Genomic DNA, 57,671 nt, shown 5'->3' with positions numbered 1-57,671 from the left:
AGCGCCCGCAATACGCTCCTGTTCCAGCTCCTCCGGCGTAATAGCAGGTATTTCCTTTTCGTCGGCCACATGGGGGTGCTTGCTGAAAAGAGAATGCACCTTTTCGTACCCCTCGAAGCACAGATAAGCACCACCCAGCATCAAAATAGGCGTAATAGCCCATGGAGCGAAGTACCCCAACCCTAAGGCTGCCGGACTTAAAATCAGCAGTTTGTTGAGCAGTGACTTTTTCGCAATCTGAAAGATAATTGACAGCTCCCGGGAGGGGTCTAGGCCTACTACATACTTCGGCGTCACCGCCGTATCGTCAATCACTATCCCAGAAACCTTGCCGGTCGTCTTGGCTATCTGGGTGGGCACATCGTCTAAACTGGCAGCACTGGCCTTCACCAAAGCTGAAACATCGTCTAAGAGGGCAAAAAATCCTGAAGGCATAGATTGGGGTGAGATCTGTACTGCTACTAAAAAAGATGACTTATTATATGGCTTAACCGGGCTGCAAGCTAAGTTGAAATCAGGGAGGCAGTGGCACTGGTGCTATTTCCCCCAGTAAGGCGCCCAAAGGCCGTTAGCCTTGCTGACTCTGGATGGCTGTAATAACCACGGTGTTGAACACGTCATCAACCGTACAGCCGCGGCTGAGGTCGTTTACGGGTTTATTGAGGCCCTGTAGCACCGGCCCAATAGCCAGAGCTCCAGTTTCGCGCTGCACGGCTTTGTAGGTATTGTTACCCGTGTTGAGGTCAGGGAAAATCAGCACGCTAGCCTGCCCCGCTACTTCCGAATCCGGCAGCTTCTGCCGGCCTACAATGGGGTCTACGGCGGCATCATACTGAATGGGGCCCTCCACTTTCAGGTCGGGCCGCTTCTGCCGCACAAACTCCGTGGCCGCTCGTACCTTTTCCACATCAGCTCCTACCCCCGAGGTACCCGAGGAATACGAGAGCATGGCAATGCGCGACTCAATCCCGAAGGCCTGGCTGCTTTCCGCCGATGAAATAGCAATTTCTGCCAGTTGCTCGGCCGTAGGATTGGGGTTCACCGCGCAGTCGCCAAACACGGCCACCCGATCAGGCAGGCACATGAAGAACACCGATGATACTACCGACACGCCGGGCTTGGTTTTAATGAACTGCAGGGCGGGCCGAATTGTGTGTTGAGTAGTATGCACCGCTCCCGACACCATACCATTGGCGTGGCCCTGGTGCACCATCATGCTCCCGAAATACGACACGTCGCGCATCAGGTCGCGGGCCATGTCCTCATTCACGCCCTTGGTTTTGCGCAGCTCATAAAACGTTTGCACGTACTCGGAGTAGTACTTCGACTGCACGGGGTCAATGACGCGCAAATGGTTTGGTGGTAGCTGAATACCTAACCTTTTTGCTGAGGCCGCCACTTCCTGGGGGTTGCCCAGAATGGTCAGGTCTACTACATTTTGCTGCAGTAGCAGCGCCGCTGCCCGCAGAATACGGTCGTCGTTGCCTTCGGGCAGTACAATGTGTTGGCGCTTACGCTTAGCCCACTGCAGCAGCCGGTACTGAAACATGTGCGGCGTGATTCCCTCCGGCTGGTAGCTCACCATTTTCTCCTCCAGAGCCCGCACGTCCACGTAGCGCTCAAAGGTGCTGATGGCTAGCTGAATCTTCTTGGGGTTATCGGGCCCAATGCGCGACTTGATGGCAGCCACCCGCGTGGTGGTTTCAAAGGAGCCTGTGGGTACGGCCAGAATGGGTACTACGGCGGGCAAGCCCTCAATCAGACGTACAATAGGCGCCTCAGGCTCTGAGCCGGCCGTGAGTACAATACCCGCCACCCGCGGGTAGCTGGCAGAAGAGTTAGCCTGCAGGGCACAGATAATAATATCGCCCCGGTCACCGGGCGTTACAATTAACACGTTCTCCTTCAGGTAGTTCAGGAAGTTGGGCACCTGCATGGCCCCAATCACGTAGTTATCTACCTGATTAGCCAGCTGCTGCTCCCCGAACAAGAGCTTTCCTCCCAGCGCCGCATGAATTTCGCGCATGGTGGGGTGCAGCAGGTTTACATCTTCGGGAATTACCGCCAAAATCATATCGTGCGGCAACTGGCCTAGCAGCAGCTCACGCACATCTTCCACCTGCTCCGGCTTAATTTTATTAGCCACTACCAGCAGTACGGGCACCTCACGCGCCTCAAAGCTGCGGAGCGTAGTAAGTGCCGCACTAATTACCTGAGCCGTTGTTTTCCCCTCCCCAGAAACCACCATAATAACGGGCACCCCCAGGTTTTTGGCAATGGAAACATTGGCGTCAAATTCAAACGCGGTTCCTGGCCCCACATAATCACTGCCTTCTACTACTGTAAAGTCATAATTCTCTTCTAGCTGCTTGTATTTGTGGATGATAGTATCAATCATCTCACCCTGAGCATCAGCTTCCATCAGGCGTAGCGCTTCGGGCCGGGTATAAGCGTAGGTGTCTTCGTAGGCCACTGCCAGCTTGAAATAGCTGAGAATGGTCTCAATATGAGCATCCTTCTTTTCGCGGGGGTCGGCGTCGATGATGGGCTTGAAGTATCCAATCTTGCGGGCTTGGCCCAGCAGCATGTTCACGAGCCCCAGTGCAACTATTGATTTGCCGGTATAAGGTTCAGCGGAAGCGATGAAAACAGTTTTGGTCATGGTGGAAGCAGCCAGTTAGAGAGGCCTAGCGCCTAACGCACCGCTGCATACGCAGCTGCAGCGCCTCATTATACAGGCTATGCTTACGCACCTTCAGTGTAACAGGATGAGTATTTACTATCCTGATCTGGAATCATCCCATTACCTACTCTCTTCTTCGCCTTCTACTGTTTTACTGACCCTGCCTATTGCAGCACTACGCCTTAGCCATTGTATAAAGTTCTTATAGCCCGCTCCTGGGCTATTTAACCCGTATTCTCCGAATACTTACGGCTGCATAGAGGATTCACGCAGTTTGCACACATCCTGCCAGCTCAACTCTCCGGCCACATAACGGCGATACAGCTGAGCCACATAGGCCGTCACCTTTTTGTATAATCCCGGATGTGCTTTCTGCATCTGAGCCAGCACATACGCCCGTTGTTCAGGCGTTTGTGCCGCCGGGCCATATTTCGGATTGTTCTCCATGTGCAAAACCGTTTAGGTCAGAAAGTTGCACATAGTCTTACTGATTGTCGAGGAAAATAACACCTCATTTGTGACAAGCTTATCAGCCTATTATCATTCGTTATAAACCTGCCCCTGCCTCTACCAACAAATTGAATATCATCATTTTATACCATGCCCACGCAAGCTATTTTGTGACAATACATAGTAGTATTACCCAATGCAAAAGTTGCTATTACGCTCTACTAAATCAAACAGGGCCCGCTGAGTGATTAGCGCGCTAATCAGCAATAGTTTGCCTATCTACTATTTGCCGCTTGGGAAAATTCAGTATCTCCTGTTAGCCTTGGATATGACGTGCCCGAAATTTCACAATTCAATCTAAAACCATAGTTTATAACTCTCTAACATACACAATCATAATAAAAAAAGGCGGTCCACAAGACCGCCCCTTTTCCACAACCAAAACACCTAAAAAACTATTCTTTCGTTTTGTCTTCTTCAACTATCAGGCCAAAAATGACAGCTGATCTTCGGATGACTAACTACACAAACAGTTTCAAGTGTCTACAAGAATAAGAGACGCTTCTGGCCGCGAAGGTTGCATACAAAACAAAAAATTTTGCGGGCGCTTCGCTTCCACTTACATCTTTTATTCAGTTAATGATACATATAAACACAGCTATGGTTTTTAGAAAAGCTGTTTATTTCTGCTAGAGTATTTGCGTAGCCTGTTCATATCCCAATGTGTGTTTGCATCAGGCAATTGTTGAACGTTGTATTTTGCGCAGTTTTTTGCCTGTAGGCAACAGTAATCATATCATTTCCTCCCCCTATGGAAACTCCCAACCCTGAGTTTATGCGCGAAGCAATTCGCCTTTCAATTGATAAAATGCAGGCTGGCTTTGGCGGCCCCTTTGGTGCCGTAATCGTGAGAAACGGTGAAATCATTGCCCGAGGCTTCAACCAGGTTACCAGCACCAACGACCCTACCTGCCACGCCGAGGTTGACGCAATTCGGAAAGCGTGCGCCACGCTTGGCACTTTTCAGCTCGAAGACTGCGACCTGTATACTTCCTGCGAGCCGTGCCCAATGTGCTTGGGTGCTATTTACTGGGCCCGCCCCCGTCGGGTGTTCTATGGCAATACCAAGCAAGATGCCGCTGCCATTGGCTTCGATGATCAGTTCATTTACGAAGAGCTGGAAAAGCCGCTTCCAGACCGTCGTATTCCCATGACGGAGCTGTTGCGTGATGAGGCTGCCGCAGGTTTTCGGACCTGGGAGCAGAAAGAGGGCCGTACAGATTATTAGACTTTACTCATTTCACTGAATAAGCTAATTTTATAACAGAACAACCGCATTCCCTTGGCAAGCAGGATGCGGTTGTTCGCTTTCTGGTTTATTTTCAAGTATTGAAGTAGTTTTTTTTGCTAGTGAACTCTAACTACATTTATAATATTAAAGTGATTCCTAAGCTTTAAAGGATCACAATTAATAGAACTATTTTAACTCTGTTTTGCGTCAAAAAACCTCACCCTTAATTGCTTTATTGGTTTTCCTGAGCCATTTAGTATTTGCGCAGACGGGCAGCTGGAGTCCGGCAAACGCTCATCAGGATTACCCTCGGACCTTATTGAGTGCTTCCGCAGTGCCAAGCTTGCGGGAATCTTTAAAGGATCCGGCACGCTTTTCTATATACAACACCCTCTATTCAAGCACTTCAGGAACATACCCTCTTAATAATTCATCTTCGGACGACCGACGTGCCCGCGCCAATTTTGCCAAAAACGCCGCATTTGTAGCATTGCTTAACCGTAAAAGTGAGGCAGGTCAGCTAATAGAATTGTCAGTAGCTGAGCGGGCTTCCCTGATTGCTCAAACTAAAACGCTTCTAGAGGAGCTTAACCCAGCAGTTGAGCCCTTTGCCAACTTTAGTGGTACTCCATACACGGAGTGGCAATGGCGCTCTAAAGAGCTTATTGATTACCTGGTTGCGTATGATTTGTTACGGGGTGCTGGTGAATCGGCCGATTTGCTTCAGGCTAGCTCTGCCAAGCTGCAACAGTTTGCCGGCAACTTGTACCTGGAGTCGAATAAGCCTTTTCTGGGTGTAACATTTTATCGACAGGTAAAAAATAACCACGCCCTCATGACGGCTGCGGCACTCGGTATGGCAGCTGTAGTATTAAATGACGCCAGCAGTTCCGACATAAACCAGCAGCCTACCAGCTGGATTAATGTGGCTATGTATACAATTGATAACGTACTGTGGCAAGATGCCGGTCGTCAATCAGATGCGCAGTCAATAGCAGGGTATGCAGAAGGGCCTTATTACTTCAAGTATGCTTTTTTAAACTGCTTGCCCTTCTTCCGAGCTATGGGTCACTTTTTGCCCGATGATAGCCGTATTTATACGTACGGGAACATTTCTCGCACTATTCAGAACCCCTATTTTGACTCACGCTACGACAAGCTATATCATTGGATAACGAGCATATTGATGCCTGATGGTCGATTCCCGGCCCTGGAGGACTCTTACATTGATATGGGAATGCCAGAATTGGCGTTAACGGGCAAAGCGCAATACGTACGCCCGCTGGCACTCACCAAACTGGATGGCCGGCAAATGAACTCGCTTACAGCCCAACTGCGTGACTTGCCCGTTGATATGCGGGCAGCCTACCTCGCCGCTCAACTAACCCCTACCCAACCGGCGCAGCCCAGACTCACCGCTCTACCGCAGAGTGGTAATCTTGTCTTTCGCTCAGGGGCGGACTCTCTGGCTAATTACTTGCACGTATATGGTAAGAACGGGCTGGCACAGACCAATTCCGGGGGGCATAGCCAAGCCGATGCTGGTAGCTTTATCCTGCATGCTTATGGGCAATTGTTGGCGCTGGACCCCGGTTACCTAAGTTACAACCGTCGTGCTGAAGTAGGAAATGCCAGCAACCACAATATGCTACTGGTAGACGGCACCGGTCCCGACATTGGTACTTCTGGAGCCGCCAACGACGCCCCAGCCACTATTCAGCGCACCTTTTCAACGCCACAATTATCCTATGGCGAAGTTCAAACGGCTTATAAGGAAGCTACCATCACCCGCAAAAGCCTTTTCATTCGCGATGCCTACTATTTGCTGGCAGATGTAGTAACTGCTCCTACTGACCATACCTTTACTTGGCAACTGCATGGCTACGGGTTAGAGGGCGGTACACCAGCTACCGGCGAGTTTCAGAACAAGTTCACGGGTCATGAGGGCATTTGGACTAAGAACGGTGTTAGCCTGCTTGCCCACGTGACAGCGGCAGGCCTGACGGCATATAGCACCGCCACAAATACCCACGAAGTGGTATATAACGTGACTGAAAACCACACAACCATGCTTGTGGAAAGTACAGGGGCGCAAGCACAGTTTTTAGCCGCACTATACCCCCACGTATCCGTTGCCCCTACTATCTCCACTATCAGCACTACGGCAATGGCTGGCCTCACGAATGCTGACGGACACTTTAACGACATCGCTTTCAGTCAGGCGGATACCATTTTGGTAACTGGGGGCACCCTGGGTACTACCCCCGTTAGCTCTGATGCTTTACTTACGTTTTACTCCTGTAATGCCGCCGGAGAGTTTGCACAAGCATTCTTAGAACAGGGCAAACTGCTGCGCGATGGCGATAACCAAGTGCTGTCGTCTTCGCGGCGGGCCTCGATCAGTTGGCAAAAAGTAAGTGCCCGCCAGTACGCCGGTTACGTAAGCCGCAGTACTGTCTTACTGCTCAACTTGGCGGAAGCTCCCCTTTCACTTACCGGACCCGGAGTTGATCAGTATACTTATGATGCAGCAAATCAGCAGTTGAGTATAGTATTTACCGAAGCCAGCAACTTTCAGGTTCAACTTTCTGCAAGTCGCCCGCTGCCGGTAGAATTGGTACACTTTACGGCAACACGGCAGGCAAACGGAGTGCAGCTGGTGTGGCAAACAGCAACTGAGCTACAAAACCATGGCTTTACTGTGGAGAGGCGTGCCATCACCGAGGCAGCTTTTCACCCAGTGAGTTTTGTGCCAGGCCAGGGTACCACATCTGTTCCATTCACCTACCGCTACCAAGATTCAGCTGCTCCAACCAGCGAAGTATATTATCGGTTACGGCAACAAGATCAGAACGGAAGCTTCACCTATTCGTCGGTAGCAGTGGTGAAGGGGCAACCAAAGCCGCTCCCGACGCTAACGGTTGTGCCAGTTCCGGCTCGTTCTCATTTCACCGTTCAGTACTCGGGTGTGCAGCAGAACGTGCGCCTGCACCTGCTGGATCAGAGTGGCCGCATTGTCCTGCAACAGCACTTTCAAGATCAAACTCAAATATCGGTAGGCCACTTGCCAGCCGGCGTTTATTTTCTGCAGCCGCTGGATGCCAACACGGGCCAGCTCTTGGCTAAACCGCAGCGAGTGCTAATCGCTCCATAGTCATTAGACTCCACAGCCCGCTAAACCAAACCGGCCCGGATGTTAGCATCCGGGCCGGTTTGGTTTAGCGGGCTGTGGAGCGTCCCAAGCCGAAGTTCAGTTTAGAGGCTATTATCGCATGGGACCTTTCATGCCCATCATGCGGGCCATCTGTTGCATGCCGCCTTTGGTCTGGCTCATTTTGTTCATGGTGCGCATCACTTTACGCATATCCTCAAACTGCTTCATCAGGTTGTTTACCTGCTGAATATCCGTGCCGGAGCCTTTAGCCAGGCGGCGGCGGCGTGAGCCGTTCAGCAGCTCAGGCTGGGCGCGCTCTTTGGGCGTCATGCTCTTGATAATGGCCTCGATTGGCTTGAAAGCATCATCGTCAATTTCTACGTCCTTCATGGCTTTGCCCATGCCGGGGATCATGCCCACCAGATCCTTCAGGTTACCCATCTTCTTGATCTGCTCCAGCTGGGAAAGGAAGTCATCGAAGTTGAACTGGTTTTTGCGGATCTTCTGGTTGATGCGCTTGGCTTCTTCCTCGTCAAACTGCTGCTGCGCCCGTTCTACCAGCGAAATCACGTCGCCCATACCCAGGATTCGCTGGGCCATCCGGTCTGGATAGAACATATCCAGCGCCTCCATTTTCTCACCCGTTGAGATGAACTTGATGGGCTTTTCTACCACGGCCCGAATGGAAAGGGCCGCACCACCGCGCGAGTCACCGTCGAGCTTAGTGAGAACCACGCCGTCGAAGTTGAGGCGGTCGTTGAAGGTTTTGGCCGTGTTTACAGCATCCTGGCCCGTCATGGAGTCTACCACGAACAGGGTTTCCGAGGGGTTGATGGCGCGTTTTACGGCCTCAATCTCGTTCATCATCTGCTCATCGACGGCCAGACGACCGGCGGTGTCAATAATGACTACCCGCTTGCTGTTTTTACGGGCGTACTCAATGGCATTCTGCGAAATCTGAACCGGATTCTTGTTCTCCGGCTCTGAGTACACTTCCACGCCCACCTGCTCGCCCAGCACCTTTAGCTGGTCGATAGCCGCAGGGCGGTACACGTCGCAGGCCACCAGTAGCACTGAGCGGTTTTGCTTTTTAAGGTAGCTGGCCAGCTTACCGGCGAAGGTAGTTTTACCCGAGCCCTGCAGACCCGACAGCAGCACCACAGCCGGCTCGCCTTTGATGACAATGTCCTGCTTTTCACCGCCCATGAGCTCGGTGAGCTCATCGTACACGATTTTGGTCATCAGCTGGCCCGGCGACACGCTAATGAGCACGTCGCGGCCCATGGCCTCTTCTTTAATCTTATCGGTTACTTCCTTAGCTACCTTGTAGTTAACGTCGGCATCTACAAGGGCACGACGAATTTCCTTTACGGTTGTCGCAACGTTGATTTCGGTGATGCTGCCTTGGCCTTTAAGGGTTTTAAAGGCCCGGTCAAGTTTGGTACTGAGACTATCGAACATTGGAGTCGCTGATTTGCGCTGATTTTTCTCTGACTATCTTCTGTATCCCGCTGCGGTAAGTTGACTTAGCAAAAAGCTACAGTGTGCCTCCTTATTGCGAAATGCTAGGGTAGCTGCTGAAGCAGCCACTCGGTTTAGCCTCCAAAAGTAACCAGAAAACCCCGGAATGGCTATAGCTGTGTACCTTCGCCGCCCTTACCACTTGTAGTAGTATCTGTGCCCATCCGTCCGCTTCGTTTACTTGTCATTACGTATTACTGGCCGCCCTCTGGTGGGGCAGGTGTGCAACGCAGCCTAAAGTTTGTGAAGCACCTGCCACAGTGTGGCGTGGAGCCCACTGTAATAACCGTAGATCCGGCTCAGGGCGCTTACCCCGTGCTAGACTATTCACTGGAAGCCGACATTCCGGCGGGGGTACGCGTCATCCGGACCAGCACGTTTGAGCCTTTTGACAGCTATAAGAAACTGACGGGTAAGCAGGTTCCCTTCGGCGGCTTCGTGGGCGAGAGCAAAACCAGCCTGGTACAGCGCCTATTCAAATTCGTGCGCGGCAACGTGTTTATACCGGATGCGCGGCGGGGCTGGAACGCCTATGCCCTGCGGGCCGTGGCCGATTTACTGGCCCAGGGTGAGCAGTTTGATGCCGTGCTGACCAGCTCCCCGCCCCACTCCTCGCAGCTGATAGGCCTAGAGCTAAAACGCCGCTACGGCCTGCGCTGGCTGGCCGATATGCGCGACCCCTGGACGGATATTTATTATTATAAGGAACTCAACCATACCCCGCCGGCCCGCTGGCTCGATGCCCGCTACGAGCGCCAGGTGTTGGAGCAGGCAGATGCCGTGCTGGTCACCAGCCCCAATACCAAGCGGCTGTTCCTGGGGAAGTCGCCCAGGCTTACGGCCGATAAAATTCAGGTAGTGCCCAATGGCTACGACGAAGCCGATTTTCGGGCACCTAGCCAGCCGCCCACCGATGCACTGCTCATCACGCACACCGGCACCATCTCCGAAACCTACCATATTGAGCAGCTGTTGGCCGCCTGCGCCGAGTGTGGCCGCCGTCACCCCGATGTGCCCATCCGCCTACGGTTTGTAGGAAAAGTATCGGGTGGCTTACAAGCGCAAATTGAACAGGCCGGCTTGCTGGGCCAAACGGAGTTTATACCCTTTGTCCCTCACGATGAGTCAGTAAGCTACCTGTTGCGCTCTACGGTGCTGCTGATGGCCATTCCTGATGTAGCCAACAACTTCGGCATCCTGCCCGGCAAAGTGTTCGAGTACCTGGCGGCTAATAAGCCTATCCTGTGCGTAGGGCCCATTGGCTCCGATGCCGATACCTTGCTGGAGGAATGCGGCGCCGGCCATGCCCTCCCCTACGACGGCTACCCTGTGATGCTAGCCCAGCTGGAAACCTTGGTAGGCCAGTGGCGCCTCAACCCCAACCTAGACTTGCCTGCCCTCAACCACGCACGCTACTCTCGCCGCGCCCTTACTGCCCGGCTCGCAGAGTTAGTGAAGCAGTAAGTCAAGGGTGGGCTGGCTGGGCTGTTATTGCAAGGAGCTACAATGAAGCAATCCGTCCTTAACTGTGCCCGAAACGCTGTCCCACTCAAGAGTGCTTACCTCCAGCCCAGGCGTAAGAGATTTCCGCTTAAGATGGCTTGGCGCTGTGAGATAGAGGGATTGTTCCGTCGGGCCTCCTCGCAATGACACGTTTAGATAGGTCTTATTTGAAAAGACCGCGCAGCTTGCCAGGCACCAGGCTGGCGGCGCGGGCTTTTAAATCAACCCAGCCGGAGCGCTCCAGTTGGCGGCCGTGCCACTGGCCTATGGCCTCGGCGAGGCGCTGAGCCAGAGTGCGGTAATGCTGGCGGTGGTAATGGCGCAGGTTATTGGTGACGTCAGCGGACGTTTTGATGAAGCTGCGCACATCCACGATGTAGCAGTTTTCTGCCGCCGTCACAAATTTCTCCAGCGCCTGGTTCATTTGGGCCTGACGGGCGGCGGCCCCGGTTTCGCCGGAGCCGGGTACTTCTATTTCCGCTCCGTTTAGGAAGAAAATGGGCACTTGAGTGGGCACCTGAGCCCGTAGCCACCGTAGGTTTTCCTGAAAACGAGAGGGCGAAATCTGGCCCAGAAATTCAAATTCTTGCTGAAAGCGACGTAAAAAAGCTTCGTCCATCCCACGAAAACGGCGTTGTGCGTACTTCGCAGCTTGAGCGGCCGGATCTAGGGCCGTTATATCCTGATAGGCGCCGAAAGGTACTTCTAGGCCAGTGGCTTTTTCGCGGTACAGCTCCTGCGTGTAGTCCATGAGCGGGCTATACACCAGTACTTCGTACTGCGCGTCCCAGAGCTTCGTGTCGAAAGCCTCTTGCCCGAGAAACGGCAGGGCCGCGGCCAGGCGCTGCTGCTCGGCCCTAGGCCACTCGCGGCCCGCGCGGAGCAAGGCCGTATGCTCCACATGGACGGGAATCTGGTTTTCGTTGTTGTAGTTAAACTCCTCCTCTACCTCCAACTGAAACGCCTGCAGAAACGGCGTCAATTGGCCAAGGTCGCAGCCGCCTTTTAGCAGCACCCGCAGCTTTGAGCCAGAGTTGGTAGCAGCAGGAGGTGTAGGCCTGTTTGTAGTTGCCGGCGCGGTATCAATAGCAATCCAGTCGGGCTTGTCGGTGGTATTGAGAATAGTCGCGACTTCGCCTTGAACTTCTAACGCAGGAAATCCCAGGTGTGCGTAGGTGAACTGTTCTACGCCCAGATGCAGTATGCGGCACGAGAAAACGAGCTGCTCTAGGCGGTTTTCGGACAGGTTTAGGCAGTAGATACCTACCAGGCCATAATCACCGAACCGGTCACGGGCACGCACGGTACCCCAGCGCCGAGTAGGGTCTTCGAAGCTGGCAGCCAGTTCTTCCTTCATGACGCGCCGCTTGGTGAAGTTAAGCTGGTTGGAGCGGTTAATCAGCTCCTCCATGCGACTTGAGTCGGGTGCTACGCTGGGGCCTTCCCGGAACTCAATGCGCACCTGAGCGTCACGCAGGAACGCCAGATTATCGTCGTAGGCGGCGCGGGCTTCCTGCTGGCGCTCCAGCAGCTTGTACTGCTCCAGGCGCGAGAACCCGGGGTCGGGCTTGCCGCTGGCGCGGAGCAGTGGGGCCAGCTGAGCCAGGTCGGCGGGGTCGGCTACCTGCAGCTCGGGGCTGTAGTACAGAGCTTCGGCGCGGTTCATGGAGTTGTCATCCAGAAACAGCGCGTTGGGTGCCCGCAGCTGCATTTGCTCCAGCAGCTGCTTGATGATAGGCCCCTTGGGCTGCCAGCTGATTTGAGGAAATACAAACAAGTCGCGGATGCCCAGCTCCTGCAGCTTAGCCTCGGCGGGAGCAAAGTCGTTTTTGCTGACAATGGTATGCACAATGCCACGGGCTGCCGTGTCACGTACCAGCTGCAGATTCTCCTCTAGCGCTTCTACTGCGCCTTCTGAGAGCGTACCGCGCCAGAACGTATCATCCAAATCCCAGATAATGACTTTAACGGGTTGGGCAAGAGTTACGGGCTGGTTAGAAAAGGACGTCATGCTGAGCTTATCGGGGCATCTCTACCGCTGGCTAATTCCCTGGCCTGGCAACGAAGTAGTAGAGATGCTTCCACTGCGCGGGCGCCAGATCAGGCCCGACAGGCGAATGCGCCTGCCGGTTTGGCAAAAGTACGCAAGCTCCCGCCGGATTGACTATTTTTGCCTGCCTTACCCCGGGAGGTGCGATCTGGGTGACGTTTCACCCTTCTTCCTCCTCCCCTCATCACTCCCAATGGCCCTCGACCTCAATCATAAGTCTATTCTGGTAACCGGTGGCACCGGTTCGTTCGGCAAGCAGTTTGTGCAAACTGTTTTCGAGCAATTCCCGCAGGTGAAGCGCCTGGTGGTGTACTCGCGCGATGAGCTGAAGCAATACGAGATGTCGCAGGTGTTTCCGCACGAGAAATACCCTGCCATCCGCTACTTCATTGGTGATGTGCGCGACGCGGAGCGCATGAAGCGTGCCTGCGAAGGCATCGACATCATTGTGCACGCCGCCGCCCTTAAGCAGGTACCGGCCGCCGAGTACAACCCCATGGAGTGCATCAAGACCAACATCTTCGGGGCCGAAAACGTGATTAATGCGGCCCTGGACTGCGGCGTAACCGACGTGGTGGCCCTGAGCACCGACAAAGCCGCCGCTCCCATTAACCTCTATGGTGCCACCAAGCTGTGCTCTGATAAGCTGTTTGTGGCCGCCAACAATATGAAAGGCGCCCGCGACCTGCGCTTCTCAGTAGTGCGCTACGGCAACGTAATTGGCTCACGCGGCTCAGTGGTGCCGTTCTTCCTTAACCGCCGCTCCTCGGGCGTGCTGCCCATCACCCACCCCGACATGACGCGCTTCAACATCTCCCTGGAGGAAGGCGTTGACCTGGTGCTGTACGCATTGGAGCACAGCTGGGGCGGGGAGATTTTCGTGCCTAAGATTCCGAGCTACAAAATCACGGAAGTGGCCAAAGCCATCGGCCCCGACTGCCGCCAGGAAATCGTGGGTATTCGGCCCGGCGAGAAGCTGCATGAGGCCATGATTACCGAAACCGACGCGCTCAGCACGGTAGAGCTAGATAAGTACTACGTGATTCTGCCCTTTACGCCCCGCTGGGATGTAGACGCGTTTATAAAGCATTTCAATGGCCGCCGTGTGGAGTTGGGCTTCCAGTATGACTCCTCCAACAACACCGAGTGGCTGGATGCCGAGCAGATCCGTGAAGAAATTCGCCTGCACGTGGACCCATCGTTTACGGTGTAGCGTTTGGCCTTTATTGGTTTTATAATCAGAAGCCGCTTTCTGCCGGGAAGCGGCTTCTGCGTTACCTTTGATCTGTTATGATTCAGTCCGCCTTCCAGCCTATGCACCCCATTGCTTACGGCCGCCAGCACATCACCCCCGAGGATGTGCAGGCCGTGACCGATACGCTATACTCTGATTACCTCACGCAAGGCCCCAAAGTGGCGGAGTTTGAGCAGAAGTTTGCCGAGTACATTGGTGCTACCTATGCCGTGGCCGTGGCTAATGGCACGGCTGCGCTACACCTGTGCGCGCTGGCGCTGGGTGTGCAGCCGGGCCAGCGGGTTATTACCACACCCATTACCTTTTCAGCCTCAGCTAACTGCGTGCGCTACTGCGGTGGCGAGGTACACTTTGTAGATATTGACCCTGCCACGGCGCTGATTGACCTGAAAGCAGTACGGCGCCTACTGGAAAGCTACCCCGCAGGTCACTTCCAGGGCCTGATTCCGGTGGACTTTGCCGGTTTAGCAGTGAACCTGGAGGAAGCCCGGCAGTTGGCCGATGAGTTTGGCCTCTGGATTATTGAGGATGCCTGCCACGCTCCCGGCGGGTTCTTTACCGACTCACTGGGCCAGAAGCAGCGTTGCGGCAACGGGCAGTTTGCCGACCTGGCCATTTTCAGTTTCCACCCCGTGAAGCACATTGCAACCGGCGAGGGCGGCATGATTACTACCAACAACCCCGCACTCTACGAGCACCTGCTGCGCCTGCGCACTCACGGCATCACCAAAGACCCCGCCCAGCTGGAACGCCCTTCTGATGGCGGCTGGTACATGGAGATGCAGGAGCTGGGCTACAACTACCGTATGCCTGATATGCTCTGCGCCCTCGGGATCAGTCAGCTCCGGCGCGCCGAGGAAGGCCTAGCGCGCCGCCGCGACCTGGCCGCTCGGTATGATGCTGTTTTTGCTCAAATGCCGGAGGTGCGGCCCTTGGCCGGAGCACCAGGCCACGCTTACCACTTGTATGTGATTCAGGTGGAAGACCGGAAAGGACTGTACGATTTCCTGCGGGAGCGGCAGATTTTTGCCCAGGTGCACTACATCCCGGTGCACACCATGCCCTATTACCAGCAACTCGGGTGGCAGCCCGGCAACTTCCCGCTATCGGAAGCCTACTACGCCCATTGCCTGAGCATTCCGCTGTTTCCCAGCCTTACCAATGAGGAACAGCAGTATGTGATTGACTGCATTCGGGAGTTCGTGCAGGCATAAACGAATCCAGAACCTACTGAAATTTGTAGAATTGTCCTGCTTGATCTGGCGTCCGCGCAGTCGAAGCATCTCTACCGCTCCGTTGCAGAGGCCTGGGCCAGTAATTAGCCAGCGGTAGAGATGCTTCGGCAAGCTCAGCAGGACGTTCTTTGTTTGCTGGACGATTTCCTAAACTTCTGTACCCCGTGAAAAAAGTCGGCATTATCTCGCAGGCCCGCATGACCAGCACCCGGCTGCCGGGCAAAGTGCTGCTGCCGGTAGGCGGCCAGCCGCTTCTGCACCACCACGTGGAGCGCCTGCAAGCCAGTGGTTTTCCCCTACACCTGGCCATTACGACCAACGCCACCGACGGCCCGCTGGCTGACTTTGCGGAGGCTCGGCAGCTCGCCTACGTGCGTGGTGATGAGCACGATGTGCTGTCGCGGTACGCTTTGTGCGCGCAGGAGCATGAACTGGATGTGGTGGTACGCGTAACCTCCGACTGCCCCCTTCTGGATGGGGCACTTGTAGGCCACTCGGTTCAGGAGTACCTGCGGGCCAACGATACGCGGCTGTACCTGTCAAACGTGCTGGAGCGCACTTTCCCACGGGGCTTCGACTTTGAAATTTTCTCCCGGGAGCTCCTGGAAGAAGCGGCCCAACACGCCACACTGGCTTCCGACCGCGAGCACGTAACGCCTTACATCCACCAGAACCGCTCGGGAGGGGTGCGGTTTCAGCACGTGCTGCGCTCTGAAAACCGTAGCGCCTACCGCCTCACCGTAGATACTGCTGAGGACTTTGAGCTGATTAGGCGGTTGATAGAAGAGCACGGGGCGGCAGCCTTATCCGCTGATGCGCTGGTTGCCTTGCTCGACCAGCACCCGGAGTTGGTGGCGCTGAACGCCCACGTAGAGCAGAAGAAAATCTAGGCCACTACCGGCGGTTACGGGCGGGCTCCCTACTTTCGGGGCATGGAAACACCTGTTCCGGCCGCTGGAGCGGCTGCATTCGCGCGCATTCCTCGCTTGGTATTTCGGGCCGATGGCAACTCCCGCATAGGCCTAGGCCACGTCATGCGCCTGCTGGCTCTGGCGGAGATGCTGGCTCCACTGGCTGCTGAACTGCTTTTTCTGATTCGGCAGCCTGATCCGGAGTTGGTGCAGCAACTTACTGCCGCGGGCCTTGTGGTGCAGAAGCTGCCGCTTCGGCCGCTGCCCGAAGAAGCCGCCGAGCTGGTGCGGCAGGTGCTACGGCCTACTGACGTGGTGGTGCTGGATGGCTACGACTTCCGCTATGAGTACCAGAACACGGTGCGGGGGGTGGTAGCCCGGCTAGTGTACCTCGACGACCTGCACAGCTTCCCGCTAGCCGCCGACCTCATCCTGAACCCAGCCGGAGGCATCATCCTGAAGCAATATGAGTTGCGCCAGCCCGGCGCGCGCCTGCTTAGTGGGCCCGCGTATACCCCTCTGCGAGCGGCTTTCCGCCAGCCCCAGAAAGTCACCGCGGCTCCCGACCCGAACCAGATTCTGGTGTGCCTCGGCGGCGCCGACCCCACCCACCAAACCCAGCGCGTAACGGCGGCGCTGCTAGACTTGCCCTCGGCCCCGCAGGTGCATGCCGTAGTGGGTAGCGCCTACGCAAGCTGGGACAGCCTACAGTCGTGGGCTCAGGATCAGCCCCGGCTGCTACTGCACCGTAACCTTACGGGGGAGCAGTTGGCCGAACTGATGCGCCAGTGCGGGGCGGCCGTGTGCTCGGCCAGCACCGTGAGCTACGAGTATTGCGCGGCTGGCGGAGGCCTGTTGTTCATCCTGCCAGTGGCCGACAACCAATACGACATAGCCCAGTATCTGCGGCAGGCTGGTCTAGCCCTACCCTACACCTCGGCTTCCAACGTACTGACCTCGCCCGAAGCTGCCCGCATTGCCAGCCAGTTGCAAGAGGCGCAGCGCAGCGTATTCGATGGGCTGACGGCCGAGCGGCTCCGCCAGGAGTTTACCGCGCTGCTGCCGCCGCCCCCACCCTTCTACCTGCGCCCCGTCACGGCTGCTGACTCCGACCAGCTTCTGACCTGGACCAATGAGCCAGCGGTGCGACAGCACTCCTTCAACCCCAACCCCGTAGCCCCCGCCGACCACCGGCAGTGGCTGGCCGCCCGCCTCGCCGATCCGCAGGCCCTGCTCCTGTTGGCCCAGGATGCTGCCACTGGCCTACCTGCCGGCCTGATCCGGTTTGCCGTGGAGGGCGAGGAAGCCACCCTGAGCTATTTGCTGGATGCCCGGTTCCGGGGTCGGGGCTTGGCGGCGCTGCTGCTGCTGGCCGGCACCCGTCATGTTACGGCGCAGTTTCCGCAAGTACGGAGTGTGCTAGGCCACGTGCAGCCAGCCAATGTAGCTTCGGTTAAGGCTTTTGAGCGGGCTGGGTTTTGGCAGTTGCCTGATAAACTTGCAGAGGCAAATGAGGTTACTTTTTGCTGGGCAGCGGCCGGCTCTGCTGCGTGAAGCTTCCGGCGCACTTGTTCCAGCCAACCTGCCCTCAATCAATCCCTGAACCCGACGCATACTTCTAATCCTATAGCCCCGCCTCCCGCGGGGCTTCGTATTTTTGCAGCATGCAGATTTCCATCGGCCCTCGCCCCATTGGCCCCGACCAACCGCCTTTCATCATTGCCGAGCTCAGCGGCAACCATAACCAGGACCTCAACCGGGGCTTGGCCATTATAGATGCCATGGCGGCGGCCGGTGCCCACGCTATCAAGCTCCAGACGTATACCGCCGATACCATGACGCTGCCCGGCGCCTACCGCATCGACGACCCCAACTCCCTGTGGTACGGCCGCGAGCTGCACGAGCTCTACCAGGAGGCCCACACGCCCTGGGAATGGCACAAACCACTGTTCGACCGGGCCCGGGAGCACGGCATGCTGGCCTTTAGCTCGCCTTTTGATGAAACCGCCGTGGATTTCCTGGAAACCCTCGACGTGCCCGCGTACAAAATTGCCTCCTTCGAAAACACCGACTGGCCCCTACTCCGCCGGGTAGCAGCCACCGGCAAGCCCGTAATTATGAGCACCGGCGCCAGCACCTTAGCCGAGGTAGCCGAAGCCGTGCAGGTGCTGCGCGAAGCTGGCTGTAAGGAGCTGATATTGCTGAAGTGCACCAGCACCTACCCCGCCACTCCCCAGAACACTAACCTACGCACGCTGCCACACTTCCAGCAGCTCTTCCCCGACTGCCTCGTGGGCCTCTCCGACCACACCATGGGCGTGGGCGCTGCCGTAGCTGCCGTGGCCCTGGGTGCCTGCGTAGTAGAAAAACACGTGACCCTGCGCCGCGCCGATGGGGGTGTGGATTCCGCCTTCTCCCTGGAGCCGGAAGAAGTAGCCCAACTGGTAACCGAAACCGAACGGGCGTGGCAGGCCCTAGGCCAGGTGCAATACGGCGTGCAGCGGGCCGAGGAAAAAAGCCGCCTCTATAAACGCTCTCTGTATGTAGCCCAGAATATTGCAGCCGGCGATGTGTTCACCAAAGAAAACCTGCGCGTAGTGCGCCCCGGCGACGGTCTGCCACCCCGTTACTACGATCAGCTCCTGGGTAAACCTGCCCGCCAAGATCTGCGCGCCGGCACTCCCCTGACCTGGGAGGCGCTCTAGACCATTACCTGGACCGAAACCAGAAAAAGCCTGTCATGCTGAGCTTGTCAAAGCATAACGTTCTGATTTACTTGTTCAGGACCTGTCAGCTACTGCTTTTACCACCTTCTTTGCTTGACTTGCCATCTTTTGATGCCCGACGTTTCTTCCACTCCCGCCGCCCGCTTGCGCGACATCCTGCAGCTCCGGTTTACGGACCTGTTTACGGGTTTGCCGGCGCACATGCTGGAGCCTATTTCTCCGGCTAGCTCGCTTAAGCGGCTGCTGAAGGTGGCGGGGTACGCGACGCTACGGCTAGTGGGCAACGTGTTTCGGCCGGTGCGTAACGCGGAGGAACTGCGGGGTAAAGTGTGGCTTTATGTGGTGAGTCAGAATAATTACGACTCCCTGCATTTTGTGCGGGAGGCCCGGCCAGATAGCGTGCTGGTGGCGGGGCAAAGCAAGCAGATTGGGCGATACAACCAGCAGGTAAACCGGCTGTCGTTGCGGCGGAAGCTGCTGTACTATGGCCAGCTGCCGGGCGTGCTGCTAGGCCTCTGGCGCACAGAAGGCACAAAGGCGTGGCGGTTTTTCGACTTGGTTTTCAACGCTATTGGCTACTTTGAGGTGTACTGCCGGGCGCTGCGTCATTACCGGCCCCAGGCCATCATCTTCGCCAACGACCACAACGACGACGCCCGAGCCATGCTGCTGGCAGCCCGCGCCTGCGGCGTACCCACCGCCTATGTGCAGCACGCCAGCGTCAGCACCAGCTTCCCGCCGCTGGGGTTTGATTTGAGCTTGCTGGAAGGGCAGGATGCGCTGGATAAGTACCGGCAGTGTGGCCCCGTACACGGCCGCACCGAGCTGGTAGGCATGCCAAAAGCCGATGCCTTTTTAGCTACTAAAAACCAAAACCCCGCCGTGCAGCGCGTAGGCCTGGCCTGCAATACCCTCGATGATACTCAGGCCATTGCCGATGCGCTGGGCCACCTGTTACGCGAGTTTCCGACTATCACGTTCACCTTCCGCCCGCACCCCAGCGATAAGCGCGACTTTTCCTTTCTGCGCCAGCAACACCCGCAGCTGCAGTTTTCCGATGCGCGTCAGCAGAACGTCTTCGAGTTTCTGCTGCAGCAGGATGCCCTTGTCGCCGCCGATACCAGCACCCACCTGGAGGCGACGCTCCTGAACCTGGCCAGCATCTACTACCGCTTTGCCACCCACGGCATCACCGACGATTACTATGGCTACGTTGCTCACGGCCTAGTAGAGCGAGCCAATACCCTCCCGGAACTTACCGAGTTAGTGCGCCGCTACCAGCAGCACAAGCCCCTCGACCTCTACCGCCGCGCCGCCTACTACAATGCCACCCTCGGCACCCCCGACGAAGGCCATAGCCAACAACGCGCCCTCCGCCTCCTCGCCGGCTGGCTCCCCGAACAGGCCTAGAATAGCTCCGCGCCCTCCGCGAAAACTTCTGCGTACCTCTGCGGGAACTGTCGTGTGCTAAACCTGCTATACTTGCGCCACTATGCCCGCTCCCGCTTTCCCGACGCCCCCGCAGCCTATTCCCGCCGAGACCCGACTGGCCTACGTGCTCCGTCACTTCCGGCTGGCCTATGAGAACGTGCCGGACGTTTCTATTGGCTACGCGGACACCCAACCCCAACTACAGATAGCAGGAGGCGCAGGCGAGTTTTTCAACGGAACAAATCCTTATCCCGCAGCCCCCACCATGCGGGAGTGGCTAGGCCAATCGGTGCCGTTTTTCTTTGATGTGGAGCCGCAGAAGCCGTTGCTGGAGTGGTTGCCAAATGGATACGCTATTATCAACGCGGATATAATCTCAGGAGCGTTTTACCTGCTCAGCGGCTGGCAGGAATATTACTCGGAAGAGCGCGACCAGCATGGCCGGTTCCCCTATTCAGCCAGCGTGCAGCGACAGTATGGATTCGTGACAGTACCGGTAGTGAATTACTACTTTGATGTGCTGAAAACGGCCGTGGAGCATATCGTAGGCTACTCCTTACAACCCCGTACCTGGTCAAATGGCGCCAAGTGGGCCGCCTTCATTACCCACGATATCGACAACCTCTACAGCGCCTGGAAAGCACCCACCAAAGCCGCCTTCCAGCGCCGCGACTGGCCTAGCTTGGCCCGGCACCTCTGGCAGCATTTCACTCAGAAGGACGCCTGGGACAACCTAGAGCACGTGAGGCAAACGGTAGCCAGCTATGGCGCTAAAAGCACGTTCTTCTTTCTGCCCGAGCACCGCAAAGCCGCTAATGGCACACCTAATGCCGATTACAAACTGCGTAAGGTGTGGCAAAGTGCAGTAGTTGCAGTCGACAATTCTGAAATTGGCCTGCATGCCAGTTTAGGCACCGACAAATTACATCTGCGATTTAAAAGGGAAGGAGACTTACTGCAACATTTCAAAAAGGGCGATAAAGACTTCGGTGTCCGGTTCCACTATTTAGGTTGGGAACCACGTATCACGCCTACTTTAGTGAGTCTTCATGGACATTCTTATGATTCTACGCTAGGGTTTGCAGAGCACTTTGGCTTCCGGAATTCCTACTGCCTGCCGTTCTATCCATTTAATTTAGGGGCTAGCCCCTTTTCCGCCGAACCTGATCAGGGGAAGTCAGAATTTTCACCCAAAGCACCGGCACTTGTTACTCTAGGGCCTAAAAACTCTATTCAGATGTCTCCCTTCCTCGAAATCCCGCTCAACGTGATGGATGCCACGCTCCATCACCCGCGCTACTTGCAGTTGGTGCCTGAGGAAATCCTATCGGTCCTGACGCCAATGTTCCAGGAAATTGAGCGATTCGGTGGGGTCTGCACGGTACTCTGGCACAACGAGAACTTCGACCCAGCTAATGAGAACACCGGCCCGTACCAGTTCGCCGAAATCATGGAGTACCTTCGCAGCCGCGCTGTGGCGTTTGTCAACGGCTCCGATATTTTAGGTGCACTAGCTAAGCACAAAAGCACGGCATCCTGACGCAGGAAAAATCTTGTTACGTCAGCACGACCTTTCTAGGTAATAAGATCCCTCCTGCGTCAGGATGACGTGCTGTTATCTTTCTCGGCACCCTCACAAATTCACCACTTCACCATTTCACCACTTGGGTATAGTTCAGCGGCAGGGGCTGCGTAACACGGTCATTTCCTACATTGGGCTGGCGCTGGGTTTTGTGAGCACAGCCTTGGTGCTGCCCAATTTTCTAGCGCCCCAGCAACTCGGCGTGACGGCAACGCTGGCTTCGGTTGCCACGCTGTATGCGCAGATTGCCGCCTTTGGCTTTGCCAGCGTCGGCATTCGGTTCTTTCCATATTTCCGCCACCCAGAGTCGGGGCACCGGGGGTTTCTGCCCTTGCTGGTGGGCGTGCCGCTATTGGGGTTTGCTGTGGTTACGGCGCTATATTTTCTAGGAAAGCCCGTGCTGCTGCCCTGGTACGGGCAAGACGCGCCGCTGCTGGCGCCTTACTACACCTGGGGCGCCGTACTGGCCCTGTTTACTATGCTGTACTCGGTGCAGGACGCTTACCTAAAGGCGCTGTACCATACCGCCTTTTCCTCCTTCGTGCAGGATGTGCTGCAGCGGGTCCTCATTATAGCTGGGGCCTTGCTGTTTGGGTTTGGCTTTCTATCATTCCCGAACTACGTGCTGTGGTTTGTAGGCGTAAACGGCACCATTACCTTGCTGCTGACCGCTTACGTAGCAACTATTGGAGAACTGCACTGGCGGCCCACACGGCAGGTACTCACGGTGCGGCCCCTGCGTGAACTGTTGGGCATGGGGGCATTCACCCTGCTCGGGAGCCTGTCGGGTAGCATTATCATGTTTATTGACACGCTCATGGTGGGTGCGCAGGTAAGCGTGGCGGCAGCCGGAATTTACGCAGTGGCGGGCTACATCAGTACCGCCCTAGCTATTCCGGCCCGCTCCCTCAACAAAATAGCCTTCCCTCTGCTCGCCGATTACTGGAAGCAGCAGGACCTGCCCCGCATGGCCGACTTCTACCGCCGTGCCACTCGCCTCAACACGCTGCTGGGCTGCTACCTGGCCTTGGGCATTGGGTTGAATCTGGATTTCATCTACTCCTTGATGCGCAACACCAGCTACGCCGAAGGTACAGTGGTGGTCCTGCTGCTGCTCGGCAGTAAGCTCTTCGATGGCATCACCGGCGTAAATGCCCTGATTGTTATAACCTCCCCCCGTTACCGTTACGACTTGATTTTCAACGTATCGCTGGCCTTGTTGACGGTGGCGTTGAACTGGCTTTTGATACCGCGTCTGGGCATGGTGGGGGCAGCAGTAGCCGCCTGCGTAGCCCAGGTAAGTATCAATGTGGCTCGAACGTGGTTTGTGTGGCATAGTTACCGCATGCAGCCCTTCACCTGGCGCATCCCGCTGATTCTGGGAATTGCCGCCGCGGCGGGTGGTGCGGCCTGGCTCCTTCCAGCGCTATCCTCCCCTTTCCTGACGATGCTGTTGCGCTCCACGGTACTGACGATTTTGTACGGCGGCATAATTCTGCTCACCAACTCGGCGCCCGAAGCCACTGGCGTTTTGCAGAAAATTAGCCGTCGATTTATTCCATAATCTGTCCTAGCACACTGGCACAACGTGAAGCCCTTTTGCTTTTTCAGGAAGCTTTATTCTTGTCAAGTTTCTACATGCAAACCATTGATATATACTTTATCAACATCATTTTAATTTATTGATAATCATGGTTTTAAACATATATACCCTGTATTCATCAACCCAGTTGAAAAACAATTATTGCCCTACATAGTTAGTCCACCCGAATGTCTGGTTTTCCCACCTACGCTTTCCCCATTTTTGCTTTTGACAGCAGCACCAGATCAACTGCTGAAAAAATAAAATTTGGAAGTGTAAAATTTCGACCAGTACATTTGTAGGACCAATTCTTTACCCACAAAAGGATTGTTTTTATACAGAGGCGTGGAGAGACAGGCTCTACGAAGCGCCGGCAACCATCCGTAAGTGCGGAACGGTGCCAAGTCCTGACCATATAAAAACAACAGCACCGTGAACCGCTTCATCAACTCCGCCGATTCTGCCACCTCCACTGCTGTACAGCATGGGTGTTGTGGTATGGCTACTCCCGTCTGTATGGCAGGGGCATGTTGTTGTTGCTAAGGGCCACACTCCTCCTTTTTCCTGGTTTGTAGGCTGATTAAGCTTCTCTGACGTGCGCAAGTGCGCGTCCGGCTGAATCGTCTGCACCCGCCTTTTTCGCCCGGCGAAATTGTGCACCTGTCGCGCCGCGACGATGCCTTACTGCCTGGGCCATTTTCGGCCGGACTGCTGCCCTTACGGTGGCCACTCCTCACTTCTCTTCTTGTTATGTCTGCAGCATCTGCTGCGCCGGCCGTCCTGCCCGTGCTCGACGACCTGCGCCTTCGGCTCACATCTGCTACCGCCCTGGAGCGCTTACGTCTGGTGGCAGAGCACTTCCCCGGCAAAGCCGTCTTCTCTACTTCCTTCGGGCTGGAAGATCAGATTATCAGCCACTTGATTTTCGCGAATGGGCTACCTATCAAGGTATTCACGCTGGACACCGGGCGCAATTTTCAGGAGACCTACTCTATCTGGAATAAGACTCTGCTGAAGTACGAGCAGCCCATTGAGGTGTACTTCCCGCGCCAGGAAAGTGTGCAGGATTTGCTCCTCGCCAAAGGCCCCAACAGCTTCTACGAGAGCGTCGATAACCGCAAGGAGTGCTGCTACATCCGGAAGGTGGAGCCCCTGAACCGGGCCCTGGCAGGGCAGCAGGCCTGGGTTACCGGCATCCGGGCTGAGCAGTCGCAGAACCGGCAAACCATGGATCCCGTGGAGTGGGATGCCGCCCATGAGCTAACCAAAGTTCACCCCCTCTTCGACTGGACCTGGGAGCAAGCCGTGGCCTACGCCCAGGAAAACAGCATTCCGGTAAATCCGCTGCACCAGCAGGGCTTCGTAAGCATTGGCTGCGCCCCCTGCACCCGCGCTATTAAGCCAGGCGAGGATTTCCGGGCCGGCCGCTGGTGGTGGGAAGACCTTTCCGCCAAGGAATGTGGCCTACACGCCACTACCCACCACGATGGCCCCGACCCGGTGGTGGAGCCAGTGCCCGCGGGCTAGACTAGGTGATTTGGCAAAGCTTAGAACGTCCTGCTTGATCTGGCGTCCGCGCAGCCGAAGCATCTCTCCCTCTGGCTAACCAACTGGCCTAGTACAGTAATGAAGCGGCAGAGATGCTTCAGCTGCGCTCAGCATAACAAAGGATTCAAAACAGACTCTTTCTATGAGTACCCCTCATTTCGATTACCTCGACCGGCTGGAAGCCGAAGCTATTCATATCCTGCGGGAAGTGGCGGGCCAGTTTGAGCGTCCCGCCCTGCTGTTTTCGGGCGGCAAAGACTCCATCGTGCTCACGCGGTTGGCCGAAAAAGCCTTTCGCCCCGGCCGTTTCCCTTTCCCGCTGGTGCACGTGGATACCGGTCACAACTTCCCGGAGGTATTGGACTACCGCGATGAGCTGGCCGCCCGCCTCGGCGAAAAGCTTATTGTGCGCAGCGTGGAAGAAACCATTAAGCGCCAGCGCCTGCGGGAGCCGGGCGGCAAGTATCCCAGCCGCAACCCCCTGCAGACTTACACGCTGCTGGAGGTAATCGAGGAGTTTGAGTTCGACGCCTGCATTGGCGGGGCCCGCCGCGACGAGGAAAAGGCCCGCGCCAAGGAGCGCATCTTCTCCGTGCGAGATGAGTTTGGCCAGTGGGACCCCAAGCGCCAGCGCCCCGAGCTCTGGAACGTGTACAACGGCCGCATCCAGAAGGGCGAAAACGTGCGCGTGTTCCCCATTTCTAACTGGACCGAGCTGGACGTGTGGCGCTACATTCAGCGCGAAAACATCCAGCTGCCCGACATCTACTTCGGTCACGAGCGCACCTGCGTGGTGCTGCCCTCGGGCCAGCTCCTAGGCCTCTCCGAGCACCTGCAGCTTGATGACGACGATGAAATTGTGACGCGTCAGGTCCGCTTCCGCACCGTGGGCGACTCTACCTGTACTGCTGCTGTGGAGAGCGACGCCAGCACCGTGGAAGATATTATTCAGGATCTGCTGCTGGCCAAAGTAAGCGAGCGGGGCGCCACCCGCCTCGACGACAACATCTCGGAAGCCGGCATGGAAGACCGCAAGCGCAACGGCTATTTCTAAGTGGTGAAGTTGTGAAAGGTGATGTTGTGAACAGACAACACACTTCACCTAAACGACCAACTCACAATTTCACAACCTCACAATTTCACCTCATGGACTTACTTCGATTTATCACGTGTGGCAGCGTTGACGACGGCAAAAGCACCTTGATTGGGCGTTTGCTTTACGATTCCGAATCAGTATCGCTGGACGTGCTGGCGGCTCTGGAGAAGCGGCAGGCTTCAAACGGCACCGTGGATCTGGCGCTGCTGACCGATGGCCTCCGTGCTGAGCGTGAGCAGGGCATCACGATTGACGTGGCCTACAAGTACTTCACCACGCCCCGCCGCAAGTTCATCATCACCGATGCGCCCGGCCACGTGCAGTACACCCGCAACATGGTAACCGGCGCCAGCAACGCCGACCTAGCCATTGTGCTGGTAGATGCTCGCCAGGGCGTGATTGAGCAGACCCGCCGCCACACGCTGATTGCGGCGCTGCTGGGCATCCGCCACTTCGTGCTGGCCGTGAACAAAATGGATTTGGTAGGCTACGATGAGGCTGTTTTCGCCAAAATTGCCACCGATTACGCCGAGCTCACCAACCATTTCAATCTGCCGGCGGCCGTAGCCATTCCGCTTAGCGCCTTGCAGGGCGATAACGTAGTAACGCATTCTACGCACCTGCCCTGGTACACCGGCCCCAGCCTATTGGAACACCTGGAAAGCGTGCCCGGTACGCTGGAACGATCCGCGGAGCCCCGCTTCCAGGTGCAGTATGTCATTCGGCCCCAAACGGCGGAGCTACCCGATTACCGGGGTTACGCTGGCCAGATTCAAAGCGGCGAATACCGCCGGGGCGACCGGGTACTGGTGCTGCCTTCGGGGCTGGAATCGGAGATTGAAGCGCTGGAAGTCAGCCAGCAGGAAGTAGAAGCGGCGGCGGCACCCCAGGCCGTAGTTATTCGGCTGCGCGATGATGTGGACGTAAGCCGCGGCGACTCTATCGTGCCCCTAGGCCAGCAGCCCACCATTACGCGGGAGCTGGAGGCCACCCTGTGCTGGATGAGTGAACAGCCCCTGTGGCCGGGCCGCAAGCTGCTAGTGCAACATCATTCCACGCTGGTGAAGGCGGCCATTCCGGCTATCCTCTACAAGGTAAACGTGCAAACCTTCGCCAAAGCCGCCGCCGAATCAGCTCAGCTCAACGATATCGTGCGGGTGCGTATCAAAACCGCCCTCCCCTTGGCCGTTGATACTTACCAGGAAAACCGGGTTTCCGGGTCCTTTATTCTGGTGGATGAGCTGAGCGGCGACACCGTGGCGGCTGGCCTTGTCGAAGCCGCCAACTCCGAGTATTTCACCGCGCCGGTAGCGCCACCGGTAGCCTTTTCAATCTAGAAATTAGACGTGAGAGCTTAGAACGGAGAGTCTTTCCAGGCCTATATCCTCTCCGTTCTAAGCTCTCACATCTCAGCTCTACCTTCTATGTCAACCACCAAAACACCCCATCTTACAGTGCTTGGCGCCGGCCCCGGCGACCCGGAGCTGCTCACGCTTAAGGGGGCGCGGGTGCTGGGTGAGGCCGATGTAATCCTCTACGACGCGCTGGCTAACAACGATTTGCTGCAGCACGCCCGCCCCGATGCCCTCACCATTTTCGTGGGCAAGCGCCGGGGCCTCCGCAGCTACAGTCAGGAAGAAATCAACGCCCTGATTGTGGAATATGCTCATCAATACGGACATGTAGTGCGCTTGAAGGGCGGCGACCCGTTTGTGTTTGGCCGCGGCCGCGAAGAAATGCTCTACGCTGAGCAGCATGGCCTAGCCACTGATTACGTGCCCGGTATTAGTAGCGCCGTGGCAGCAGCAGGCAGCGTGGGCATTCCCGTAACACACCGCGGCGCTAGTGAAGGCTTCCGGGTGATTACAGCCACTACTGCCACCGGTGAGCTGTCCGCAAGCGTAGCCGAGGCCGCCCGCTCCCGCTCTACCACCGTCATTCTGATGGGCCTGGGGGAGCTGAACCGCATTGTAGCCCTCTATACTCAACACGGCCAAGCCGATACGCCGGCGGCTATTGTGCAAAACGGCACCCTGCCTACGGCTCGCTTCGTGGCTGGCCCGGTAGCCCAGTTGCCAGCCCTGGCCAAGCAGGCTGGTATTGGGGCGCCGGCCATTATTCTGGTAGGCGAAGTGACCCGCTTAGCCACTGCTGAAAACCTGACGGGGACACTGCCAACCGATGTTTTCGCTCTGCTGCCGGCCTACGCCGAAGTTGCCTAACCTTTTTGCGCTCGTCGCGCCGCTTTTTCCTGTTCCATGACCACTGCTCCTTCCCCTATTCTTCCCATTGGCTTCGATGAGGCCACACTTCAGCAGCTGACGGCCGGGCTTACCGAGCAGCAGCTGCTCTGGCTGAGCGGCTACCTCTACGGGCGGGCCGCGGCGGGTCAGCCGGCGCCGGCCACTCAGCCGGGCGCGGCAGTTGCCGCCACCGCTCCGGCTGGCCCGGCTCAGCTTACTATTCTGTACGGCTCCCAGACCGGCAATAGCAAGAAGGCCGCAACCATTACGGCGGAAATAGCGCGCCAGAAAGGCCTGACCGCCACGGTGCGCGACATGAACGACTACCCCACTAGGGATCTTAAAACCGAGCAGCAACTGCTGGTGGTAGTGAGCACCCAGGGCGAAGGCGACCCACCCATTGCGGCCGAGGAGCTGCATCAGTTTCTGCTGAGCGCCCGGGCCCCCAAGCTGCCGGAGCTGCAGTACGCCGTCCTGGCGCTCGGTGATAAAAGCTACCTGCAGTTCTGCCAGACCGGCTTTGAGTTCGACCAGCGCCTGGCTGAGCTGGGTGGTAAGCGCCTGCTGGAGCGCGTAGACTGCGACGTGGAGTTTGAGGACGAAACCCGCAAGTGGGCCGCCCAGGTACTGGAAGTTCTAGCAAAGTCGGCCTCAGCAGCACCAGCGCCGGTAGCAGTAGCCGCCGCGCCGGCGGCGCTGTCTGGGGTGCTGCCGGGTGGCCTAACCGCACCGGCTGCGGTGGCCTACACTAGCCGTAACCCATTTCAGGCGCCGTTGCTGGAGAAAATCCAGCTCAATGGCCGCGGCTCCACGAAGGAAACCTACCACCTGGAATTTTCGCTGGAAGGCTCCGGCATTCAGTACGAAGCCGGCGACGCCCTGATGGTGCAGCCCACGAACCGCCCCGCCCTGGTGGAGGAAGTGTTGCAGGCTGCTCACCTGAACGCCAGCGCCCCCGTGCGCCTGGAAAGCACCGAGCTGGACCTGACCAGCGTCCTGACCGAGCATCTGGAATTATCCGTAGTGACGCGCGACGTGCTGGAGCGCTACGCCGCCCTGGCTCCGCAGCATGGCCGTTTGCGCGAAATTCTGGCTGATAAAGCGCAACTGCCAGCCTACCTCTACGGCCGCGATGTGGCGGACCTGCTCACCGAGTTTCCGGTGGAGCTTTCAGGGCAGCAGTTGGCGGCGGTGCTCCGGCCCCTGCCCGCCCGCGCGTACTCCATTGCCAGTAGCTTGCTTGCCCACCCTGAGGAAGTGCACCTAACCGTGGGCGCCGTGCGGTACCAGGCCTACGGCCGCGACAAGCACGGCGCTTGCTCGGTGTACCAGGCCGACCACCTCAACCTGGGCGACACCGCCCGCGTGTGGGTTGACCGCAACGAGTACTTCAAGCTGCCCCAGGATGGCGCCACCGATATCATCATGGTGGGCGCCGGCACGGGCGTAGCTCCGTTCCGGGCTTTCGTGGAAGAGCGGGCCGAAACGGGAGCAGCGGGCCGCAACTGGCTGGTGTTCGGCAACCCCCACTTCACCACCGACTTCCTGTATCAGACGGAGTGGCAGCAGCACCTGAAAAAAGGCACGCTGGACCGCCTCGACGTGGCTTTCTCCCGCGACCAGGAGCAGAAAGTATACATCCAGCACCGCCTGCTGGAGCAGGGCCGCCGCCTCTACGACCAGCTCGAAAACGGCGCCTACTTCTACGTATGCGGTGACAAAACCCGCATGGCCGCCGATGTGCAGCGCGCTCTGCTCACCGTCATCGGGCAGGAAAGTGGCCTAGGCGAAGAGTATGCCGCTGAGTACCTAAAGAAGCTGAAGAAGTCGCGCCGCTTTTTGGAAGACGTGTACTAGGCTACTAAAAGGCCATTAAACACTGTAGAGACGCAACATTTTGTGTCTCGTAGTTGAACGACCCACTGCAGAATGACTGGTCTAAAATGATGCAGACTAAACAACATCAGCAATGACGAGTCGCAAAATATTGCGCCTCTACACTCCGCCGTCAGCACGCGAGATGTCTCGACTCCGCTCGACGTGACGAACCTTAACCAACCTACTCCATACCAATTAGATGCGTGTCCTGATAAAGCGATGTTGCTGCTGCTGGTAGCCGCCGGTTGAGCGGCTCCTGCGCCCTCATCCACTGGCCTACGGCCCCGCCAACTGCACATCCTTTACTCCAAAACACCTTCTATATGCTGAAGCAGTACTATGCTTCTTTCTGGTTGCTCCTGCTCTTGTTGTTCGTGAGCATCCTGTCGGCTAACGCCCAAGAACCCTTAATCTCCATTAGCGGTACCGTGCGCGACAACACCAACCAACAGCCCCTGCCGGGCGTGAGCATCAGCGTGAAAGGTGGGGCCGTGGGTACGCTGAGTGAGGCCGATGGCACGTTTGCCCTGCAGGCGAAGCTGCGGTTTCCGTTTACGCTGGTGTTTAACTTTATCGGCTACGAATCACGGGAGCTGGAAATTGCCAGCGGCAGCCAGCCCATTGCCGTGAAGCTGGAGTCGAAGGCAGTGCTGGTGAACGAGGTGGTGGTATCGGCTTCGAGGGTAGATGAGAGCCGCCTGAAGTCGCCGGTGGCTATTGAGAAGCTCGACATTCGAGCCATCAAAGAAACGCCTGCGCCTAGCTTTTACGATGCCCTTGGAAATGTAAAAGGCGTGCAGATGACCACCAGTTCACTCACGTTTAAAGTGCCCAATACGCGCGGCTTCAATACCCCCAACAACTTCCGTTTCATGCAGCTCGTGGATGGTGTGGATATGCAGGCCGCCACCCTGGGCGTGCCGCTGGGCAACGCCATTGGGCCGACGGAGCTGGATATTGCCAGCGTGGAAATTACGCCCGGTGCGGCGTCGGCGCTGTATGGCATGAACGCCATCAACGGCATGGCCAACCTCACTACCAAAAGCCCTTTCAGCTACCAGGGTCTGAGCGTGTACCAAAAGGTAGGCGTGAACCACGTAGATGGCAAAGACCGCGACCCGAGTGCCCTCACCGAAACGGCCGTGCGCTGGGCGCAGGTGGTGGGCCCGGCACAGCGACTGGCCTACAAAGTTAACCTGAGCTACCTGCGCGGCACCGACTGGCTGGCCAATACTCAAACCGACCAGAACCCACAAACAGCGGCCTCGGCCAACCCTCGCTTCTCGGAGCTGAGCGGTGCCAACAACCCCGCCGCCGACCTCTGGAACCGCTACGGCGACGACAACGCCGGCAACGTGTCCATCACAATTCCTTATAACGGCCGCAACGAGACGTTCAACGTGCGCCGCACGGGCTACTACGAGCGTGATTTGGTAAACCCCATCGTGCGCAACATCAAGGCCGATGCCAGTCTGCACTACAAGCTCACGGAAAAGCTGGAACTGAGCTACGGCTACCGGTTTGGGCTGATGGATGGCGTATTCCAGCGCGGTAATAAGATTCAGCTAGACGGCGTAACGGTGCAAAACCACAAAATAGAGCTGAAGGGCGAGGATTTTACGGCCCGCGCCTATATGCTTATCGAGAATACCGGCGACTCCTACAACCTCAACCCACTGGCCCTAAACCTTGATCTGCAAAACGGCTCCAATGCCGCCTGGGGCACCAAGTTCCGGACGGAGCTGCAGAGCCAGCTAAGCGCAGGCAGTGGGCTAGCAGCCGCCATGCAGCAGGCCCGCGTGGTGGCCGATGCTGGTCGGGCCATTCCAGGAACTCCGGCCTTCGATGCGCTCAAAAACCAGATTGTGCACACCAACAACTGGGACAGCGGCGTGAACGTGCCGGGCGCCCCCATCCCCGGTGGCGCGGCCCTCACGCAGCAAAGCCGCACTTACCACACCGAGGGCATCTGGAACATCGGGCAGCGCGTGAAGTTTGCCGATGTAGTGATTGGCGCTGATGCCCGCCTGTACGAGGTGATTCCGGACGGCAACAACTTCGTGGATTTCAGTAGGCCACTTGCGGAGCGCACCACGCCCGGCGGCGACAACCAATACTACAAGAAAGTTGGCGGCTTCGCCCAGGCTACCCGCCTGCTGCTCAACAACAAGCTTAAGCTGACCGTCTCCCTGCGCGCCGACTATAACCCGGAGTTTGACCCCAAGCTGAACCCACGGGTAGCCGCAGTATATACGCTGGCCGACAAGCACAACTTCCGGGCTTCGTACCAGAACGGCTGGCGTTTCCCGTCTCTGTTTGAGGCGCTGTCGTTTGTGAACAACGGCAACGTGCGCCGCGTGGGTGGCCTAGCCCGCGTGAACGAAGGCCTGAACTACCTCGACAACTCTTATACGCTGGCGTCCATCACCACTTTCAATGCTGCCGTAAATGCCTACGTAGCCGCCAACGCAGGTACCACGGCTTCGCAGGCTGCCTTGCGCCCCGAAATTTGCTACTTGCTGAAAGTGGGTAACCTGCCCACGGAGCAGCCTGAGCAGATTAATGCCTACGAGGTGGGCTACCGCAGTGTGCTGTTCGATAACCGCGTGTCGATTGATGCTGATGCGTACTACAATGTGTACTCCGGTTTCCTAGGCCAGGTAGAAGTGAGCGTGCCCAAGAATGCAGCAGGCCAGCAAGTAACCGTGGGCTCTGATGATGCTGTGCTGGCAGCCCTCAACACCAACCGCGGTGCCCGCCAGGACCGCTACCGCGTGTATACCAACGCCCTCAACAACTACCACAGCTACGGCTCTACGCTGGGCATTACCTACAACTTCTACGAGAAATTCACCTTCGGCGGCAACGTCAATTACAACGCCCTCTCGGCCAACAAGCAGTCCGACATTTTTGTGACGGGCTTCAACACGCCGCATTGGGCCACTAACCTGTCGTTTGGCAACCGCGAGGTGGTGCGCAATGTGGGCTTCAACGTGGTATGGCGCCACCAAAGCACTTTCTACTGGGAAAGCCCTCTGGCCAACGGCCGCGTGCCCGCCTACCAGACTATTGATGCCCAGGTGAACGTGCGCATCCCCACCCTGAAATCAACCCTCAAAATGGGCAGTGCCAACCTGCTCAACAACCGCTACATCCAATACGCCGCCGGCCCCACCATCGGGGGCCTCTACTACGTGGCATTGACTTTTGACAACACTGTTTTACACTAACTAACTCCTCACCCCAACCCCTCCCCTCCGGGAGAGGCTCTAGTGCCAGAGCTCTTGTTTCTGGTTAACTAAGGCTAAAGCCCCCTCTCCCGGAGGAGAGGGGTTGGGGTGGGGTCACCTACATGGCTGATACCCAAAAACTTTCCGAAGTAGAACACGTCAAGGATGCCAGCAACTACCTGCGCGGCACCTTGGCTGAGAGCATCGTGGCACCGCTCACCGGTGCCCTCAACCCCGACGATACTCACCTCATCAAATTCCACGGCTCCTACCAGCAAACCGACCGCGACCTGGACAGTGAGCGGAAGCGCCAGAAGCTGGAGCCCCTTTACTCCCTCATGATTCGGGTGCGCGTGCCCGGCGGCGTGGCCTCCGCGGCCCAGTGGGAACGGATGGATGCCTTGGCCGACCAGTACGGCAACGGCACCCTCAAGCTTACCACCCGCCAGGCCTTTCAGCTGCATGGCGTGCTCAAGCGCAACCTTAAAAAGACCATTCAAGGCTTTAATGCCGTACTGTTGGACAGCATTTCGGGGTGCGGCGACGTGAACCGCAACGTGATGTTTAACCCCAACCCGCACCAAAGCAAGGTGCACGAGGAGGTGTATGAAATCACAAAAGCCATTGGCGCCCACCTCACGCCGCGCACCTCGGCGTACTGGGAGCTGTGGCTGGATGGCGAACCGGAGTACAGCAGCGTGCCCAATGAGGGCGAAGGTGACTTCGAGCCGATTTATGGTAAGACTTACCTGCCCCGTAAGTTCAAGATTGCGCTGGCCGTGCCGCCCCACAACGACACCGACATCTTCGCCAACGACCTCGGACTGATTGCCATTGAAGACCAGGGCCGGCTGCTGGGCTTCAACGTGGCGGTTGGTGGTGGCATGGGCATGACCTTCGGGATGCCCGAAACCTACCCGCGCCTTGGCGACCTCATCGGCTACGTGCCCGCCGATAAGGTGGTGGATGTGTGCGAGAAGGTGGTAACCATTCAGCGCGACTGGGGCAACCGCGAAAACCGCAAGTTCTCGCGCCTCAAATACACCCTCGACCGGGTAGGCCTCGACGTGTTCAAGCAGGAGCTCAACCAGCGCCTGGGCTTCGACCTGGAGCCCGCCCGCGCCTACGAGTTCAAGAGCTCCGGCGACGCTTTCGGCTGGACTACTGGCCCCGATGGCGCCCAGCACCTGACCTTATTTGTGGAAGGTGGCCGCATTGCCGACCGCCCCGGCCAGGAGCTGAAAACTGCCCTGCGCGAAATTTCCCGTTTCCATACCGGCGACTTCCGCCTTACCGGCAACCAGAACCTCATTCTGGCCAACGTGGCTCCTGAGCACAAGCTGTTGGTGCAGACTACGCTGGCCGCGCACGGCATCCAGACGGAGGCGGCCCACTACTCGGGCCTGCGCCGGGGGGCGCTGGCCTGCGTGGCCCTCAATACCTGCTCCCTGGCCTTCGCGGAGGCAGAGCGCTACATTCCACAGCTCATTGACCGCCTCGATGGGGTACTGGCGGAGCTAGGCCTGTTGCAGGACGATATTATCATTCGGATGACCGGCTGCCCCAACGGCTGTGCCCGCCCATACCTGGGCGAGATTGGGCTGGTAGGCCGGGCCGTGGGCCGCTACAACCTCTACCTGGGGGCCGGCTTCAACGGGGAGCGAATGAACAAGCTCTACAAGGAGATGTTGGACGAAGACGGCATTGTGGAAACCCTCACGCCCCTGCTCCAAGACTACGCCCAACACCGCCAGCCGCAGGAGCGGTTCGGTGACTTTGTCATTCGGCAGGGCTACGTGCAGCCGACTACCCACGGGCTGAATTTCCACGTCTAGGCCTATCCTGGCGCTCAGCTGACGCACTATCCTGACCACCGAACTCCGCCTTAAGCACAAATAAATCAGTGCTTTTGTCTATTTTACCTTTCACAACCTCTCTACCGTGCTATGAACACAGCCGAAACTACCGTTCCCAGCGTGCCTGACATAGTGCCCGCCGCCAGCGGTTCTAACCGACTGTTTCCCATCTTCTTGAAGATGGAGCAGCTGCACGTTTTGTTGGTGGGCGGCGGCAACGTAGGCCACGAGAAGTTAGCGGCCATCCTTGCTAATAGCCCGGCCACGGCCGTGACGGTGGTAGCCACGTATTTTTCAGATCAGCTCCTGGAGCTGGCGGCGAGGCACCCGGCCGTGCAGCTGCGCGAGCAGGCCTACCAAACCACCGACCTCGTTGGCCACGACCTGGTACTTGTGGCCACCGACGATAAGGAGCTGAACCTGCGCATAAAGGCCGATGCTAACCGCCAGCGCCTGCTCTGCAACGTGGCCGACACGCCCGCTGCCTGCGACTTTTACCTGGGCTCTATTGTGCAGAAAGGCGACCTGAAAATAGCCATCAGCACCAACGGCAAGTCACCGACCATTGCTAAGCGCCTGCGGGAAATGCTGACCTCCGCCCTCCCCGATGAGTTGCACGAGGTGCTCCAGCGCATGTCCGTGATTCGGGACAAAGTGGGCGGCGACTTCGCCCACAAGGTAAAGTCGCTGAATGCCGTAACGGCCGAGCTTACCGGCGGCCCAACGTATGAGTCGCCGGCGGCGGCGCAGTGGCGGCGCCGGGCTACGGGGGCCCTGCTGGCCTTTGCGGGCTTGCTGGTCTTCAACATCCTCTCCTACTACATCACCTGGAACCAGGTATGGGGCGTGGCCACCAACGCTAAGATGTTCTACATTTTCGTGGCCATTGGGTTTGGAGCGCAGCTGATTGACGGGCTGCTGGGCATGGGTTACGGCGTGGTAACGGCCATCAGTTTGATGAGCATGAACATTGCCCCCGCAGCCGTGAGTGCCAGCATTCACACCGCCGAAATGTTTGCCAGCGGCGCCTCGGGCTACCACCACTACCGCTTTGGCAACGTGAACAAGCGCTTGTTCAAAGCCCTCATCATCCCGGGGGTACTTGGGGCCATTACGGGGGCTTATTTGCTGTCGAAGTTCGGCGAAACATACGCGGGGTACGTGAAGCCTCTCCTGGCGGCCTACCTGCTGCTGCTGGGTATCCGTATTATTTCCAAAGCCTTTTCCAAGCCCGGCCCACGCAAGAAGCACAAGAAGCTAGGCCTGTTGGCTGCCGCCGGAGGCTTCCTTGACTCCTTCGGCGGGGGCGGCTGGGGCCCCCTTGTTACAAGCACGCTCATTGCCGGTGGCCGAACGCCGCAGTATGTCATTGGCTCAGTGAGCGTCACGGAGTTCTTCGTGACGTTTGCCAGCGCCGTTACCTTCTTCGCTACGCTGGGCATTTCGCACTGGCAGGTTATTCTGGGCCTCATTGTGGGCGGCGTAGCGGCGGCTCCTTTTGCCGCCCGCCTGGCCGGCCGCATTCCGGTGCGCTGGATGTTCGTGGGCGTGGGCCTGATGGTAATTATCTGGAGCCTGTGGGCGCTACGGAAGCTGTTTATGTAGCTTCTGTAGTGCCTAACTATCAATAAACAGACACGCCCCGCTAATCAGCAGGGCGTGTCTGTTTATTGATACTGTTTCTAGTTTAAACTTTCTCGGTTGTGAGTGTAGCCAAACAGCTGAACTGATACCCACAAAAAAGCCGGACCTGGTCCGGCTTTTTGCACTTGGCACTTCTGACTAATCTAGGCCACTTGCCGCTCCACTTCAGCACGCAGCTTACTGTGCTTTTTGCCATAGCCGAAGTAGATAGCCAGCCCAATAGCCAGCCATACGGCCAGGCGCAACCAGGTTTCCCAGGGCAGGGCCACCATCATCACCAGGCAGGTCAGGATGCCGAGAATAGGCACCAGAGGTACCAGGGGGGTGCGGAAAGAACGCGGGGCGTTGGGCTCTTTCTTGCGCATAATCAGCACGCCCAGGCACACCATCACGAAGGCCAGCAATGTGCCAATGCTCGTCATTTCGCCCACTACTGAAATCGGCACGAAGCCCGCGAAAAGCGCAATAAACAGGCCTAGCAGCAGGCTAGACTGCAGCGGCGTACGGAAGGTGGTATGAATGCGCGCAAATATGGGCGGCAGCAGCCCATCTTTTGCCATGGAGAAAAACACGCGGGTCTGGCCCAGCAAATCCACCAGAATTACGGAAGTGTAGCCAATGATAATAGCCAGAATTACAGCCGATGACAGCCAGGCGTAGGGCGTTTTTTCAATGGCAATGGCCACGGGCGCGGCGCTGCCCTTGAACTCGGTATAGTTGGCTAGGCCAGTCATCACGTGCCCGAACAGCACGAATAGAATGGTGCAGACAACCAAGGAGCCAATGATACCGATGGGCATGTTGCGCTGCGGATTCTTGGTTTCCTGGGCCATGGTAGCCACAATATCAAAGCCAATGAACACGAAGAACACTACGCCGGCACCGCGGAGAATGCCGCTCCAGCCAAACTCACCAAACGTGCCCGTATTCTGCGGGATGTAGGGATGGTAGTTGGCCGGATCAATGTACTGCCAGCCTAGGGCAATAAATACCAATACTACTGCCACCTTGAGCGTTACAACCAGCCCATTAAACCACGCCGAGCCCTTGGTGCCCCGAATAATGATGAGCGTAATGAGCGCCACAATCAGCATGGCCGGCACATTCACGTAGCCGTGCACCAGGCTCCCGTCGGCCAGCTTGGCGGTTTCAAACGGCGACATCACCAACTGCGGTGGCAAATGAATACCCGACTTGTCGAGGAACTTCAGCAGGTACTGCGACCAGCTGATGGCTACCGTGGCGGCGCCTACGGAGTATTCCAGCACCAGGTCCCAGCCAATAATCCAGGCAAATAGCTCGCCCATGGTAGCGTAGGCGTACGTGTAGGCCGAGCCTGACACGGGCACCATGGAGGCAAACTCAGCGTAGCAAAGCGCTGAAAACGCGCAGCCAATGGCCGCCACAATGAATGAGAGCGTAATGGCCGGACCGGTATTGTTGGCGGCGGCGATGCCAGTGAGCGAGAACAGACCAGCCCCAATGATTACCCCAATACCAATGGTAATTAGGTTGAAGCCATTCAGACTTCGCTTTAGGGTGTTAGCGCCCGTTTCGGCCGCTTCCTGCCGCAGCAGTTCCAGAGATTTTTTAAGCATAAAAAGTGAATGCCAGCGCACGGCTGGCCGGTGAGGTAAAGGGGCTGGTTGTGGGGTGCCGGCCGGTGGCGTACACAGGAGCAGCTCAGTAACACAAGGCGTTTGGCTTATCACGCCCCCGCCGAAACGGGTGGTGCCAACCGACACGGTGCCGGAGCAGCCGGCACAACCAGAAAAAAACGGGAGGGAAAAACGCTACCGCGGCTTAAGCGGCTTGCGCGTTAACGCGATACAGGCAAACGGGCTGCGGGTTCAACAGCAACAACACCCACCGCAACAACAGGCTTGCTCAACGGTGGGCACACCGAAGCAGGCAGCGGAAACTACAAAACGGGCAGTACGGCAGGGGCGAAAATCCACGGCAACTTGTTTTTATATGGTCAGGAATTGGCACCGTTCCGGCAGTTGCGGATGGTTGCCGACGCTTCATCGAGCCTGTCTCTCAGCGCCTCTGTATAAAAACAATCCTTTGGTCGAAAAAGAATTGGTAGGGCAAAGGTACAACCAGCTAGTGCGCATTTACAAATGCTCCCAGGCAGTGGCCTAGGCCACTCCCACTACTTCAAACGGCGCCCGACAGCCAAACAACCAGAAGGTTTAAAAGGAAAATTGACTTTTTTTTATTTTTCAAAAAATCAGATAAAAAGGAAAGGTTGGCATTTGAGTTGCAAATACATCTCTCAGAAGCCCGGATGATGCATCTAAGCTTACTCCTGTTTCCACTCTCTGATTTAACAATACAAATACTGTCTTATGAAAAAGGTTCTTGTTCTTCTCGCTGCTTTCTCTTTCTCGGCTGGTATTGCTTCAGCCCAAACTGTTTCTGCCAAAGGCAAACACAAAGTAAAAACCGAGCAGGCTGGTAAAACCCAGAAAACGCCCGAGCAAAAGGCTGAGCAAAAAGCCAAACACTTGGCTAAGCAGCTAAACCTCTCGGCTGAGCAGACCCAAAAAGTGCGTCAGCTGCACCTTGCCCGCTACCAGGAAATGCAGGCAAACCGCGCCAAGTACGCCTCGGCCGGTAAGACTGATGCGCGCAAGCAGGAAATGAAGGCCGATAAGGCCAGCTACGAAGCTCAGCTGAAGCAAATTCTGAGTGCCGACCAGTACACTAAGTACGCTCAGCTTCGTGCCGATAAAGTTGAAAAGCACAAAGCTCAGCGCAAGGCTAAAAGCTAAACCGGCCTGACTCATTCTCCTAAGCCCCAACAAATTTGTTGGGGCTTTTTTTTGTGGCTTATCTACTGAATGGGCGCCGTATTTCTAACCACTAGCCCCTGCGCGCGTATTGCGCCTACATCGCTTCCCTTCTTCTCCCACGCCCGGCAAGATTTTGCCACTTGTACAACACATGGAAAAAGGACTTCACAAAGCCCTGAAAGCAACCGGATACGTAGCTGCTACCCTAGGTGGCGCGTTAGGCCTCTACTTAGTTTCCGCCGCGGTACTATCGCGCATTACGGTACCCAAGAAAAGCACCGACCCTCTGACCGACGTCGACATCTACATTTACTCTAATGGAGTGCACACGGACATTGTGGTGCCGGCGCGCAGCAAGTACATCGACTGGACGGAAACCATTCTGCTGAAAAACACGCAGTCGAACGACCCCTCTATGCAGTACATCGGGTTTGGGTGGGGCGACAAAGGCTTCTACCTCGACACGCCCACTTGGGCGGAGCTAAAGCCCAGCACGGCCTTTAAAGCCATGTTTTACCTCGGCACCTCGGCCATGCACACTACCTTCTATCAGGAGATGCATGAGAGCGAAGACTGCGTAAAAATCAGCATCAGCCACCACGACTACCGCAAGCTGATCCGGTATATTCAGGATAGCTTTAAGTACGATGCACAAGGCCAGCCCATGTACATTGAGGGCCACAGCTACGGCCGCGACGACTCGTTTTATGAAGCGCACCGCACTTACGGTTGGTTCTATACCTGCAATACCTGGGCGAACGATGCGCTGAAATACTGCGGACAGAAAGCCAGCCTCTGGACGCCCTTCGACAACGGCATCTTCTACCAGTACCGCAACTAGTGGCCCAGGCCCGGCCGCACGATCGTTCCTCACTACGATCAGTAGGGGAGTTCAATCGAGCAGGCGTCTAGGCGGTTTGCCCTTGCGCGCCCGCCGGCAACTCCCGAAAATACCGCATCCGGTAGCAGTTCATAGCCGTGTCGCCGAGCTGCTCCAAGAGCCGGTAGTTGGCCACTGCTCCCACCGCGGCCCCAATAACCGGCACTAATTGGGCCATTTTGGCCAGGTCAATGTAGTCGCGGTACTCTTGTTGAAACGTGCGCCAGTCAAACTCGTGCACATCAGCGGGCAAGGTATGGCGGTAGGCCTCCCAGTCGGCGAGTTGCCGGTACACCTCATTGCGGGTGTGCTGGCTGCTGAATGCCAACTGAAAAACGTGCAATAGATAAAGCCGCTCAGTGTAGTCCTGCACATCGTAGCCATACAAAGCCGCAATGTCGAAGAGCAGCTTCAGCTTGAGACTCAGCAAAAGGGGAAAATCGGCGAGGCCAAGCAGGAAGCCGCCCGCGCCGGTAATGGCCCCTTCGGCGGCGGCCGTGTTGCGGTAGTAGCGCACCCGTGTGCGTACGGCCGCTTCACGGTCTGCCAGAGGTGCAGCTTCTACGGGCTTGCGCGTGATGTAGGTAGAGCCGAACAACACCCCGCGCACCATCTGCTTTATGGCCACCGTTATGGCCTCGTGCACCCGATCGGGCAACAGCGCGTTCAGCCGTATCTGCACGCGGCGCGCCAGGCGGTTCAGTAGCGTGGGCTTCTGCTGCATTTTGCGCTGCCAGGCCCGCAGCTCGGTGTAGGCCAGTTGTTCGGTGGGCATCATGGCTCTGAAAGTAAGCAGATATGCCGAAAGCCCCGTGCCGGGCACGCTTAGCCTGCTGCCCAAGCCTAGGGCCCAACCCAACAAACGGCCGACAAAAGGAAACTGTCGGTGTGTTTGGGCAACTGATGGATTGGAGCCGACATGGAGCGGCCTTGGGTGGTAGCTTGCCCTCCGTTTCACTTTACTTTACTGTATGGTAATTTCTACCCCGCGCCTAGGCCCCCCGTTCTTGCTGCACCTCCTAATTTGGGGGGTGCTGATTACGCTGCTGGCTATGCAGCCGCAAGACCGTACCCAGGGAGCTGAATTTATCTTTGTGCAAACCAGCATGCTATTCATGTTGGCCCTGGTTTTCTACCTGAACGTGGGCTGGGCCGTACCGCGCTTGCTCTACGGCCGCCGCGTAGTGCCCTACCTGGCCTTTCTGGTAGCCGCCGTGCTGAGCATCTTGGTTGTGCACTGGGTGTTAGAGGAGAACTCATATAGCCAGCCTCAGCAGGAGCAGCAGGGGTCAGAGCCCCCACAGCCGGGGCAGCATGGCTCCGACTTCCGGCCCCACGGGCCGCCCCCCAATAACTTTGAGCGGGAATTTGGCCCCCGCCGCCCGATGCGCCAGCACCGGTTTGGGCTATTCAACCCCGCTATTTTTATTACCACTTTGCTGGCGCTAGGCCTGGGCACCAGCGTGGCGGCGGTGCAGCGGGGTCAGCGGGAAGCAGAAATGCGGCAGGCACTGGAGCAGGAAAAACTCACCACGGAGCTCTCATGGCTAAAGGCCCAAATCAACCCGCACTTCTTCTTCAACACACTTAACAACATCTACGCCCTCACCCTCATTGACGGCGACCGGGCTCGCGAAGCGTTGCACCGCCTCTCGCGCATGATGCGCTACGTGCTCTACGAAACCCAAACTGGCACCGCCCCGCTTAGCCAGGAGCTGCTTTTCGTGCGCGACTATATTGACCTGATGCAGCTGCGCCTTACCAACAATGTGCACGTAGAATACCATACGCCTGAGCCCCTGCACGAGGCGCCCATTGCCCCCATGATTCTGCTCACGTTCGTAGAAAACGCCTTTAAGCATGGTGTGAGTACGGTATCGCCGAGTTCCATTCGTATTCATATTCGGCAGCCTGATGCGCAAACTCTCGTGGCCACTATATACAACACGCTCTTTGAGGAGCGCCCCACTCCGCTTGATGAGAACCATGGCATTGGCTTAGTGAATACCAAGCGTAGGCTGGAGCTGCTCTACCCCGGCCGCCACTGCCTCACGGTTACCGAGCGCACCCCCGACAACGAATACCACATTCACCTGACTTTAACGCTGCTTTCATGACGATACTAAATTGTATTGCCGTTGATGACGAGCCCTTGGCCTTACAGCTGGTGGGCAGCTTTATCGAGAAAACGCCTTTTCTGCGCTTAATGTGCAGCTACAGCAGTGCAGTAGCTGCTCTAAAAGGCCTGCAACAGCAGGAAACTCCGGTTGATGTGCTGTTCCTGGACATTCAAATGCCCGACCTGAATGGGCTGGAGCTGGCCCGGGTGCTTGACCGCGGCCCGGGGCCCGGCCGGGGGCCGCGCGTTGTTTTCACCACGGCCTTCAACCAGTATGCCCTTGACGGCTACAAGGTTGATGCCCTCGACTATCTGCTGAAGCCATTCACCTACGAGGAGTTTCTGCGGGCTGCACACAAGGCGCAGCGCTACGCCGAAGCAGAGAAGCCCGCACCGGCAGTAACTGTTCCGGCTGTGCCCGCCGAAGATTACCTCTACCTGAAAGTGGAGTACCAGCTGGTACGCGTGCCCTATGCTGACATCCTATACATTGAGGGCCTGAAGGACTACATTAAAGTATACCGCCGCAGCGAGCCTAGGCCACTCCTTTCCCTCCAGAGCCTAAAAGCCCTGGAAGAGCGCCTGCCAAAGCAGTTTATGCGCATTCATCGCTCCTATATTGTAGCTCTCAACCACATAACCACCGTGGGCCGCGGCACCGTGCAAATTGCCAACGAAACCATTCCCATCAGCGAAGGCTACCGGGAGAGCTTCGATCAGTACATCCGCCGCTGGAAGTAACGTCCTACGTGGGCCTAAGTGCTTTTGGGTGACTTTAGGCGATAGATTCGCTCAATAATCTCCACCACTTTGAGGCCTTCTAGCGCATTGGTAGTGGCGTGGCTGCGCTTTTGCACCGTTTCCACTACGTTTTCAATTATGTGCACGTGGTTGGCGGCGCTGCCCTGGTATGGGCCATAATTGTTGGCGGGGTTCGTGGGGGGTAACTCGGGCAGCGTATAGTTTCGCAAGTGGCAATATTCCACTTTATCCATGTATTGCCCACCAATTTTAAGGCTGCCATGCTCAGCAATAACCGTAAGGGAGCTTTCCAGATTCTGGTCCCACACGGCAGTGCTGTAGTGCAGCGTGCCACTGCCGCCTCGCACCAGATCAAAGGTGACGAGACCAGAGTCCTCGAATTCGGTTAGCTCCTCGTGGTTGAAATCAAAGAAGCGCGCCCCGATATTCGTGATGTCACCGAAGACCCAATAAAGCAGGTCTACGAAATGGCTGAATTGAGTAAAGAGCGTGCCTCCATCCTGCTGCTGAGAGCCTTTCCAGCCGCCGGCGCAGTAGTAGCGGGCATCGCGGTTCCAGAAACAGTTGATTTGCACTAAGTACACCTGGCCTAGCTTCCCCTCTTGAACCAGCTGCTTAAGCCAGACGGCCGGCGGTGAGTACCGGTTCTGCATTACGCCAAATACCAAGCGGCCCGTTTGCTCAGCCATGCGCACCACCGCCTCAGCATCGTGGGTACGCAACGCAATGGGCTTCTCAATTACTACGTGCAGGCCATGCGTTAGGCCAGCTATAGCTTGTGGCACATGCTGGTAATTTGGTGTAGCTATAGTTAGCACATCAGCCTCACAGCCAGCCGCAAAACACTTTTCTAAAGATGTATAGAAAGGTATTTCCGGAAACTCCCCGGCCAGTTCCCCGGCCAGCTCAGGGCGCACATCAACTAAAGCGGCCAGTTGCGCACCCGGGTAGCGGGCCACTAACGCCGCATGCCGACGACCAATGTGGCCTACACCGCAAATGACGAAGCGAACAGGAGCAGAATCAGACAAGGTGGCGTAGGAAAAAGGCGGAGAGCACAACCGCAAGCTCCGAAAAATAGGGCGTTTCTCCAGCACAAAACAAAACCCGCAGCCTCCTACACGGAAGCTGCGGGTTCACGCAGTTTATAGCCTGCTAATTGCTAAGCGTTTACTGCTACAGCAGCCGCTTCAACTCTTCAAAATTGGCATTGCTCACGTTGCGGTTGGTGCATCCAAGCTGCTGAGCGCTCTTCTGAATGTTGGCAATTCGTGAGCCGGGGTTGGGGTGAGTGCTCAAGAACTCGGGGGTACCTCCTCCACTCTGCTTCTCAGCCTTAATGAAGAAGCCGGCGGCCCCATCACAAGCATAGTAGCGTGTACCGTTAAGGTAAATGGTAGAGTACTTATCGGCTTCGGTCTCGTAGCTGCGGCTGAATTTCAACTGACCCAAGCCAGCGGCAATCTGCACCAGCTGGTTGGAGTTGTTACCCAGCACAATGCCCGCCAGCAGGCTAATGCCATACTGCTGCTGCAGCATTTGCGTGCTGTGGCGGCGGTCGGCGTGGGCAATTTCGTGGCCCAATACGCCCGCCAGTTGGTTCTCGTTATCGAGAAACTTGATCAGGCCCGTGAACACATAAATGTGGCCGCCGGGGGTAGCAAACGCATTCTGGATTTGGTCATCCTTAATGATCTGCACATCCCAGGGGAATTGCGTGCGGTACTTCAGGTTGCCATTATCCAGCACACGCTTTACCACACCATTAAGTAAGGTGTAGGCGCGGGCGTTGCTGGATTTTTCGAGCAGCTGCCCTTTCGCGCGGTAAAGCGAGTCGGTTTGATGAGCTACTTGCGCACCCAGCGCAATATCCTGGTTGATGGAAAAAAGGTTAAAGCCCTGACGGGGCGCATTAACGGCAGCCGTAGTCAGCACTGAAACAACTGCCAGCGGCAGAAAGAGAGTTAAAAAAGAACGACGCATATGTAAGGAAGAGAACAAGTATGAGGGGAGTAATACGGTTCTAAGAAAAAACAGTGCCAGCAAAGAATACGCTGTGCCCCGAAGGTGCGCGTAGGCCAGTTTTTACCTTTAGCTATTGGCCGCCAAACTGGCCTAGGGCCAAGCCTGCAACACCTGGCAGATATAGGCCACCTGCTCATTGGTGAGCATAGGGTGCATGGGCACCGACAGCACGGTGCGCGCCAAGCGCTCTGCAACCGGAAATTGCCCCTGGCTATACCCCAGATACGCGTAGGCAGGCTGCAGATGATTGGGCAGCGGATAGTATACAGCGCTAGGAATACCATGCCCCGTGAGGTAGTGCTGCAGCTTATCGCGCTGGCTCGCTACGTCTGGCACTTGCACAGTATACTGATGAAAAACGTGGCTGCTCCGGGGGTCACGCCCCGGCGGGCGCAGGCTGGAGTGGCCTAGCAGGGCCGCATCATACTGCGCGGCAATACGTTGGCGGGCGGCAGTCCAGGCACCTAAATGCGGGAGCTTCACGCGCAGTAAGGCAGCCTGCAGAGTATCGAGGCGGGAGTTTAGGCCAATGCGCTCATGATGGTATTTGCGGGTTTGGCCGTGGTTGGCAAGCTGGCGCAATAGCTGGGCGCGGGCCGCATCTCGCGTGAACAGTGCACCCCCATCGCCAAACCCACCCAGGTTTTTGCTCGGAAAGAAGGAGGTAGTCCCTACCTCCCCCACGGTACCGGCAGCCCACACTTCTCCTGCTGCGGTAGTAAATGTGGCTCCAATTGCCTGGGCGTTGTCTTCAATGAGGGCCACGCCGTGCTGATTAGCTAACTGCCGGAGGGCTTCCAGATCAGCGCATTGCCCAAATAAATGCACCGCCAGAATAGCCCCTGTGCGGGGTGTAATGGCCGCAGCAGTAGCGGCGGGGTCTAGGTTATAGGTATGCGGGCTTACCTCCACGGGCACGGGCACTAAGCCCAGCACCGCCGCGGCCTCCCAGGTAGCCACGTACGTGAAGGCTGGCATCAACACCTCCGTACCCGGGGGCAGGCTCAGGCTCAGGAGGGCCAGTTGCAGAGCATCAGTGCCGTTGGCACAGGGCACCACCTGGGGGTTGCCCAAATACTGGCCTAGCTCAATGGCAAACTGCCCAACAGCTTCACCCTGAATAAAGGCAGCCTCCTGCAGGGTAGCATGAAGGGCAGCATCTAGCTGAGCCTGCAAGGGCTCATGTTGGGCGCGCAGGTCTAGAAGTTGAATTGGCGTGGGGGGCTGCAATGAAGCGAGTGGCTAAGCGGAGCAATGGATAGAGGAGCTTCAAAGATAAATGCCTAGGGATAACCCACCCTTATAGCCCTACGTAAGCTGGCGTATGAGGCTGCCGTTGTATATCCATACGGTCCTCATCTCAGTGTTGCTCCCTTCTTTTAACGCCTATTCCCTTACCACCATGTTCAGGAAAACTCTCACCATGAATGCGCTTGCGGCTGTTTTGATGGCCGGCGGCCTTGCTTTCACCCAAACCAGCTGCTCCAACGCCGACAGAAAAGAAGTGTCGGCGGAGAGTGATGCAGCCTACAATGATTTCAAAACCTTTGTTTCGAATACGGAGGCTAAAGCTGATAATGTAGCCGACGAAGCGGAGGCGGACTACGAAGCGGAAACTAACCAGCTTAAATCAGACTTCGATACCAAGGTAGCAGCGGTGGATAAGTACTCAGACCAGTACGATGACACCCGCCGCCAGGAAATTGAGCAGCTCCGCACCCGCTATACCACCGCCTACGACAAGCGCGATATGGCCTGGAAAAACCGGCCTAATGCGATTGCTACTACCAGCAGCGCCAATCTGAAGCCCGGCAAGTATTACAAGCCTATGTCGCCGGCCGCTAACATTACGGCAGCCAATGCCCGGGCAACCTATGAGGCCTTCGTTAATAACATCAAACAAAACGAGGACCGTTACGACATCGACGACTGGCGCTACATCAACTCAGAGTGGCGCGCTCTAGATGAGGCCTACGACAAGGTCAAGAAAGATATTCCGGCCGGCGATTTGGCCGAGATTCAGAAGGAAAAGCTGAAGTATGCTGCCTTTAAATCCTATGATAAGGCTGAGGCCCGCGTAGCACAGGGCGCTGATGCCGTGAGCGGCGAGGCGCAAGACATTAAAGCTGGCACTGCTGACGAGCGCAGCAAAGTTGGCCAAGCAGCCAGCAATACCGCGCAAGATGTGAAGGAAGCTGGCAAAGACGTAGGCCAGGGGGCCGCTAAGGTTGGCAAGAAAGTAGGAGGCGCCGTAAAAGGTGCATTTAAAGAAGTTAAGTCGGAAGTTAAAAACACCGACAACGACTAGCCTACCCACGCTAAAAACAAAAAGCCGGTTCCAATAAGGAGCCGGCTTTTTGTTTTTAGCGTGGGTAATCAAACTTATTCCTACTCTGCACAACTTCAAGTGGCCAGCTCAGCCAACAGCCAATACAGCTTTAGCGCGTCAAGCTGCCGCAGGCTGGGGCGCACCGACAACAGATTGCGCCGTACCTGCTGCTCTCGTAGCCTGAAAGCAGCACATACGGCTTCATCCAGCCCCCAGCGCTGTAAGCGCAAAGCTGCATTAAGCAGCTTGGTATCGGTACCTAAGCCTTCAGTGCGGTACAGCTGCACTAGGTTACGAACGGCATCTTGGGTTTTCTGCAGAAAAACCGCTGCTGGCTCTAGGCCATCATGCAGCACGGGGTTATCAAGGTGCAAAACCGAAATACCCGCTTGCCGCAGCAGCCACCCAAATTTGGTGTCTTCATGGCCGTAGCGCGTTAGGCTCTCATCCAGGCCTAGCTGCCTAAACACGTGCGCTTCAATCAGGAGGTTGTTTAGCGTGAGTTGGCCGTGCGGAGCCCGTTGGCGTACGGCTGCAGACCGGGCCTCACGCTGGCGGCCATACAACCATCGTAGCAGCAACTCGGGGCGGGTTGGTGGTGTAGCCTCATAGGCTGTACCGCCCACTACCACGGCCGCCTGGCGGCGGGCCGCTGCGTAGCGGGCCAGAAAATGGGCATCGGGCAGCAGGCTGTCGTTATCGAGCAGCAGCAGCCACTCACCCTGCGCCTGGGCGGCCAGCACGTTGCGGATGGCCGCCCGGCCAATATTGTGCGGCAGTTCCTGATAGCACACAGCCGGCAGTGCCGCCAGCGGGCGGTTCAGCCCCCGAATATCCTCCTGAGAGCCATCATCGAGGCAACGGATTTCTACGCGGCCTCCCCAAGTGGGTGCTTGTTCCAGCAGCGCCCGTACCAGCGGCGTAACGTCGCGGTTGAAAACCGGAATGAGCACGGAGAGTGCGGGCGCGTTCAAGTTGGTTTTAGCGAGCTGAAGAACAGGATACAGGCAGTAAGGCCGGGGTTAGAATTCTATTTTCAGGTCGAAAGGCGTTTGCACCGAATCAAGCAAATGACCTTGCTCACACTTGAGCACCCGCTTGGGGTACTGCCTGATGATTTGATAGTTGTGCGTTGCCATGAGCACGGCCGTACCGGAGTTATTAATCTCCACAAACAACCGCATGATGCTGTCGGCCACATCGGGGTCCAGGTTACCGGTCGGCTCGTCGGCGAGCAGCAGCAATGGCTCGTTTAGAAGCGCCCGGGCAATTACTACCCGCTGCTGCTCGCCGCCTGATAGTTGGTGTGGCATTTTACTGGCTGAGTTAGCTAGGCCCACGCGCATAAGCACTTCGGAAATGCGCTGCTGCTTGCGCGCCTTACCTTTCCAGCCGGTTGCGTTCAGCACAAACAGCAGGTTGTCGGCCACGGAACGGTCAAAGAGCAGCTGAAAGTCCTGAAATATGATACCCAGCTTGCGACGCAGATACGGCACTTTCTCACCGCCGGCTAGTTTAGGCAGCGGGAAACCTACTACGGAACCGGAGCCCGCGGGCAAAGGCAAATCAGCGTAGAGCGTTTTGAGCAAGGAGCTTTTGCCGGAGCCCGTGCGACCCACCAGATAAGCAAACTCGCCTTTTTCAAGCGTAAACGAGACCTTTTGCAGCACGGTGTTCACGTCCTGCATAATGTAGGCGTCGTGCAGCTCAATAACCGGGGCGGACGAAGTAGGCATAGAAACGAAGATACGGGCAGCAGGCAGTTCAAAAAAATATCATTCCGGGCGGAGTAAGGTTTGTGGGTAGCGGCTAGGCCCCTCCCACTTCCTCACTCCGCCCGGAATGACAGCGCACACAACAGCTTAGATTTCTAACTTCTGCAGCTTACCAAACTCCAGGCCTGATATTACGCCTGCCAGTTCGGTTTCTTTGTTCTCTAACCCGTACCGATGCAAATCCTTCAGGGGGCGGTCGGCACGGAAGTAAGCAATTAGCACGAAGTTTTCATCGCGCAGTTGTATATAATCCGGAATCTTGGCCTTGCCTTTTACTTTGATGATATACATAGAACGGTTGGTTGAAAGCACACGCACTTGGTCAGGGGCTTGACTACTTGGCTGGGCCAGCTTAGCCCGTTCTTGCCCAACATGTAGCTGACTAAGGCCTGAATTAGCTATTAACCTTTTTATGATCGGCTAGGAAAGTAGCCAAACCTTTGTCGGTCAGGGGGTGGTTCAGCAGGCCGTTGATTACGCTCAGCGGGCACGTCACCACATCGGCGCCCAGCTCAGCGCACTGCAGCAGGTGCGGCACGTGCCGCACCGAAGCCGCCAGCACTTGCGTAGGGTAGCCGTAATTGGAGAAGATGTCGACAATTTGCTGTACCAGCTGCAAGCCATCCTGCCCAATATCATCAAGCCGGCCTACGAAGGGCGATACATACGTAGCACCTGCCTTAGCCGCCAATAGGGCCTGCCCCGCCGAAAAAATGAGAGTACAATTGGTTTTGATACCCTTTTCGGAGAAGTACTTGATAGCCTTTACTCCGGCCTTAATCATGGGCACCTTCACCACAATGTTGGGGTGCAGCTCGGCCAGGGCTTCTCCCTCCCGAATGATTTCATCGAATTCCGTGGCAATTACTTCCGCTGATACATCACCATCAACAATCTCGCAGATCTGACGGTAATGGCTCATAACGGCATCAAGGCCTTTGATGCCTTCCTTAGCCATCAGCGAAGGATTAGTGGTTACCCCATCGAGCACACCGAGTTCTACGGCTTCCTGAATTTCGGCAAGGTTGGCAGTATCGAGAAAGAATTTCATGCGGAGAAGTTAGAATACAATGCCCAAAGCTAGCACGGATCATACGGATTTATCCGATTATCCAGATTTTATGGTTCGCACCAGCTACTACGCAAACCAGCAATATGCTTTAAACGCAAAAAGCGGCTCAGTGAGCCGCTTTTTATATGCTACATCAACCAGCAAAGGATAAACCTGAAGCGCTAGTCTACGGCAAGGACAAAAAAAAGCGAGCCAAAATCGCACCGCTCAACCACCTACCCTTGCTACCTTCCGGTCCTGGGGGAGTTCAGCAGGAGCTGGTCGTTCTGACTCGCCGGGTGCAAAGATACACAACCCATTCAGCGAATCATCAGATGCCCGCGCTTTTTTGTGTGTTTTTTAGGCTAACGGCAGATAATCAACAAGATTTATTTTCATTCTGACACTGCGGCTTGCCATTGGCAGGTGTTTTCCGGGACTTTACCGGTTGCCAGTAGCCTTTCTAGTTCCGATAGGCTTTCTCTGCTGCTTTACTGCGCTTTTTAAGATCCCGCTTGTAGTTGGCTACGGCTTCCAGCGTAAAAGAGGTAGGCTGCGTGGTACTCACCGTCTGCTCCAGGTCTTTGTAGCCGGCGTAGGTGATGCGCAACACCGGCGGCGTACTGCTTGTGCGCAAAACGTAGCCCCCTACGGAATTGGTGGTTATAGAATTATTTTTATCTCCCACCACCGAAACTGTAGCCCCGGCCAGCGGCTCGCCCATATCACTAAACACAGTTCCGGTTAGAGTTTTCACAGACGTAGCTTCTACGCTATTTTCTTTGCCGGAAACAGCTGCTTGGGAATTACCGGAAGTGGTTTGAGCGCACAGAGAAAAGGCCGGGAGAATACCGAATAAGCTGAGCAGAATTAGAACGCAGGCTTTCATAAACTTGGCAGAATTTGGTATCTAAAGAATGTATGCCTACAGTTGGTTTAGAGCCGACACTATTCTTCAAGATATAATTTTACAAGTAAGTCGTTTTTATTTAATTGGGTTCATTTCTTTTGGTGAAAGCACAGAGACATTCGTTGAATTAGTACGAGTGCTCGGTAGAAGAACAAACCTATCAAGATAATGGTAGCTGATTTTGCGCTCCCCGGTGCGGTTCTTACCTTTGCCCATGCCTCAACAAATCCTGATTCTAGACTTTGGGTCGCAATACACTCAGCTCATTGCCCGGCGCATCCGGGAACTGAATGTTTACTGCGAAATCCATCCGTATAATCACGCCCCGGACCTCACTGAGGATATCCGGGGCGTTGTGCTTTCGGGCTCGCCCTGCTCTGTGCGCGACCCGGAAGCCCCCAACCCCGACCTCTCCAAGTACCTGGGCCACGTGCCCGTGCTGGGCGTGTGCTACGGTGCTCAGCTGCTGGCCCACCAGCAGGGGGGCGAGGTAATGCCCGCTACCATCCGGGAGTATGGCCGGGCCCGGCTTAGCCACGTGCACCACGCCTCTCCCCTGCTCCACGGCGTGCCCACGGAGTCGCAGGTGTGGATGTCGCACGGCGACACGATTAAAGACCTGCCCGCCGGCTTTGAGATACTTGCTGGTACGCCAGAAGTGGCCGTGGCGGCTTTCCACATTCAGGGCCAGCCTACCTACGGTATCCAGTTCCACCCAGAGGTAACCCACTCCACTGACGGCAAAACCCTGCTCCAGAACTTTGTAGTGACCATTTGTGGCCTAGATCAAAGCTGGACGCCGGAGCACTTCGTGGATTCAATGGTGGAAACCTTACAGCGCACTATTGGCGAGGAGGACCAGGTGATTCTAGGCCTATCGGGGGGGTTGATTCTTCGGTGGCAGCCCTACTGCTGCACCGCGCCGTTGGGAAGCGCCTGCACGGCATTTTTGTAAACAACGGCCTGCTGCGTAAGGATGAGTACGAAGACGTACTGCACTCTTATAAAGATCTGGGCCTGAATGTACGCGGCGTAGATGCCTCCCAGGAGTTCTATGCGGCCCTCACTGGCCTCACCGACCCCGAGCAGAAGCGCAAAGCCATTGGCCGCACCTTCATTGAAGTGTTTGACCGCGAAGCCCAAAAAGTAGATGGCGCCCGCTGGCTGGCCCAGGGCACCATTTACCCCGATGTAATTGAGTCGGTTTCGGTGAAGGGCCCGGCCGTAACTATTAAGAGCCACCACAACGTGGGCGGCCTGCCGGAAAAAATGAACCTACGGATTGTGGAGCCGCTACGAGCCTTGTTTAAGGATGAGGTACGTGAGGTAGGCCACACGCTAGGCCTGCCCACCAACATTCTGCACCGCCACCCCTTCCCAGGCCCCGGCCTAGGCATCCGCATCCTCGGCGACATCACCCCCGAGAAGGTAGACCTGCTGCAGCGCGCCGACGCTATCTTTATCAACGGCCTGAAAAACTACGGCCTGTATGAAAAAGTATGGCAGGCGGGCGTAATGCTGCTGCCCGTGCAAAGCGTGGGCGTAATGGGCGATGAGCGCACGTACGAGCGAGTGGTAGCCCTGCGCGCCGTAACCAGCGTAGATGGCATGACCGCCGACTGGGCTCACTTGCCCTATGAGTTCCTGGCCGATGTGTCGAACCGCATCATCAACCAGGTACGCGGCATCAACCGCGTGGTGTACGATATCAGCTCTAAGCCACCAGCAACCATTGAGTGGGAATAATATATTCCTGTAACAAGGAGCATAAAAGAGCCACTGAAGTATTTTCAGTGGCTCTTTTTAGTTTTACCGAACTACCTTACGGGCCTACACACTTGCCGCTGTTTATGCAGATTCATTGCTTTCAACATATGCCCGATGAGGGCCCGGGCCACATTGCCACCTGGGCTGCCGCGCGAGGCCATGCGCTGCACATTACCTCATGGTATGTGCCTGATGTTGTGGCACCAGATCTAACCAGCGCCGACTTTCTGATAGTGCTGGGCGGTGCCATGGGCGTGCACGACGAAGCAGAATGCCCGTGGCTGCGCCAGGAAAAGGCCGCCATCAAACAAGCCCTCAGCACAGGCATTCCGGTGCTGGGCCTCTGCCTTGGGTCGCAGTTGGTGGCGCAGCAGCTGGGCGCTACCGTGGGCCGTAACGCACAACCGGAGGTGGGCTTCTGGCCCGTGCAGTTTACCGCCGAGGCCCGCCGCCACCCATTGTTTCAGCACGTGCCAGAGTTTATTCCCGCACTACACTGGCACTATGATGCCTTTACCCTACCACCCGGGGCGCAGCTAGTGGCCTACTCGCCTCCCACCAATTGCCAGGGGTTTCTGTGGGGTGAGCGGGTAGTAGGCCTACAGTTCCACCCAGAGGCCGACGCCGAGTGGTGCGAGGCAATAGTGCAAGCCGAGGGGCACTTGCTGGAGCCTGCAGCTTTCGTGCAGGATGCGGCGGCTATCAGAGGGCAAGTGACTACTTTGGAAAACAGCCCCGCATTTCTGTTTCCGCTGCTGGATGGGATGCTGACTACTACTGCTGCTGCTCTAAACTACCGCTAGGCCAGTTGCCTTGGGCCCTATATTTCGGTTTGGTTGGTACGGCCTGTTGCAGGCTGCCGGCGCTGGGGCACGCGGCAGTTTCTGGCCCCTCGCCCTGATGAGCTACCACCGCTATCAGGGTTTCTGCGTAAACTAGCCCAACTCTATTCCCCAGCCAGCCCCTGCCTTACTGCATGAAACGCCCTTCTCTCCGTCAGTTCCTGGCCTTACTTGCGCTGGGCCTGCTGCTGGTGGTTGGGGTAATAGCCTATATAGTAGGCACAGGCTGGGGGCAGCGAAAAATTACCCGCATGGCCCGGGAGCGAATTGCCCGGAACTCGGAGCTAGTGTTAGCGCCCTTTGAAGTGGAGTTTTCCTGGCTGCGCGACTTCCCCCATATTACTGCCTCGCTTAGTCACCTTAGCCTTACTGATACCGCGTTTAAGCAGGCAGTACCAGTGCTGCGCATTAACCGCGCCGATGTACGCCTGCAGGCCAGCGAATTGCTCCGTGGGCGCGTAGTAATCAACCAGGTAACCGTGCACGGAGTAGACTTTCGGCAGCTAACCGATACGCTGGGCCGCACCTGGAGCCTGCACGGCAAGGGGCCCCACCGGTCCGCGGCCTTCTCCCCTCCCGACTTCCTCCTGAATTCTCTGCGCATCTATAACATGCGCGTGACCGACCGGAATGATTTACAGCACAGCGGGTTTTCTGCCTTCGTGCGCGAAGGGCAGCTTTCGGTGCAGGGCCGCCAGGGCGTAGGCCACGTGCGGGGCACCCTACAAGGGCAACTGGAGTTCTTGCGCAGTGGCCGCGGCAATTTGTTTGAGCAGGAGCCTATTATGGCGTGGGTGCGTTACCAATACGATTTCCGCCAGCGCCAAGGCACTTTTCAGCACACCCGAGCTACTCTCAACGGCGACACCGTACTTATTGACGGCACCCACCAGGCGGCGGCTCCTGGTCAGCGGCGGGGCACCACCCTCAACCTGCGTTTTCAAGGGCAGCAGCCCCTGGTAGAAGTGTTGCATGTGGCATTGCCCACCAGCCTGCACCGGTACCTGAGCGGTGCCGTTAGTGCCAGTCATGCGCACATTGATTACGCCATTCGGGGCCTGAGTGGCCCTTCGGCCCGGCCCCGCACCGTGTTGCGGTTCAACCTCCAGAATGCCCAAATGCGCTGGCCCGGCACCACCCGGCAAATCAGGCGCTGGGATGCCCGCGGCGTTTTTGATAATGGCCCAGAACACACTTCCCAATCTACTTCCCTCACGCTTGAGCAATGCCGGCTGTACTCTACCGCCGGTGAGCTGCTGGCTAATATTAAGGTAGCCAACTTCACTCGCCCGGTGCTAACGGGGCACGTGCAAGGGCGCACCGAGCTGCAAACCCTGGCTACCGTGGTAGTGCCGGATTTGTGGCATGCGCGCTCAGGGCAGGCCGCCTTAAACATTGACCTGAACGGCCCGCTGCCAGAAATTCCGGAGCGCGCTGCCCGCCGGGCCAGCTACCGAAGCACCCTCCCCCCGCTGGCCGTGCGGGGCACCGTCACTCTCCAAAATGCCTCCTTTACCGTACCCAGCCGCCAGGCTGACATGACTGGGCTAAACGTGCGCGTGCGCCTGCTTGATAGTGTTTGGATGCTGGAAAACCTGAGCGGCCGACTCAATGGCATGCAGGTGCAGGCCAATGCTACCACTACTTCTTTACTGGCCTACTTCACGGGGCAGCAGCCAACAACCACTATTAAAGGCACCTTTGCCGTTGATGCGCTTTATCTTGACCGCCTGCGGCGGCTTTTGGCTCCGCCAACCCCATCGGTAGGCCAGGTACCCGCCCGGCCCCGGCGTGGGAATGCGGGTCGTAAGCAAGAAATAGCAGCCCGGGCCATGAATTTATTCCCGCCAGGCCTGCGGCTGAACATTGGGCTACGCTGCCAACGCCTGGTGTTGAAGTCTGATACACTGCATGGTCTGGCCGCCACAGTTCGCCATGATGGGCACCAGGTGCAGCTTTCAAACCTGCGGGTGCGGGTGTGGGGTGGGCAGGTGCAGGGCGCTATCAGCTGGCCTACTGACACGGTGCGGGCCCAGCCGGTAGCGGCCCGGTTGGCCCTCAGGTTCACTACCCTCAACTACCAGCGGGTGCTGGCGCTGCTGGCCCGCCCGCCGCGCCGCTCAGCTTCTGCTCAGTCCTCCCCCGATGCCAGCCTGCAGGATATGCTCCGGGATGCGAATGGGCAGGTAGAAGCCACCATTAACACCGTGCTGCTGCCCGCTGGCGAGAACCTGACCAATCTGCGGTTACGCCTAAACAAAAACGGCCGCAACTTCAGAGTCCCGTACCTAACGTTTGGTACCAGTGCCGGGGGTACCGGCCGCGTGAGTGCCTCGGCGAGGCTCACTGGATCTGAGCTGCAAGGTGCGCAGGCTACAATTCGGCTGCATTACCAAATGCTGGACATACAGCGCTTGTTTCAGCTGTTGGCCGCGCTAACGCCTCCATCTAAAAAGGCGGCCGCCTCTATGCCTAAGGCTCCCGGAGACATATCTCCGTTACTGGATGGCACCGTTACGGCCGGCGTGCAGGTTACCGCCGACTACATTGCCTATTCCAGCCTGAAGGGTAGCAACTTTAAACTGCGCAGCAAGCTTTCTGAGGGCTGGGCCACGCTTGAGGAATGCTCCTTGAAAACGTTTGGGGGCTCTATGGCCTTGCGCGGCAAGGTACAGATGGACGCTGAGCAGGGCGCCCTGCATCCCTTGCACGCTCAGGTAAGGCTACAGGAAATCAATTTACCCGAGCTGTTCGAGCTGGCGTCAGCCCTGCGCTTTGATGTAATGGGGCCCGAAAACATACGGGGGGCTATGTACTGCGAAGCCGACCTCCATACCACCCTTGATGCTGCCTTCCTGCCCTTGCTGGCACAAACGCACGCCTACTTAAAAACCGACCTGCGCAATCTGGAGCTCCTGGATGTCACTGCTTTGCAACAGGCCCTCAAATTTCTGCGCGAGAAGCGTACCAGCCACCTCTATTTTGAGCCCGTAAGCCCGCAATTTGTGCTTGATGGCAACCGGCTTCTGATTCCTGGCCTGCCCCTCAACAGCAACCTAACGGATATGGCCGTGAGTGGCGAATACCACCTCGATGGCCGCGCGAACCTATATGTAGGCCTCAGCCCCATGCAAACGCTATTTGGTAACAACCAAAAGCGGATTGAGCGCATCAAGAGTGGCGAGGCCGCCGAGCGGCGCAGCCGCGGCCTGATATACCTGAGCCTACGCCGCACTCCGGGCAGCAAATACAAGGTAGGCCTGTTTAAGAAGCAAGAACAACGCGAGCAGCAAACCCGCCTGCGGCAAGAGTTTAAACGGCTCCTGCTACAGCAGCCCCTCGATACCACGCTGCACTTATTGCGGTAGAAGGGTAGTGCTGCGCCAGTGGCCTAGCCGCAGGCCTCGGTTGACTTCCGCTGAAACAGCTCAGACTTCAGCACTATGCTTTGGCTCGGCAGAATGGCTTTCTTCTTCTCAATGGCTCGCAGCAGAATCTTGGCCGCCTCCTTTCCTATCTCGTAGGCCGGCTGCGTAATGGTGGT

The 57,671-nt window shown here is 56.9% G+C and carries 42 protein-coding genes, 1 other RNA gene, 1 pseudogene and 2 riboswitches (2 of these 46 cut by a window edge); of the genes and pseudogenes, 27 read left to right on the top strand and 17 right to left on the bottom strand.

Translation table 11 applies throughout. From position 1 onward, the window contains the following. From HMJ29_RS15525 to HMJ29_RS15515, 3 genes are all read right to left on the bottom strand, one after another. On the bottom strand, positions 1-435 hold the 5' end (the start) of the coding sequence (locus HMJ29_RS15525; RefSeq protein WP_171592345.1) for a DUF808 domain-containing protein. It extends 486 nt beyond the left edge of the window; only the first 435 of its 921 coding nucleotides appear in the window; its start codon is at positions 433-435; its stop codon lies beyond the left edge, outside the window. Positions 436-568: 133 nt separating this feature from the next. Then, the gene (gene pta / locus HMJ29_RS15520) at positions 569-2,662 is read right to left on the bottom strand and encodes a phosphate acetyltransferase (RefSeq protein ID WP_171592344.1); all 2,094 of its coding nucleotides are present in this window, start codon (positions 2,660-2,662) and stop codon (positions 569-571) included. Positions 2,663-2,929: 267 nt separating this feature from the next. Next, the gene (locus HMJ29_RS15515; protein WP_171592343.1) at positions 2,930-3,130 is read right to left on the bottom strand and encodes a hypothetical protein; all 201 of its coding nucleotides are present in this window, start codon (positions 3,128-3,130) and stop codon (positions 2,930-2,932) included. Positions 3,131-3,944: 814 nt separating this feature from the next. Between HMJ29_RS15515 and HMJ29_RS15510 the strand changes: the two genes are divergently transcribed. Then, a complete protein-coding gene (locus HMJ29_RS15510) occupies positions 3,945-4,421 on the top strand; it encodes a nucleoside deaminase (protein WP_171592342.1) in 477 nt (158 codons plus the stop codon). A gap of 532 nt (positions 4,422-4,953) precedes the next feature. Beyond that, the gene (locus tag HMJ29_RS15505) at positions 4,954-7,578 is read left to right on the top strand and encodes a heparinase II/III domain-containing protein (protein ID WP_171592341.1); all 2,625 of its coding nucleotides are present in this window, start codon (positions 4,954-4,956) and stop codon (positions 7,576-7,578) included. Between the two features lie 111 nt (positions 7,579-7,689). Here HMJ29_RS15505 and ffh read toward each other — a convergent pair whose 3' ends face one another. Continuing rightward, a complete protein-coding gene (gene ffh / locus HMJ29_RS15500) occupies positions 7,690-9,039 on the bottom strand; it encodes a signal recognition particle protein (protein ID WP_171592340.1) in 1,350 nt (449 codons plus the stop codon). Between the two features lie 303 nt (positions 9,040-9,342). Here ffh and HMJ29_RS15495 point away from each other — a divergent pair, with 303 nt between their 5' ends. Further along, the gene (locus HMJ29_RS15495) at positions 9,343-10,563 is read left to right on the top strand and encodes a glycosyltransferase family 4 protein (protein WP_244679174.1); all 1,221 of its coding nucleotides are present in this window, start codon (positions 9,343-9,345) and stop codon (positions 10,561-10,563) included. Between the two features lie 202 nt (positions 10,564-10,765). On the opposite strand, the gene HMJ29_RS15490 is transcribed toward HMJ29_RS15495, so the two are convergent. Further along, entirely contained in the window at positions 10,766-12,613 is a 1,848-nt protein-coding gene (locus HMJ29_RS15490) for a hypothetical protein (RefSeq protein ID WP_171592338.1), read from the bottom strand. A gap of 232 nt (positions 12,614-12,845) precedes the next feature. On the opposite strand from HMJ29_RS15490, the gene pseB reads away from it, so the two are divergent. The 16 genes from pseB to HMJ29_RS20710 all read left to right on the top strand — a co-directional run bounded on the left by pseB (position 12,846) and on the right by HMJ29_RS20710 (position 36,830). Beyond that, positions 12,846-13,865: a UDP-N-acetylglucosamine 4,6-dehydratase (inverting) gene (gene pseB / locus HMJ29_RS15485; RefSeq protein WP_171592337.1), complete on the top strand. Its 1,020-nt coding sequence runs from the start codon at positions 12,846-12,848 to the stop codon at positions 13,863-13,865. A gap of 77 nt (positions 13,866-13,942) precedes the next feature. After that, positions 13,943-15,121: a UDP-4-amino-4,6-dideoxy-N-acetyl-beta-L-altrosamine transaminase gene (pseC, locus tag HMJ29_RS15480; protein ID WP_244679175.1), complete on the top strand. Its 1,179-nt coding sequence runs from the start codon at positions 13,943-13,945 to the stop codon at positions 15,119-15,121. A gap of 185 nt (positions 15,122-15,306) precedes the next feature. Beyond that, positions 15,307-16,032 carry a cytidylyltransferase domain-containing protein gene (locus tag HMJ29_RS15475; RefSeq protein WP_216634065.1) on the top strand — a complete coding sequence of 242 codons (726 nt, stop codon included), beginning with the start codon at positions 15,307-15,309 and terminating at the stop codon, positions 16,030-16,032. Between the two features lie 42 nt (positions 16,033-16,074). Continuing rightward, positions 16,075-17,607 (top strand): UDP-2,4-diacetamido-2,4,6-trideoxy-beta-L-altropyranose hydrolase, encoded by a 1,533-nt coding sequence (gene pseG / locus HMJ29_RS15470; protein ID WP_171592336.1) that lies wholly within the window; start codon positions 16,075-16,077, stop codon positions 17,605-17,607. 110 nt (positions 17,608-17,717) lie between these two features. Beyond that, positions 17,718-18,758: a pseudaminic acid synthase gene (gene pseI / locus HMJ29_RS15465; RefSeq protein WP_171592335.1), complete on the top strand. Its 1,041-nt coding sequence runs from the start codon at positions 17,718-17,720 to the stop codon at positions 18,756-18,758. Positions 18,759-18,890: 132 nt separating this feature from the next. Further along, entirely contained in the window at positions 18,891-20,189 is a 1,299-nt protein-coding gene (locus HMJ29_RS15460; protein WP_171592334.1) for a glycosyltransferase family protein, read from the top strand. Positions 20,190-20,271: 82 nt separating this feature from the next. Continuing rightward, a complete protein-coding gene (locus tag HMJ29_RS15455) occupies positions 20,272-21,750 on the top strand; it encodes a DUF7033 domain-containing protein (RefSeq protein WP_171592333.1) in 1,479 nt (492 codons plus the stop codon). Between the two features lie 124 nt (positions 21,751-21,874). Further along, positions 21,875-23,356 carry a lipopolysaccharide biosynthesis protein gene (locus HMJ29_RS15450; protein ID WP_171592332.1) on the top strand — a complete coding sequence of 494 codons (1,482 nt, stop codon included), beginning with the start codon at positions 21,875-21,877 and terminating at the stop codon, positions 23,354-23,356. Positions 23,357-23,704: 348 nt separating this feature from the next. Next, positions 23,705-23,796, top strand: a riboswitch (SAM riboswitch). Positions 23,797-24,124: 328 nt separating this feature from the next. Next, positions 24,125-24,901 carry a phosphoadenylyl-sulfate reductase gene (locus HMJ29_RS15445; protein WP_171592331.1) on the top strand — a complete coding sequence of 259 codons (777 nt, stop codon included), beginning with the start codon at positions 24,125-24,127 and terminating at the stop codon, positions 24,899-24,901. A gap of 163 nt (positions 24,902-25,064) precedes the next feature. Then, positions 25,065-25,976, top strand: a complete 912-nt coding sequence (gene cysD, locus HMJ29_RS15440; RefSeq protein WP_171592330.1) for a sulfate adenylyltransferase subunit CysD — start codon at positions 25,065-25,067, stop codon at positions 25,974-25,976. Between the two features lie 92 nt (positions 25,977-26,068). Continuing rightward, complete coding sequence (locus HMJ29_RS15435) at positions 26,069-27,355, top strand: sulfate adenylyltransferase subunit 1 (protein ID WP_171592329.1); 1,287 nt, start codon at positions 26,069-26,071, stop codon at positions 27,353-27,355. An 87-nt stretch (positions 27,356-27,442) separates the two neighbouring features. Further along, positions 27,443-28,240, top strand: a complete 798-nt coding sequence (gene cobA / locus HMJ29_RS15430; RefSeq protein ID WP_171592328.1) for a uroporphyrinogen-III C-methyltransferase — start codon at positions 27,443-27,445, stop codon at positions 28,238-28,240. Between the two features lie 36 nt (positions 28,241-28,276). Then, the gene (locus HMJ29_RS15425; protein ID WP_171592327.1) at positions 28,277-30,118 is read left to right on the top strand and encodes an assimilatory sulfite reductase (NADPH) flavoprotein subunit; all 1,842 of its coding nucleotides are present in this window, start codon (positions 28,277-28,279) and stop codon (positions 30,116-30,118) included. A 344-nt stretch (positions 30,119-30,462) separates the two neighbouring features. Then, positions 30,463-33,369 carry a TonB-dependent receptor domain-containing protein gene (locus HMJ29_RS15420; RefSeq protein ID WP_171592326.1) on the top strand — a complete coding sequence of 969 codons (2,907 nt, stop codon included), beginning with the start codon at positions 30,463-30,465 and terminating at the stop codon, positions 33,367-33,369. A gap of 122 nt (positions 33,370-33,491) precedes the next feature. After that, positions 33,492-35,204 carry an NADPH-dependent assimilatory sulfite reductase hemoprotein subunit gene (locus HMJ29_RS15415; protein ID WP_171592325.1) on the top strand — a complete coding sequence of 571 codons (1,713 nt, stop codon included), beginning with the start codon at positions 33,492-33,494 and terminating at the stop codon, positions 35,202-35,204. A gap of 111 nt (positions 35,205-35,315) precedes the next feature. Further along, positions 35,316-36,830, top strand: coding sequence for a TSUP family transporter (locus HMJ29_RS20710; RefSeq protein ID WP_171592324.1), 1,515 nt, complete (start codon positions 35,316-35,318; stop codon positions 36,828-36,830). A gap of 182 nt (positions 36,831-37,012) precedes the next feature. On the opposite strand, the gene HMJ29_RS15405 is transcribed toward HMJ29_RS20710, so the two are convergent. Continuing rightward, entirely contained in the window at positions 37,013-38,467 is a 1,455-nt protein-coding gene (locus HMJ29_RS15405) for an amino acid permease (RefSeq protein WP_171592323.1), read from the bottom strand. Positions 38,468-38,836: 369 nt separating this feature from the next. Continuing rightward, positions 38,837-38,929, bottom strand: a riboswitch (SAM riboswitch). 291 nt (positions 38,930-39,220) lie between these two features. Here HMJ29_RS15405 and HMJ29_RS15400 point away from each other — a divergent pair. After that, positions 39,221-39,646: a DUF4890 domain-containing protein gene (locus tag HMJ29_RS15400; protein ID WP_171592322.1), complete on the top strand. Its 426-nt coding sequence runs from the start codon at positions 39,221-39,223 to the stop codon at positions 39,644-39,646. A gap of 172 nt (positions 39,647-39,818) precedes the next feature. Then, the gene (locus HMJ29_RS15395) at positions 39,819-40,508 is read left to right on the top strand and encodes a TIGR02117 family protein (RefSeq protein ID WP_171592321.1); all 690 of its coding nucleotides are present in this window, start codon (positions 39,819-39,821) and stop codon (positions 40,506-40,508) included. Positions 40,509-40,575: 67 nt separating this feature from the next. On the opposite strand, the gene HMJ29_RS15390 is transcribed toward HMJ29_RS15395, so the two are convergent. Next, a complete protein-coding gene (locus HMJ29_RS15390; protein WP_171592320.1) occupies positions 40,576-41,325 on the bottom strand; it encodes an EcsC family protein in 750 nt (249 codons plus the stop codon). Positions 41,326-41,518: 193 nt separating this feature from the next. Here HMJ29_RS15390 and HMJ29_RS15385 point away from each other — a divergent pair, with 193 nt between their 5' ends. Both HMJ29_RS15385 and HMJ29_RS15380 read left to right on the top strand, forming a co-directional pair. Then, positions 41,519-42,664, top strand: a complete 1,146-nt coding sequence (locus HMJ29_RS15385) for a sensor histidine kinase (RefSeq protein ID WP_253805649.1) — start codon at positions 41,519-41,521, stop codon at positions 42,662-42,664. Beyond that, positions 42,661-43,407, top strand: a complete 747-nt coding sequence (locus tag HMJ29_RS15380; RefSeq protein WP_171592319.1) for a LytR/AlgR family response regulator transcription factor — start codon at positions 42,661-42,663, stop codon at positions 43,405-43,407. Before HMJ29_RS15385 ends, HMJ29_RS15380 begins: the two co-directional genes overlap by 4 nt. Positions 43,408-43,421: 14 nt before the next feature. Here HMJ29_RS15380 and HMJ29_RS15375 read toward each other — a convergent pair whose 3' ends face one another. The 3 genes from HMJ29_RS15375 to HMJ29_RS15365 all read right to left on the bottom strand — a co-directional run bounded on the left by HMJ29_RS15375 (position 43,422) and on the right by HMJ29_RS15365 (position 46,683). Further along, positions 43,422-44,459, bottom strand: coding sequence for a Gfo/Idh/MocA family protein (locus HMJ29_RS15375; protein ID WP_171592318.1), 1,038 nt, complete (start codon positions 44,457-44,459; stop codon positions 43,422-43,424). Positions 44,460-44,604: 145 nt separating this feature from the next. Continuing rightward, positions 44,605-45,411, bottom strand: a complete 807-nt coding sequence (locus tag HMJ29_RS15370; protein ID WP_171592317.1) for a M48 family metalloprotease — start codon at positions 45,409-45,411, stop codon at positions 44,605-44,607. Positions 45,412-45,543: 132 nt separating this feature from the next. Continuing rightward, positions 45,544-46,683: a DegT/DnrJ/EryC1/StrS family aminotransferase gene (locus HMJ29_RS15365; protein WP_171592316.1), complete on the bottom strand. Its 1,140-nt coding sequence runs from the start codon at positions 46,681-46,683 to the stop codon at positions 45,544-45,546. Between the two features lie 172 nt (positions 46,684-46,855). Here HMJ29_RS15365 and HMJ29_RS15360 point away from each other — a divergent pair, with 172 nt between their 5' ends. Continuing rightward, complete coding sequence (locus HMJ29_RS15360) at positions 46,856-47,761, top strand: DUF6565 domain-containing protein (RefSeq protein WP_171592315.1); 906 nt, start codon at positions 46,856-46,858, stop codon at positions 47,759-47,761. A 95-nt stretch (positions 47,762-47,856) separates the two neighbouring features. Here HMJ29_RS15360 and HMJ29_RS15355 read toward each other — a convergent pair whose 3' ends face one another. The 6 genes from HMJ29_RS15355 to HMJ29_RS15330 all read right to left on the bottom strand — a co-directional run bounded on the left by HMJ29_RS15355 (position 47,857) and on the right by HMJ29_RS15330 (position 51,365). Then, positions 47,857-48,756 carry a glycosyltransferase gene (locus HMJ29_RS15355; protein WP_171592314.1) on the bottom strand — a complete coding sequence of 300 codons (900 nt, stop codon included), beginning with the start codon at positions 48,754-48,756 and terminating at the stop codon, positions 47,857-47,859. A 48-nt stretch (positions 48,757-48,804) separates the two neighbouring features. Then, positions 48,805-49,518 (bottom strand): cell division ATP-binding protein FtsE, encoded by a 714-nt coding sequence (locus tag HMJ29_RS15350; RefSeq protein WP_171592313.1) that lies wholly within the window; start codon positions 49,516-49,518, stop codon positions 48,805-48,807. A gap of 126 nt (positions 49,519-49,644) precedes the next feature. Then, positions 49,645-49,848, bottom strand: a complete 204-nt coding sequence (locus HMJ29_RS15345; protein WP_088842596.1) for a fructose-6-phosphate aldolase — start codon at positions 49,846-49,848, stop codon at positions 49,645-49,647. 103 nt (positions 49,849-49,951) lie between these two features. Further along, complete coding sequence (gene fsa / locus HMJ29_RS15340; RefSeq protein ID WP_171592312.1) at positions 49,952-50,608, bottom strand: fructose-6-phosphate aldolase; 657 nt, start codon at positions 50,606-50,608, stop codon at positions 49,952-49,954. A gap of 202 nt (positions 50,609-50,810) precedes the next feature. Further along, positions 50,811-50,907, bottom strand: an RNA gene (gene ffs, locus HMJ29_RS15335) — signal recognition particle sRNA small type. 164 nt (positions 50,908-51,071) lie between these two features. Beyond that, entirely contained in the window at positions 51,072-51,365 is a 294-nt protein-coding gene (locus HMJ29_RS15330; RefSeq protein WP_171592311.1) for a carboxypeptidase-like regulatory domain-containing protein, read from the bottom strand. A gap of 367 nt (positions 51,366-51,732) precedes the next feature. Here HMJ29_RS15330 and guaA point away from each other — a divergent pair. The 3 genes and pseudogenes from guaA (at position 51,733) to HMJ29_RS15315 (ending at position 57,495) form a co-directional block, all read left to right on the top strand. Next, positions 51,733-53,264 (top strand): annotated as a pseudogene (gene guaA, locus HMJ29_RS15325) (glutamine-hydrolyzing GMP synthase). Positions 53,265-53,368: 104 nt separating this feature from the next. Further along, positions 53,369-54,088, top strand: coding sequence for a type 1 glutamine amidotransferase (locus tag HMJ29_RS15320; RefSeq protein ID WP_171592310.1), 720 nt, complete (start codon positions 53,369-53,371; stop codon positions 54,086-54,088). Positions 54,089-54,261: 173 nt separating this feature from the next. Then, entirely contained in the window at positions 54,262-57,495 is a 3,234-nt protein-coding gene (locus HMJ29_RS15315; RefSeq protein WP_171592309.1) for an AsmA-like C-terminal region-containing protein, read from the top strand. Between the two features lie 23 nt (positions 57,496-57,518). Here the strand turns inward: HMJ29_RS15315 and HMJ29_RS15310 are convergent, their stop codons facing one another. After that, positions 57,519-57,671, bottom strand: the 3' end of a protein-coding gene (locus tag HMJ29_RS15310; protein ID WP_171592308.1) for a LacI family DNA-binding transcriptional regulator. 867 nt of this gene lie beyond the right edge of the window; 153 of the gene's 1,020 nt are visible here — the last part of the coding sequence; its start codon lies beyond the right edge, outside the window; the stop codon is at positions 57,519-57,521.

It is taken from the genome of Hymenobacter taeanensis (assembly GCF_013137895.1).
GTDB lineage: Bacteria > Bacteroidota > Bacteroidia > Cytophagales > Hymenobacteraceae > Hymenobacter > Hymenobacter taeanensis.
Note: the sequence above shows the minus strand (reverse complement) of the source record. Positions and strands in the feature narration are given on the sequence as shown.

Bases quoted from the DNA above. Each gene is read 5' to 3' on its own strand.
- pta (WP_171592344.1), bottom strand. From the start codon at position 2,662: ATGACCAAAACTGTTTTCATCGCTTCCGCTGAACCTTATACCGGCAAA.
- HMJ29_RS15515 (WP_171592343.1), bottom strand. From the start codon at position 3,130: ATGGAGAACAATCCGAAATATGGCCCGGCGGCACAAACGCCTGAACAA.
- HMJ29_RS15510 (WP_171592342.1), top strand. From the start codon at position 3,945: ATGGAAACTCCCAACCCTGAGTTTATGCGCGAAGCAATTCGCCTTTCA.
- ffh (WP_171592340.1), bottom strand. From the start codon at position 9,039: ATGTTCGATAGTCTCAGTACCAAACTTGACCGGGCCTTTAAAACCCTT.
- HMJ29_RS15490 (WP_171592338.1), bottom strand. From the start codon at position 12,613: ATGACGTCCTTTTCTAACCAGCCCGTAACTCTTGCCCAACCCGTTAAA.
- pseB (WP_171592337.1), top strand. From the start codon at position 12,846: ATGGCCCTCGACCTCAATCATAAGTCTATTCTGGTAACCGGTGGCACC.
- pseC (WP_244679175.1), top strand. From the start codon at position 13,943: ATGATTCAGTCCGCCTTCCAGCCTATGCACCCCATTGCTTACGGCCGC.
- pseG (WP_171592336.1), top strand. From the start codon at position 16,075: ATGGAAACACCTGTTCCGGCCGCTGGAGCGGCTGCATTCGCGCGCATT.
- pseI (WP_171592335.1), top strand. From the start codon at position 17,718: ATGCAGATTTCCATCGGCCCTCGCCCCATTGGCCCCGACCAACCGCCT.
- HMJ29_RS15460 (WP_171592334.1), top strand. From the start codon at position 18,891: ATGCCCGACGTTTCTTCCACTCCCGCCGCCCGCTTGCGCGACATCCTG.
- HMJ29_RS15455 (WP_171592333.1), top strand. From the start codon at position 20,272: ATGCCCGCTCCCGCTTTCCCGACGCCCCCGCAGCCTATTCCCGCCGAG.
- HMJ29_RS15445 (WP_171592331.1), top strand. From the start codon at position 24,125: ATGTCTGCAGCATCTGCTGCGCCGGCCGTCCTGCCCGTGCTCGACGAC.
- cysD (WP_171592330.1), top strand. From the start codon at position 25,065: ATGAGTACCCCTCATTTCGATTACCTCGACCGGCTGGAAGCCGAAGCT.
- HMJ29_RS15435 (WP_171592329.1), top strand. From the start codon at position 26,069: ATGGACTTACTTCGATTTATCACGTGTGGCAGCGTTGACGACGGCAAA.
- cobA (WP_171592328.1), top strand. From the start codon at position 27,443: ATGTCAACCACCAAAACACCCCATCTTACAGTGCTTGGCGCCGGCCCC.
- HMJ29_RS15425 (WP_171592327.1), top strand. From the start codon at position 28,277: ATGACCACTGCTCCTTCCCCTATTCTTCCCATTGGCTTCGATGAGGCC.
- HMJ29_RS15420 (WP_171592326.1), top strand. From the start codon at position 30,463: ATGCTGAAGCAGTACTATGCTTCTTTCTGGTTGCTCCTGCTCTTGTTG.
- HMJ29_RS15415 (WP_171592325.1), top strand. From the start codon at position 33,492: ATGGCTGATACCCAAAAACTTTCCGAAGTAGAACACGTCAAGGATGCC.
- HMJ29_RS20710 (WP_171592324.1), top strand. From the start codon at position 35,316: ATGAACACAGCCGAAACTACCGTTCCCAGCGTGCCTGACATAGTGCCC.
- HMJ29_RS15405 (WP_171592323.1), bottom strand. From the start codon at position 38,467: ATGCTTAAAAAATCTCTGGAACTGCTGCGGCAGGAAGCGGCCGAAACG.
- HMJ29_RS15400 (WP_171592322.1), top strand. From the start codon at position 39,221: ATGAAAAAGGTTCTTGTTCTTCTCGCTGCTTTCTCTTTCTCGGCTGGT.
- HMJ29_RS15395 (WP_171592321.1), top strand. From the start codon at position 39,819: ATGGAAAAAGGACTTCACAAAGCCCTGAAAGCAACCGGATACGTAGCT.
- HMJ29_RS15390 (WP_171592320.1), bottom strand. From the start codon at position 41,325: ATGATGCCCACCGAACAACTGGCCTACACCGAGCTGCGGGCCTGGCAG.
- HMJ29_RS15385 (WP_253805649.1), top strand. From the start codon at position 41,519: ATGGTAATTTCTACCCCGCGCCTAGGCCCCCCGTTCTTGCTGCACCTC.
- HMJ29_RS15380 (WP_171592319.1), top strand. From the start codon at position 42,661: ATGACGATACTAAATTGTATTGCCGTTGATGACGAGCCCTTGGCCTTA.
- HMJ29_RS15370 (WP_171592317.1), bottom strand. From the start codon at position 45,411: ATGCGTCGTTCTTTTTTAACTCTCTTTCTGCCGCTGGCAGTTGTTTCA.
- HMJ29_RS15360 (WP_171592315.1), top strand. From the start codon at position 46,856: ATGTTCAGGAAAACTCTCACCATGAATGCGCTTGCGGCTGTTTTGATG.
- HMJ29_RS15350 (WP_171592313.1), bottom strand. From the start codon at position 49,518: ATGCCTACTTCGTCCGCCCCGGTTATTGAGCTGCACGACGCCTACATT.
- HMJ29_RS15345 (WP_088842596.1), bottom strand. From the start codon at position 49,848: ATGTATATCATCAAAGTAAAAGGCAAGGCCAAGATTCCGGATTATATA.
- fsa (WP_171592312.1), bottom strand. From the start codon at position 50,608: ATGAAATTCTTTCTCGATACTGCCAACCTTGCCGAAATTCAGGAAGCC.
- HMJ29_RS15320 (WP_171592310.1), top strand. From the start codon at position 53,369: ATGCAGATTCATTGCTTTCAACATATGCCCGATGAGGGCCCGGGCCAC.
- HMJ29_RS15315 (WP_171592309.1), top strand. From the start codon at position 54,262: ATGAAACGCCCTTCTCTCCGTCAGTTCCTGGCCTTACTTGCGCTGGGC.